Genomic DNA, 55,389 nt, shown 5'->3' with positions numbered 1-55,389 from the left:
TCGCCCGGCTCAAGGAGGCTACCCTCGCATGATCGCCCCGCAGCCCTTCGCCACGCCATGAACGCCCCGCATCTCACCCTGGCCGCCCGCGACCTGCCGGATACGCTCGCCCGCATCCTGGCCGACAAGTATGAGGAGGTGCGGGAGCGCTCCGCCGCCACGCCGCTGGCCGAAATGGAGCGCCAAGCTCGCAACGCCGCGAAGCCGCGGGATTTCGTCTCCGCCCTCTGCGGCGCGGTCGCCGACGGGCGGGTCGGGCTGATCGCCGAGATCAAGCGCGCCTCGCCCTCGGGCGGGCTGATCCGCGACCCCTTCGATCCCGCTGCGCTGGCCGAGGCCTATTGCGCGGGCGGCGCCACCTGCCTCTCCGTCCTCACCGACGCGGCCTATTTCCAGGGCTCGCCCGAGCACCTGAAGGCGGCGCGCGATGCCTGCCCGCTGCCGGCGCTGCGTAAGGACTTCATGGTGCATCCCTGGCAGGTGCACGAGGCCCGGGCCATGGGCGCCGACTGCATCCTGCTGATCATGGCGGCCCTCTCCGACCCGCAGGCGCATGAGCTGGAGGATGTCGCCCGCAGCCTCGACATGGCGGTGCTGGCCGAGGTGCACGATCGGGCCGAGCTCGACAGGGCGCTCGGGCTGGAGACCCGATTGATCGGCGTGAACAACCGTAATCTCAGGACTTTGAAGACCGATCTTGCCACCTCGGATGAGCTTGTCCCGCTGATCCCCGCCGACCGCATCCCGGTGGCCGAGAGCGGCATCCGCACGCCGGAGGATGTGCGCCGCATGGCCGCGGCCGGGGCCCGCTGCATCCTGGTCGGCGAGCATCTGATGCGCCAGACCGATGTCAGCGCGGCGGCGAATGCGCTCGTCCATGCGCTCTAACACGATCTGAAGACCAGGGCGCAAGGCCTTGAGCGAACTCACGCATTTCGATGACCAGGGCCGCGCCGCCATGGTCGATGTCGCGGCCAAGCCGGAGACCGAGCGGGTCGCCATCGCCCGTGGCCAGGTGATCATGGCCCCGGCCACGCTCGAGCGGATCGAGCAGGGCCGGATCGGCAAGGGCGACGTTCTCGGCATTGCCCGCCTCGCCGGCATCATGGCGGCGAAGCGGACCAGCGAGCTGATCCCGCTCTGTCATCCGCTGATGCTCTCGAAGGTCGCGGTGGATCTCCGGCCGCTGCCGCCGGACCGGGTGGACATCGAGGCTCTGGTGAAGCTTACGGGCCGCACCGGAGTCGAGATGGAAGCCCTCACCGCGGTCACGGTGGCAGCGCTGACCATCTACGACATGTGCAAGGCGATCGACCGCGGGATGCGGATCGAGGCGGTGCGGCTGGTCCACAAATCCGGCGGCAAGTCGGGCACCTACGAGGCCGAATGACCTCGCCGGACGGCACCTTCTTCCTGGGATTTGCCGTAGGAACAATGCAGTCGGGAGAGCAGCGATGATCTCGGTCGAAGATGCCCGCAGCCGGATCCTCGCCTCGCTCGACGCCACGCCGGCCGAGACGGTGCCGCTCGCCTGCGGCTGGGGCCGGGTCCTCGCCCGCCCGGTGGCCGCCCGGCTGACCCAGCCGCCGGCCGATGTCTCGGCCATGGATGGCTATGCGGTGCGGGCCGCCGAGGCCGGCGCCGGCGCCATGTTGGCTGTGACCGGCAGCGCGCCGGCTGGCCACCCCTTCCAGGGCCGGGTCGGCCCGGGCGAGGCCGTCCGCATCTTCACCGGCGCCGTGGTCCCGGCGGGGGCCGATGCCATCCTGCTGCAGGAGGATGCCGAGGCGGCGGAGGGCCGCGTCCGGGTGACCGAGACGGTGCGTGCGGGCCGCTGGATCCGCCGGCGCGGCCTCGATTTCGCGGAGGGGGAGGAATTGCTGCCGGCGGGTCGCCGCCTCACCGCGCGCGACATCGGCCTCGCCGCGGCGGCGAACCATGCCTGGCTGGCGGTGCACCGCGCGCCGCGGATCGGCATCCTCGCCACCGGCGACGAGATCGCCCTGCCCGGCGATCCGATCCCGGCCGGCGGCATCGTCAGCAGCAACGCGCACGCCCTGGCCTCGCTGGTCCGCGCCGCCGGCGGCGATCCCCTGGTGCTGCCGATCGCGCCCGACGATTCCGCGGCGATCGCCGAGGCGGCGCGCGCCTCCCGCGCCTGCGACCTGCTGGTCACCACCGGTGGGGCCAGCGTCGGCGATCATGACTTGGTGCAGGCGGCGCTCGGGCCGCAGGGCTTCGAGCTCGATTTCTGGAAGATCGCGATGCGGCCGGGCAAGCCGCTGATCTGGGGCCGGCTGGGCGCGACGCCGGTGCTCGGCCTGCCCGGCAACCCGGTCTCCGCCCTGGTTTGCGCCGTGCAGTTCCTGATGCCGGCGATCGCCCGGCTCTCCGGCCTGCCCGGCGAGCCGCCGCGCACCATGCAGGCCCGGGCCGGCGCGCCGCTGCCGGAGAATGACCGCCGCTTCGACCATCTCCGCGCCAGCCTCGACGCCGCCGCCCCTGGCCTGCCGGTCGCCACGCCCTTCCCGCTGCAGGACAGCTCGATGCTAAAGGTCCTCGCCCGGGCCGAGGCGCTGATCCTCCGCGCCCCGCACGCCCCGGCGCTGGCCGCGGGCGAACCGATCGAGGTCATCCCCTTGGGCGATCTCGGAATTTGATGGCGCCGCCTGTGGAAAACCGTTTGACCCGACGCGGAGAACCTATCTAGAACGTCGAGACCCGGTTTCCCCTTTGTTCCCGCGTCGCGGGAGGGTTGCACCGACCGGGGCACGGAGGCGACACGGTGCTCACGCGCAAGCAGCACGAGCTGCTGATCTTCATTGACAAGCATCTGCGCCAGACTGGCTTCTCTCCTTCCTTCGAGGAGATGAAGGAGGCGCTGAAGCTCAAGTCCAAATCCGGCATTCACCGGCTGATCACGGCGCTCGAGGAGCGCGGCTTCCTGCGCCGGCGGGCGCACCGGGCGCGGGCGCTCGAGGTGATCCGCCTGCCGGAGAACGTCGCGCCGCGCCGCGCTGCCGAGGCCGCGCCCGCCGCCCCGGCGCGGGAGGCGAGCTTCACGCCCAATGTCATCCGCGGCAATTTCGCCCCGGGGCTGAGCGGCGTACCGAAGGCGGCGAACGAGGCCGCGGCGGTGCAGCTGCCGCTCTACGGCCGCATCGCCGCCGGCCTGCCGATCGAGGCAATGCGCGAATCCGGCAACAGCATCGAGGTGCCGGCCGCGCTCCTCGGCTCGGGCGAGCACTACGCGCTCGAGGTCGCCGGCGATTCGATGGTGGAGGCCGGCATCCTCGATGGCGACACGGTGATCATCCGGCGCGGCGAGACGGCCGAGAACGGCGCCATCGTCGTGGCGTTGGTCGATGAGAACGAGGTTACGCTGAAGCGGCTGCGCAGGCGCGGCAACTCCATCGCCCTTGAGGCGGCGAATCCGCGTTACGAGACGCGGATCTTCGGCCCCGACCGGGTGCGGGTGCAGGGCCGCCTCATCGGCCTGCTGCGCCGCTACTGACGGCGCGCTACTCGACCGGTGCCGGCGGCTCCTGCGAGGGCACGCCGCGCGGCACCGGCATCGGCGGCACCCAGGGCCTGTCGCCGCGCGCCGCGCGGTCGCTCAGCACGCGCAGGCCGCCCGGCTCGATCCAGATGGCATGCGCGCCGTTGCGCCAGACGGCGAAGCGATCGATTCGCTGCGCGGCGCAGCGGCCGCGCACCGGCTCGGCCGAGACCACGAGTTCGGCCGCCGCGCAGGCTGCCGCCGGATCGCCGCCGCGCAGCAGGATCACGGCCGGCGCTCCCGGCTGCACCTGGTAGAGGCAGCGCTCTGCCTCGCAATCGAGCCGCCCTGCATCGAGCATGCCCTGCTTCGGCAGCGGCTCGGCCGCCGCCGCGCCGGACAGCCGCAGCCAGCTCTCGCGGGTCAGCGCCGAGGCGCCGGAAAGGCGTTGCAGCGCCAGCCCCTCCCCGGTCCGGAAGCCGATCAGCCTCGCATCGGCGGAGACCAGGATGTCCGGCGGCCGCTGCCAGGCGGCGCTGGTCAGACCGAGCAGAAGCAACGGCAGGCCGAGCAGCCGCCACCGCCCCTGCCACAGGCAGAGCCAGAGCTGGCCGAAGGCGCAGGCGCCGAGGCCCCAGGCGGGGATCGGCTTCGCCGGCAGGGCCGCGCCGGGCCAGCCAGCGACGGCATGGGCGACGGCCAGGATCGCCTCCACTCCCCAGCCCATCGCGCGCAGCGCCGGCAGCTCCAGCCCGAAGGGCATGAGCGCCGCCGCCGCCATGCCGGCCGGCATCACTAGGATCGAGGTGAGCGGCACGGCGACCGCATTGGCGACGACGCCATAGAGTTGCAGCCGGCCGAAATGGTGCAGGCCGAAGGGCGTCGTCGCGGCGCCCGCCAGCAGCGAGGTGGCGAGGATGCCGAAGCCGGCCAGGGCGAGCCGCCGTCGCCAAGCCGCGCCGCCGGTGCCGGCCCGTGGCAGGCGCGGCCGCAGCCATTCCCAGCCGGCGATCAGGGCGAGCACCGCGGCGAAGCTCATCTGGAAGCTCGCCCCGAGCAGCGCCGCCGGCTGCAGCAGCAGCACCGCCGCCGCGGCGAGCGCCCAGGCGCGCAGGCTGAGCGCCCGCCGGCCGGCGAGGATGGCCAACGTCGCCAGCGCCGCCATGGCGAAGCTGCGCTGCATCGGGACGGCCGCGCCGGTGAGCAGCAGGTAGAGCCCGCCCACCGCCAGCGCGCCGACCGCCGCGATCGACTTGCCCGGCAGGCGCAGCGCGAGCGGCGGGATGAGGGCGATGCCGAAGCGCAGCGTCCCGAAGGCGAGGCCCATGACGATGGCGATGTGCAAGCCGGAGACGCTCAACAGATGCGCCAGGCCGCTGTCGCGCATCGCCGCCAGGTCCGTGGCCGGGATGGCGCTCTGCCCGCCGGTCAGCAGCGCCGCCGCCACGGCGCCCGCCGCGCCCGGCAGGGCCGTGGTGACGCGGCCCTCGATCCCGGCGCGCAGCCCGGCCAGGCCCGGCGCGCCGGATGCCGCCGGTTCGATGGCGGCCGGGCCGATGGCGAAGCCGCTGCCGGCGAGGCCGGAGAACCAGGCGGCGCGCTGGAAGTCCCAGGCGCCGGGATAGGCCGGCGGCGCCGGCGGGCGCAGCAGGGCGCGCACCCGAATCAGGTCGCCCGGCGCCGGCCGCGCCGGATCGCCGGCCTTCAGGCGGACCCGCACCTGGCGGGCCAGCGGCGCCTCGGCGCCGAGGCGCGCCGCATCGAGGGTGAGCCGTCGCCCCTCTGGCAACAATTCCACGGCGGCGACGCGGCCCGAGAGATCGATGGCGCCGCGCGGCAACTCCGGCATCGGCGGTTGTCCGGCGGCGCTCCAGGCCGCGGCGGCGAAGCCAAGCGCCGCCGCGGCCGGAAGGCCAAGGATCCAGCCGAGCAGCGGCCGGCGCGCCGCGGTCCAGAGGGCGAGCGCCAGCAGCGGCGGCGCCAGCCCGGCCAGCGCCAGCGGCGGCTCCTCGGTCAGGCCGAAATAGAGCAGGACGCCGCCACCGAGCGCCACGGCGAGCCAGGGCGGCAGGCGCCCTCGCTCGGCCGCGATGCACCGCCCCATCCAGGCGGCCAGGGCCGCCGGCCAGCCGACCGCCGCCGCATAGGATGGGGACAGGGAGAGGGACACCTGAATCGGTTTAGCGCCCTCGACTCGCGCCATTCAACCCAAAAGGGATTTCCGGCCTTCGAGAACATCCTGTGATGAGCGAAGCCCGCGACCGGCACCCGGTGGCGGGCGATGCGCCTTGCCCCGTGCCGCAGCCGGGCTTGCGATCACGGACGGCGCCGCGGCGTTCGGGGTTGAACCCGCTGCGCTGGCGTGGTCCACCCGCCGCCTGGCGCGCCGGCGCCAGGCAGCCTGGGAACCGCACCATGTCCGTCCGCACCCGCTTCGCACCCTCGCCCACCGGCTACCTGCATATCGGCGGGGCGCGCACCGCCCTCTTCAACTACCTCTTCGCCCGCCACCATGGCGGCACCTACCTGCTCCGCATCGAGGATACCGACCGGCAGCGCAGCACGCCGGAAGCGGTGCAGCAGATCCTCGACAGCCTCGCCTGGCTTGGCCTCTCGCCGGACGAGCCACCGGTCTTCCAGGCGGCGCGCGAGGCGCGGCATGCCGAGGTGGCGCGGGAGCTGCTGGCGCGCGGCCGCGCCTATCTCGCCTATGACACGCCGGAGGAGCTGGCGGCGCAGCGGGCGGCGGCGGAGGCGGCGAAGCGCCCCTTCAAATACGATGGCAGCCGCTGGCAGGGGCTGGAGGCGAAGGATGCCCCCTCGGTCGCCCCCGCCCTCCGCATCCAGGCGCCGCGTGAGGGCGAGACGGTGGTCGAGGACTTGGTGCAGGGCACGGTCCGGGTGGCCAATGCCGAGCTCGACGACATGATCATCCTGCGCTCGGACGGCACACCGACCTATCTGCATGCCGTGGTGGTGGACGACCACGACATGGCGATCACCCATGTCATCCGCGGCGACGACCACCTGACCAACACCTTCCGCCAATGCATGGTCTATGACGCCATGGGCTGGCACCGGCCGCGCTTCGCCCATATCCCGCTGATCCACGGCGCCGACGGGGCGAAGCTGTCGAAGCGGCACGGCGCCGTCGGGGCGCTGGAATTCCGCGAGCAGGGCTTCCTGCCCGAGGCGGTCTGCAACTACCTGCTGCGCCTCGGCTGGGGGCATGGCGACGAGGAGGTCATCCCGCGCGACCGCGCCATCGCCCTCTTCGATCTCGATGGCGTCGGCCGCGCCGCCTCGCGCATGGACTACGCGAAGCTGCTGCACCTGAACGGCGTCTATCTCCGCGCGACCGATGACGAGCGCCTCTCCCGCGAGGTGCTGGAGCGGCTGGCGCGGCACGTGGTCTCCTTCGGCACGCTCGGCGGCGACCGCGTCCGGGCCCTGATGCCGGTGCTGAAGGAGCGGGCGAAGACGCTGGAGGAGCTGGCCGCCTCGGCCGCCTTCGCGGTGATCGAGGGCCCGCCGCCCATTGAGGAGAAGGCCGCGGCGCTGCTGACGCCCGAGGCGAAGGCGCGGCTCGCCGACCTCGCCCAGTTCCTCACCGACGCGCCCTGGGAGCGGGCCGATCTCGAGAGCTGGCTGCGCGACTATGCCGAGGTGAAGGGGCTGAAGCTGGGCCAGGTGGCGCAGCCGCTCCGCGTCGCCCTCACCGGCAGCACCCAGAGCCCGCCGATCGATGCCGTGCTCTGGGCCCTCGGCCGCACCGAGGCGGTGGACCGCATCCTGGCCGCCGCCGAGGGATAAGCCAGGGGGGCCGCCCATGGCCCCGGGGGCGCGATGGCGCTCCCCCGGCGGCCGAGGCGTCAGGTCCAGAGCCGCTCCTTCTGCAGGCCGGTATAGAGCCCGGCGACGAACTCGCCATAGCCGTTGAAGAGCTGGGTCGGGATCCGCTCGCCGGTGCCGAGCACCCGCTCGCTCGCCTGGCTCCAGCGCGGATGCGGCACTTCGGGGTTCACATTCGCCCAGAAGCCGTACTCCGCCGGCTGGATCGCCTCCCAGAAGGAGGTCGGCCGCTCCGCGACGAGGCTGATCCGCACCAGCGACTTGCCGGCCTTGAAGCCGTATTTCCAGGGCTGGTGCAGGCGGATCGGGCCGCCATTCTGCGGCGCCAGCGGCTTGCCATAGGCGCCGGTGACGAGGAAGGAGAGCTCGTTCGCCGCCTCCTCCAGCGTGCAGCCCTCGACATAGGGCCAAGGGTACCAGGACTGCCGCAGCCCGGGCATGACGGCGGGCAGCGCCGCGCTCTCGAAGCGGACGTATCTCGCGCCCGGTTTCGGCCCCGCCGCCTTGAGCAGCGCCGCCAGCGGGAAACCGGTCCAGGGCACCACCATCGACCAGGCCTCGACGCAGCGCAGCCGATAGACCCGCTCCTCGAGCGGCATGGCCTGCAGCAACTCGTCGATGCCGTAATCGCGCGGCTGGTCGACGAGTCCGTCGACCTTCACGCTCCAGGGCCGCAGCGGCAGCTTCTGCGCCGGCCGGTAGACGCCCTTATCCGTGCCGAATTCGTAGTAATTGTTGTAGGTGGTGGCGTCCTTCTCGGCGGTGATGTCGCGGCCGGGCAGGTAGCGCGGGTTGCGTGGGGCGGCGCCGGTCGCCTGCGCCATGGCCGGCCCGGCGAGGCCGGCGGCGGCGAGGCCCGTGGCGGCCTGCAGCGCGGCGCGGCGGCCGAAGACCAGGGATTCGGGCGTGGCGGAGCGCTCGGGCAGCTCCCAGCCGCGCGGGATGCGGATCAGCATGGCAGATCTCCGTGGCGCCCGGCCCGGGAGGGGGCCGGGACGGGCCGGCATCGAGGGCGCCGACCTCAGGGCTGCTTCGCCGGGACGGGCGGTTGCGTTACCTGTGGCAATCATCCCCCGCTTCTGTGCACTTTATGATTGTATCCTAAACGCAGCGCACTATCATGTGATCTAACACACTTGGTTGTGACCATTGGAGATCGCATGCGCATTGCAGTCGCTTCCGACGCCGCCCCCACTGCCGAGCTCGAGGCTGCCCTCGGTGAGCTCGGCGTGCTCTGCGATCCGGCCGAGAGCATGGCCGAGCTGCCCTCCATCGTCGCGCTGAGCGGTCCCTACGACCTCGTCCTCCTTCGCATCGGCCGGGCTCTCCGCAACGCCCTGCCGGCGATCCGCGATCTCCGCCGCCGCGGCATGAACCTGCCGATCATCGTCTACAGCGCCACCCCGGCCGGCGCCGAGGAGGAGGAGGCGGTGCTGCATGCCGGCGCCGACGACGTGATCTTCCACCCCTTCCGCCTCTCCGTCCTGCATGCGCGGATGCAGGCCCTCGCCCGCCGCGCCCGCGGCTATACCTGCGCCGAGCTGGTCTGCGGCAATGTCACGCTCGACCAGGAGCAGCATGCGGTGACGGTCGATGGGCTGCGGGTCAACCTGACGGCGCGCGAATTCGACTTCCTCGAGACGCTGATGCTCCACAAGGGCGTGCTGCTGACCAAGGAGCGCTTCATGACGCGCCTCTATGCCGACAGCGAGGCGCCGGATTCGAAGATCGTCGACGTCTTCGTCTGCAAGCTGCGGCGCAAGCTGACGGCGGCCGGCGCGGCGGAGATCATCCGCACCGTCTGGGGCCGCGGCTACGTGGTGTTCGAGCCGACCCAGGCGGCGATCGAGGCCGCCCGCAAGACCCGGCAGAGCGAGATCGAGCCGGCGCCGCGCGGCTGGGTGCGCCGTGCGCCTCGATTTCTGGCCGCCACGGCCTGACCTGCATTAGAGCGTGATCGCTTGAAGTAGCTCACCGAAGGCGTGAATCACGCGATCAAACAACAGGCTAGACCATGGTCCGTGAACCAGGGTGAACGGATCATGCTCTGGAACTCCCCACAAAGCCGCTTCGCGGCCCCAGCCCGCCGCGACGATCCGATATTTGAGCGCGGCATGACCCGGCCGGGGGAATAGCCCCCCGGCCGGGATCTTTCTCCGGCGACCTCCCCCGACCGCGCCGCCTCGCCGCCCTGTCGCTCTGGCACGCCGGTTGCGCTGCGGCAGGCCACGCCCGCATCCCGCGGGCGGCGGGAGCCGGACCGGATGCACGCCTTCGCCCTCAGCCTGCTTTTCCTGGCGCTCGTGCCGGTCGCCCAGGCTCAATTGTTGCTCCAGGCGCCGGATCAGGGCCAACTCTGCCGCGCCGCCATCCTCCGGGCGGAGCAGGAGCGCGGCCTGCCGCCCCGCCTGCTGGCCGCCATCGGCCGGGTCGAGAGCGGGCGGCGCGACCCGCAGACCGGCAGCTTCGCCCCCTGGCCCTGGACCATCAATGCCGAGGGACGCGGCAGCTTCTTCCCGGACAAGGCGGCAGCAATTGCCGCCGTGCGGGCGCTGCAGGCGCAGGGCGTGCGCTCCATCGATGTCGGCTGCATGCAGATCAACCTGCGGCACCATCCGGATGCCTTCGCCAGCCTGGAGGAGGCCTTCGATCCCCTGGCGAATGCCCGCTACGCCGCCCGCTTCCTCTCGGAGATGCAGGCGACGCGCGGCGACTGGATGCTCACGGCCTCGCACTACCATTCGCAGACGCCGGCCCATGCCGAGCCCTATCGCGCCCGCATCGCCGCCGCCATGCTGGCGGAGCAGCAGCAGCCCGACGCGCCGCCGCCACCCGCGGCCTTCGCGGCGCTGACCGCCCCGCCGGCGATGCCCTCCGGCACGCCGCCGGCGCCCCGCCCGCCCCTGCCTGCTCCCCTGCCCGCTGGCGGCGCCATGCTGAGAAACGGCCCGGCGCGCATCCTGCCGATGCCCGCCTCGGCCGGCGCCGGGCGCGGCCTGGATGCCTATCGCGCCATGCCGATCCCGCTCGTCGGGCGATTCGTCGCGGCGCCCCGGCGCGGCCTGTGACCGGGGCCGGCCAAGGGGCGCCCGCCGCTCAGCGCATCGGCCAGGAATACATCAGCCCGCCATCGGTCCAGAGCCGGTTCATGCCCCGCTCCAGCCCGATCGGCGTCTTCGGGCCGAGATTGCGCTCGAACAGCTCGCCGTAATTGCCGATCGCCCGGATGGCGTTGTAGGCCCAGGCCGGGTCGAGCTTGAGCGCCTGGCCCAGCACCGGATCGGCGCCGAGCAGGCGACGGATCTCCGGATTGGGGCTGCTGCGGCGCTGCTCCTCGGCAGTCTGGCTGGTCACGCCGAGCTCCTCGGCCTGGATCAGCGCCGAGATGGTCCAGCGCACCACGTCGAACCATTCCTGGTCGTCGCGCCGCACCACCGGCCCGTAGGGCTCCTTGCTGAAGCGCTGCGGCAGGATGACGAAGTCGCCCGGCTGGGTGAACTGGCTGCGCAGCGCCGCGAGCTGCGTCGCATCCGTGCCGATCGCGTCGCACCGCCCGGCCTGCAGCGCCTGGGCGTTGTCCTGCATCCGCTCCTGCAGCAGCGGCGTGAAGCGCAGCGCGTTGGCGCGGAACCAGTCGGTGGTGACGAGCTCGTTCGTCGTGCCGGGCGAGAGGCAGATGGTCATGCCATCCATCTCCTTCGGCTCGGTCACCTTGGCATCCTTGCGGACCATGAAGCCATGGCCGTCATAGAGGTTCACGATCACCATGCGCAGGCCGAGCGTGGTGTCGCGCGTCATGGTCAGCGTGGTCTGGCGGATCAGCACGTCGATCTCGCCGGATTGCAGCGCGGTGAAGCGCTGCACCGCGGTCAGCGGCACGAAGCGCACCTTGGCGGCGTCGCCGAGCATGGCGGCGGCGAGGCCGCGGCAGAGATCGGCATCCATGCCGCGCCAGACGCCCTGGCTGTCGGGCAGCGAGAAGCCGGCGACGCCGACATTGACGCCGCAGTTCAGCGTGCCGCGGGACCGGATGGTATCGAAGGTCTGGCCGGCCGCAGCGGGCCCGGCCGCGAGGCCGAGCCCGAGCAGGCCGGCGGCGAGCCGGCGAAGAAGGCGCATCTCCGGTCCCCTAGCGGATCGGCGACCAGGGCACCGGCTTCAGGATCATCGTCGTCTGCGCCTTCAGCGCGCCGAGCCCGCCCGTTGCCTTCTGGAATTCCGCCCAGCCCGGATCGGCCGCCATCGCCGTGCGGCGGCGGTCGCGATCGGCCATGGAGGAATAGGCCCAGGCGAAGATCGCCTGGTTGATCGGCCCGCATTCGGTGACGGCGAAGAACAGGAGCTGGCCGAGCAGGCGGTCCTGCACCGGCTTGCCGATGTCACGATAGGCATCGATCCAGGCATTGATGCGGCCCGGCTCGAAATCATAGGTGCGGTGGTCGACGAACATCTGCTCGCCCTCGATCTTCCGCTCGAAGGGCTGGCCGACCTTCTGGATTGGCGAGAAGGGCACGGTCTTCAGCAGCTTTGCTTCCTGCGCCGCGAGTGCGCCGGTGGCGCGGCTCTCCTCGAGGAAGCGCTTCCATTCCGGATCGGCGTCGCGTGCCGCGAGGCCGCGCTCGCGCTGGTCGATATCGTCGAAGCCGCGCAGGAAGAGGACGCGGTTGATCTGGCCGAACTCGACGGTGAACATGCCCATCAGCGGCGTGAGGGTTCGCGAGGAAGCGGGGCCACCGATCTCGCCGTAGCACTTCAACCAGGCCGGCAGCTTGCCGGGATGCGCGGTGTAGATGCGCTGCTCGATGAACATGGGGTCCCTCCTCCCGCCTCGCGCCGCCCGACCGGGCCGCGCGCGGCAGTGGCGCATGCTCCGCCCGGCCGGTCAATCCGGTCCGGCAGCGGCCGGCCCGCGCCATGCGGCGAGGCCGAGAGCGGCGGCGCGTTGCGGCATGTTGCGACCGACTGAACCACAGGTCATCGAAACGCAAAATTCATGACAAGGAAAGAGCGCTAGGCTTCGCCTGGGAGCCGCAAGGGGCCTTTCCCCGCATTCCTCTGAGGGCGCCGGAGAGGCTGGGGCTCGACGCCGCCCGTAGGACGATGTTCGCCCCCTCCTCCCCTTGTCCAGGCAGGCGCCACGGGTCCGGCGCAGCTCTCTAGAGCGTTTTCCGTTCACCTGCGTTCACGGCAAATGCTCTAGCCTTTTGTTTTCAGAGCATCTTCACCCGTCCGAGTGTTTCCACTCGAACGGAAACTGCTCTAACGGGCCGGCGCGGCGGCCTGCGGGTCGAAGGGCCGGTAGCCCGGCGGCACCTCGAATTGCGCCGGATCCTGGCGGGCATAATCCACGCGCGTGGCGACGGTGCGGCCCACTTCCTCGCCGCCCTCGATCTCGACGACGCGGAGCGGCACGCCATCCGCCGTGACGCAGGCCTCGTTGGCCCGCGCCTCGTCCCCCTCGCTGTCCTTCGGCGGCTCGATGCGCCAGACGGTGCAGTCATAGCCGGCGATCCGGTCGGTCCCGAGCCGCGCGACCCGGCTGCCCGGCGGCACCAGCCCGATGCCGGGGCCGCGATCCTCGTCCGAGCCCTCGACGAACATCCGCTGCTCGGTCATCAGGATGGTGGTGCGCCGGCTGCGCATGTCATGCAGCAGGGCACCGCCGGGCGTCTCCATGCGGAACCGGCCCTGCGCGACCAGCCAAGCCATGCGGATCTCCTGCTCCTTCTCGCCGGTCGCCCGATAGGTGACGGCGACGTCGCGCACCGGCGCCGGCAGCGGGCCATCGGCCTGCGCCAGCGCCGGCCCGGCGGCGAGAAGCATGGCGCAGAGGATGGCGGGGCGCATGGGATGCTCCTTCCCGGATCGGCGCGGCATGGCGTAGGTGCGAGGCGAGGGATCAAAGGCGCGGCGCGACCGGATGTGGTGAGCCGGGTGGGGCTCGAACCCACGGCCACGAGATTAAAAGTCCCGTGCTCTACCAGCTGAGCTACCGGCTCACATGCTCCGTCGCGCGCCGGAAAAGCGCGCGACGGCGGGAAAGTCAACCGCGGCCGGGCGGCCGCGGCCCCAGATCGGGTGATGGAGCGAGCGGCGGATCAGGCGGCCGCCGGCGCGTCGGCGGCGATACGCGCCTTCACCAGCCGGTCCGGCCCCTGGACGATGCCGTTGTTGCCGGTGCCGCGCTTGATCTTGTCGACCGCCTCCATCCCGGCGACCACGCGGCCCCAGATGGTGTACTGGCCGTCGAGGCTCGGCGCCGGCGCGAACATGATGAAGAACTGGCTGTTGGCGCTGTGCGGGTTCATGGTCCGCGCCATGCCGCAGGTACCGCGCACGAAGCGCGCCCGGTTCGGCGGCGAGAACTCGGCCGGCAGGTCGGCATAGCCCTGCTCGCGGGCGCCGCCGGTGCCGGTGCCGGTCGGATCGCCGCCCTGCGCCATGAAGCCCTCGATCACCCGGTGGAAGGGGGTGTTGTCGTAGAAGCCCGCGCGCGCCAGCGTCTTGATGCGCTCGACATGCTGCGGCGCCAGCTCGGGCAGCAGCTCGATCGTCACCGCGCCGTCCTTCAGCTCGAGGATCAAGGTGTTCTCGAGCTTGGGATCGGGCTCGGCGGGCGCAGCCTCGGCGGGCGCCGCGGCCTGCTCGGTCCCAGGCGTCTCGGCATGGGACGTCTCGGCCGCGGGGGTCTCGGCTGCAGGCGTCTCGCCGATCGGCGGCTCGCCGGGGATCTTCTCCGGGCTGCCGGTTTCGTCGCTCATCGCATGATTCCTTCCTGGAAGTCCGGGTCAGCCGGAGATGACACGGGCCCGGAGCAGCTTGTCCGGGTTCTGCACCGTGCCACCGGCCCCGGTGCCGCGCTTGATCTTGTCGACCGCCTCCATGCCCGCAACCACGCGGCCCCAGATCGTGTACTGGCGGTCGAGGCTCGGCGCCGGCGCGAACATGATGAAGAACTGGCTGTTGGCGCTGTTCGGGTCCGAGGTGCGGGCCATGCCGCAGACGCCGCGCAGGAAGCGGTACTTGTCGGTGAACTCGGCCCGCAGATTGGGCAGGTCGCTGCCGCCGGTGCCGGTGCCGGTCGGGTCGCCACCCTGCGCCATGAAGCCCTCGATCACCCGGTGGAAGGGCGTGCCGTCGTAGAAGCCGCGGGAGGCGAGGGTCTTGATGCGCTCCACATGCCGCGGCGCCACGTCGGGCAGGAGCTGGATGGTGACCGGCCCGTCCTTCAGGTCCATCTGCAGCCGCTCCTCGGCGGCGCGGGCCGGGTGAAGGAGAGCCGGCGTGCCGAGCAATGCCAGGCCGGCGAGGTGTCGTCGCAGCATCGGGTGGTTCCTCTTTCTGGAGGCGGGGCAGGCGCCGGCCCCACCGAGTCCCGACAGCGGATTGCATTCGATACTGAAGGCAATCCGCTTTGTTCCTTGTTTTCAGAGCGGATTCCGCGCCCGGGCGTTCACGCCCTCCCGCGATCCGCCCTGGAGCGTGATCGCTTGCGGTGGAAACACCGAAAAGCGTGACTCACGCGATCCAACAACGGCCCAAGCCATGATCCGCGACCCTGTGTGAGCGGATCATGGTCTAGCCCTCGGCCGGGGCGCGGACCCTGGCGAGCGTCCGCTCCAGCGTCAGCTTGGGGACGAAGCTCGAGACGTCGCCGCCGAGCCGCGCGATTTCCTTGACGAAACGCGAGGAGATGAACTGGTTCGTCTCACTGGCCATCAGGAAGACGGTTTCGATGGCATTGTCCAGGCGGCGGTTCATGCCGGCCATCTGGAACTCGTAGTCGAAATCCGTCACCGCCCGCAACCCGCGGACGATCATGCTCGCGCCCACCTCCTGCGCGAAGCTGACCAGCAGCCCCTCGAAGGGGCGCACCTCGATCACCGTGCCGGTCCGGGCGGCGATGATGTCGGTCTCGGCGCGCACGAGCTCCGCCCGCTCCTCAAGCGGAAAGAGCGGTCCCTTGCCGATATTGATCGCGACCCCGACGACGAGCCGGTCGAGTAGCCGCGCCGCCCGCCCGATCACGTCGAGATGGCCGTTGGTCACCGGATCGAAGGTGCCCGGATAGAGCCCGATCCGCTCACGCATCGGAGTCGGGCTCCGACTCCTCGGCCGGCGCCGTGGCCGCGAGGGCCCCGATCTCAGCCCCGTTCTGCACCGCGCCGGCATCCGCCCCGGCCTCGCCCTGGTCGTCCACGACCGGGAAGCAGCTGATCACGGTTTCCCCCTCGTTCAATCGGAGGAGCATCACGCCCAGGCTGCGGCGGCGCGTCAAGCGCACCTGGTCGGCCGGCAGGCGGATCAGCCGGCCGGTATCCGTCATCAGCATCACGTCGTCGCCCGGGCGCACCGGGAAGGTCGCCACCACCGCCCGGCCGGTGCGGCGGCTGAACACCATGCTCTCGAGCCCCTGCCCGCCCCGGCCGGTGGTGCGGTAGTCATAGGCGAGGCTGCGCTTGCCGAAGCCGCCATCGGTGATGACGAGGATGATCTCCTCGGCCTCCGCCAGCTCCTCCGCCCGCTCGGGCGAGAGGGTGATCTCCTCGGCCGGCGCCTCCTCGCCCTCCTCGGCCGCGGCGACGGCCACCTCGGCCTCCTCATGGCCGTTGCCGTTGGCGCGGCGGCGCTGGGCGGCGTTGCGGATCGCCGCCTCGCGCTCGGCCGGCGTCGCCTCGATATGGCGCAGCACGGCGAGGGCGATCACCTCGTCGCCCTTACCGAGGCGGATGCCGCGCACGCCGGTGCTGTCGCGGCCGGCGAAGACCCGCAGCACGTCCTCGCTCACCTGGAAGCGGATGGCGCGGCCCTTGCGGGTGGCGAGCAGCACGTCGTCGCCCTCCCGGCAGGTCTGCACGCCGATCAGGCTGTCGCCCTCCTCCAGCTTCATCGCGATCAGCCCGGCGGCGCGGACGTTGCGAAAATCGGAGAGGCGGTTGCGGCGGACATTGCCCGAGGCGGTGGCGAAGACGAGGTGCAGCCCCTCCCACAGGCTTTCATCCTGCGGCAGCGGCAGCACCGCGGTCACCTGCTCGCCCTCCTGCAGCTGCAGCACCTGGCGCAGGCTGCGGCCCTTGCCATGGGCGCCGCCTTCGGGGAGCTGCCAGACCTTCTCGCGGAAGGCGATGCCGCGGCTGGTGAAGAACAGTACCCATTGATGGGTGTGCGCGATGAAGCTGCGCACCACCACGTCGTCCTGCCGCGTCGAGGCCGCCGAGCGGCCGCGGCCGCCACGGTTCTGGGCGCGGAAGGTGTCGAGCGGCGTCCGCTTGACATAGCCGTCGCGCGTCAGGGTCACCACCATGGTGCCCGGCTCGATCAGGCTCTCGTCATCGACATCGGCGATGCCGTCGACGATCTGGGTGAGGCGCGGCGCGGCGATCTGGGCGCGGACGGCGCGCAGCTCCTCGGCCATCACCTCGAGCCGACGGGGATGGCTGCCGAGGATCTCCAGCAGCTCGCGGATGCGGCCGCCGATCTCCTCCAGCTCGGCGGCGATCTTCTCCCGCTCGAGCCCGGTGAGACGGTTCAGGGTGAGGGCCAGGATGCCCCGCGCCTGCGCCTCGGTGAGGCGCACCGTGCCCTCGGCCGTCACGACATTGCCGGCATCCTCGATCAGCGCCAGCAGCGCGCCGACATCGCCGGCCGGCCAATCGCGCGCCATCAGCGCGGCGCGCGCCTCGGCGCCGTCGCGGCTGGCGCGGATCAGGCGGATCACCTCGTCGATATTGGCGACCGCGATGGCGAGGCCGATCAGCAGGTGGCCGCGTTCCCGCGCCTTGGCGAGGCGGAAGCGCGAGCGCCGCAGGATCACCTCCTCGCGGAAGGCGATGAAGGCGCGCAGCGCGTCGACCAGGCCCATCTGCCGCGGCCGGCCGTTGTCGAGGGCGAGGAAGTTGACCGGGAAGGAGGTCTGCAGCTGCGTCATGCGGTAGAGCTGGTTCAGCACCACCTCCGCCGTCGCGTCGCGCTTCAGCTCGATGACGATCCGCATGCCCTCGCGGTCGCTCTCGTCGCGCAGGTCCGAGATGCCCTCGATCGCCTTGGCGCGGACCAGCTCGGCGATCTTCTCGATCAGGTTCGCCTTGTTGACCTGGTAGGGGATCTCGGTGGCGACGATCGCCTGGCGGCCGCCGCGCATCTCCTCGATCTCGCAGCGCGCCCGCAGCGGGATGGAGCCGCGGCCGGTCTCGAAGGCGGCGCGGATGCCGGCGCGGCCAAGGATCAGCGCACCGGTCGGGAAGTCCGGGCCGGGAATGATCTTCATCAGCTCGGCGAGCGGCGTCTCCGGCTCGGCGATCAGGGCGAGGGTGGCGTCGATCACCTCGCCCGGATTATGGGTCGGGATGTTCGTCGCCATGCCGACGGCGATGCCCTGCGCGCCATTGACCAGCAGGTTCGGGAAGGCCGCCGGCAGGACGCGCGGCTCGTTCTCCGATTCATCGTAATTCGGCTGGAAGTCGACCGTGTCCTCCTCGATGCCCTCGAGCAGGGCGGAGGCGGAGCGCGCCAGCCGGACCTCGGTGTAGCGCATCTGGGCCGGCGGATCGCCGTCCATGCTGCCGAAATTGCCCTGGCCGTCGATGAGCGGCACGCGCATCGAGAAGGACTGCGCCATGCGCACCATGGCGTCGTAGATCGCCGCGTCGCCATGCGGGTGATACTTGCCCATGACGTCGCCGACCACGCGGGCCGACTTGCGGTGCGGCTTGTCGGCCGAGTAGCCGCTCTCCTGCATCGCGAAGAGGATGCGGCGATGCACCGGCTTCAGCCCGTCTCGCGCATCCGGCAGGGCGCGGGCGACGATGACGCTCATCGCGTAGTCGAGGTAGGAGCGGCGCATCTCCTCCTCGAGGGTGACGGGCACGGCGTCTTCCGGCCGAATGCCGCCGCTGCCGTTCTCGGTCTCGCTCACGCTGGTGCTGCTGCCTTCCATGGTCCGGCCACGGGGCCGGGCGACCGCGCGCCAAGCGGCGGCGGATGGTCATTCCAAGGCTCGCAATATAGGCGATTCCGGCCTGGAATCCAAACCGGCGGGAGCGGTTCAGGCGCTCGCCGCCGCCACTGGCCCGCCTTGGCTTTGCCGCGGCAGGTCGTGGCGCATTCTCAGGCTCTCAAGGGCGAAACAGGGGATTCAGAACGGAATGTCGTCGTCGAGATCGGCGCCGCCCTTCGGCTTGCTGTCCCAGCCGCCGCCACCCCCGCCGCCGCTGCGGCCGCCGTTGCGCTCGCCGCCGAAGCCGCCCGAGGACCGGCCGCCGCCATAGCCGCCGCCCTCGCCTGCCTCGCCGCCGCCACCGCGGCTGTCGAGCAGCGTCAGCTCACCCTTGAAGCGGCCGATCACCACCTCGGTGATCTCCCGCTCCTGCCCGTCCTTGTCGGTGAATTTGCGGCTCTCGAGCGCGCCTTCGAGATAGACCTTGCTGCCCTTGCGCAGGTATTTCTCGGCGATCTCGCCGAGCCGCTCGTTGAAGATGGCGACGCGGTGCCACTGCGTCTTCTCCTTCCGCTCCCCGGAGGCGCGGTCGTTCCAGGTCTCGGAGGTAGCGACGGAGAAGGAGACCACCTTGCCGCCCGACTGCATGTTGCGGGCCTCGGGGTCGCGCCCCAAATTGCCCACCAGGATCACCTTGTTCACGCTGCCGGCCATGCCGTCAAAACCCCTGGAATCGAGCGCCTAGCATACCGGTCGCGCGCGCCCCGGACCAGTGCCGTGGGCGCCGCGCGGCGTGCTACCGGAAGCCTGTCGAGGCCCCTTCCCGCCGCCCCAATATGGTGGCATTCCATCCAGAACACAATGAGAACCCCCGGGTCCGTCCCGGCTTCCGGAGCGACCGAATGGCCAGCCCGCCCCTCCCCGTGGCCGCCCCCCCTTCCGCCGGCCAGATCCGCATCCGGGGGGCACGCACCCACAACCTGAAGGATCTCGACCTCGACATCCCGCGCGGCACGCTGACGGTCATCACCGGCCTCTCCGGCTCGGGCAAGTCCTCGCTCGCCTTCGACACGATCTATGCTGAGGGCCAGCGCCGCTATGTCGAGAGCCTCTCGGCCTATGCGCGGCAATTCCTGCAGCTCATGCAGAAGCCGGACGTCGATTCCATCGAGGGGCTCAGCCCGGCGATCTCGATCGAGCAGAAGACCACCAGCCACAACCCGCGCTCGACCGTCGGCACCGTCACCGAGATCCACGACTACATGCGCCTGCTCTGGGCGCGGGTCGGCGTGCCCTACTCGCCCGCGACCGGCCTGCCGATCGAGGCGCAGACGGTCAGCCAGATGGTGGACCGGGTGCTGGCGATGGCCGAGGGCACGCGGCTGCTGCTGCTCGCGCCCGTAGTGCGCGGCAAGAAGGGCGAGTACCGCAAGGAACTGGCGGAATGGCAGCGCCGCGGCTTCGAGCGGGTGAAGATCGACGGCACGCTGGTGCCGATCGGCGAGGCGCCGAAGCTCGACAAGAAGTTCAAGCACGACATCGAAATCGTCGTCGACCGCATCGTGGTGCGGGACGGCATCGCGCCGCGCCTCGCCGACAGCTTCGAGACCGCCCTCGCCCTCGCCGACGGCATCGCCTATGCCGAGAATGCCGATAGCGGCGAGCGGACGGTGTTCAGCGCCAAATTCGCCTGCCCCGAAAGCGGCTTCACCATCGAGGAGATCGAGCCGCGGCTCTTCTCCTTCAACAGCCCGCAGGGCGCCTGCCCGACCTGCGACGGATTGGGGACGCAGAGTTTCTTCGACCCCGACCTCGTCGTGCCGGACGAGCTGCGCAGCCTCGCCGAAGGCGCCGTCGCCCCCTGGTCCGGATCGCAATCGCCCTATTACGCCCAGACGCTCGAGAGCCTGGCGCGGCACTACAAGGTGCAGACCAGCACGCCCTGGGGCGATCTCCCGGCCCGGGTCCGCAAGGCCATCCTGCACGGCAGCGGCGAGGAGGTCGTCACCCTCCGCTACAAGGACGGGCTGCGCGCCTATGACGTGAAGAAGCCCTTCGAGGGCGTGCTGCCGAATCTCGAGCGGCGCTTCCGGGAGACCGACAACCCCTGGGTGCGCGAGGACCTGGCGCGCTACCAGGCGGACAAGCCCTGCGAGGCGTGCCGGGGCTACCGGCTGAAGCCGGAGGCGCTGGCGGTGAAGGTGGCGGGCAGCCATATCGGCGAGGCCTCGGAGCTCTCCATCCGCCGCTCCCGCGAATGGTTCGCCGGGGTGATGGCGACGCTGACGCCGCAGCGCCAGGAGATCGCCCGGCGGATCCTGCGCGAGATCGAGGAGCGGCTGCAATTCCTCGTCGATGTCGGCCTCGACTACCTCTCGCTCGGCCGTTCCTCCGCCACCCTCTCGGGCGGCGAGAGCCAGCGCATCCGCCTCGCCTCGCAGATCGGCAGCGGGCTGACCGGCGTGCTCTACGTGCTGGACGAGCCCTCGATCGGCCTGCACCAGCGCGACAACGAGCGGCTGCTGGCGACGCTGCGGCGGCTGCGCGACCTCGGCAACACGGTGCTCGTCGTCGAGCATGACGAGGACGCCATCCGCGCCGCCGACCATCTGGTGGATATCGGCCCGGCGGCCGGCGCCGGCGGCGGAAGGGTGGTGGCGCAGGGTACGCCGGCCGAGGTCGCGGCCAATCCCGCCAGCCTCACCGGCGACTACCTCTCCGGCCGCCGGCGGATCGAGGTGCCGGCGACGCGCCGCAAGATCGACCGCAAGCGCGTGCTGCGGGTGGTCGGGGCGCGCGGCAACAACCTGAAGGAGGTCTCGGCGGAATTCCCGCTCGGTACCTTCACCTGCGTCACCGGCGTCTCCGGTGGCGGCAAGTCCACCCTGGTGATCGAGACGCTCTACAAGGCCGCGGCGCGGCGGCTGATGGGCGCCGGCACCGTGCCCGCGCCGCACGAGCGGATCGAAGGGCTGGACCAGCTCGACAAGATCATCGACATCGACCAGTCGCCGATCGGCCGCACCCCGCGCTCCAACCCCGCCACCTATACCGGCCTCTTCGCGCCGATCCGCGACTGGTTCTCTGAGCTGCCGGAGAGCCGGGCGCGCGGCTACAAGCCCGGCCGCTTCAGCTTCAACGTCAAGGGCGGCCGCTGCGAGGCCTGCCAGGGCGACGGCGTCATCAAGATCGAGATGCACTTCCTGCCCGATGTCTACGTCACCTGCGACGCCTGCAAGGGCAAGCGCTACAACCGCGAGACGCTGGAGGTGCGCTTCCGCGGCAAGTCGATCGCCGACGTGCTGGAGATGACGGTGGAGGAGGGCGTCGAGTTCTTCTCCGCCGTACCGGCGATCCACGACAAGCTGCGGGTGCTGAAGGAGGTCGGGCTCGGCTACATCCATCTCGGCCAGCAGGCGACGACGCTCTCGGGCGGCGAGGCGCAGCGGATCAAGCTGTCGAAGGAGCTCTCCCGCCGCGCCACCGGCCGCACCCTCTACATCCTGGACGAGCCGACCACCGGGTTGCATTTCGAGGATGTCCGCAAGCTGCTCGAGCTGCTGCACGCGCTGGTCGAGGCCGGCAACACGGTGGTGGTGATCGAGCACAACCTCGAGGTCATCAAGACCGCGGACTGGATCCTCGACCTCGGCCCCGAAGGCGGCGAGGGCGGCGGCCGCATCGTCGCCGCCGGCACGCCCGAGGCGGTGGCCGCCACCGAGGGCAGCCATACCGGGCATTTCCTCGCGCCGCTGCTGGCCGCGCCGGCGGCGCCGGCCCGCAAGCGCCGCCGCGCCTGACGCTGCGCCTGAACGGGCACCCCCCGTCACGGGGGCGTCATGCCCGCGCGGCGAGCCCGGCCAGGATGACGGCCAGCCGGTCGCCCAACCCGCGCGGCCCGGTCTCGCCGCCCCCGTCGCGCGCCAGGCGCCGCAGGTCGCGCCGCGCCAGCACCGCCGGCAGCGCCGCCGCCACCGCCGCCCGGTCCAGTCGGCGCAAGCCGGGCCGGGCTGCGGCCAGGCGTTCCCTGCCCTCCGCCGCCAGTGCCGCGACGACGGGCCGCGCCGCCGCCGGGTCGCGGATCACCGCCTCCGGTCCCAGCCCGGCGGCGGCCAGCGCATCCAGCGGCAACAGGCAGCGCCCCTGGGCGGCCAGCGCCGGTACGCTGCGCAGCACGCCCGCGAGCCCATAGGCGCCGCCGGCGGCCTGCAGCGCCGGCAGCAGCCCGGGCGGCGCGCCAAGCAGCCGGCCGGCGGCGATGGCGAGGCCGCCAGCGCTGCCCTGCAGATAGGCATGGAAGGCCTCGCGGCTCGGGATGCCCTCCTCCTCCGCCTCGCCCTCGCGCGCATCCGCCATGGCGAGCAGCGTCTCCGCTTCCAGCGTGCCGTCGCGGATGGCGGCGTGCAGCGGCTCGGCCACCTCATGCCGGCGCGGCGGATCGCCCACCACTGCCTGCTCGATGACCTCGCGCCACCATTGCAGGCGCATCAGGGCGATGAGCGGGGTGCGGGCGGCCTCCCGCGCCCGGGCGAGCTCGTGGTTGTAGGCGATCAGCAGATACAGCGCCTCGCGCTTCACGGCCGGCGCGAAGAGGGCGCAGAGGAAGCGGTCGGGGTCGTGCTGCCGGGCGAATTCGGCGAGGGGCGACAGCGCGGGCGGGCTCGGCATCGCCGCCTTATGCCCGGCCCTTGCTTGACGCGCCACGGCACGCCGCCTAGCTGTTTCGCCGGCACCCGGTTCCAGGCGGCGCCGCCGCGCCGGGCGCGCTCCAGCCAAGAAACAGGAGAGACAGCCCATGGCCTTCACCCTGCCGCCGCTGCCCTATTCCCACAATGCGCTCGCCGGTCAGGGCATGTGCCAGGAGACGCTCGAGCTGCATCACGACAAGCATCACAATGCCTATGTCGTGGCGCTGAACGGCCTCATCGAGAGCAAGGGGCTGGCCGGCAAGTCGCTGGAGCAGATCGTTGCCGAGGCCGGCAAGCAGGGCGCCGATGGCCTGCCCGTGCTGAACCAGGCCGGCCAGCACTGGAACCACCTCCTGTTCTGGCAGGTGATGTCGCCCAAGGGCGGCGGCGATAAGCTGCCTGGCACGCTCGCCGCGAAGATCGACCAGGATCTCGGCGGCCTCGCGCAGTTCAAGGAGGCCTTCAAGCAGGCCGGCGTGACGCAGTTCGGCTCCGGCTGGGCCTGGCTGATCATCGCCCCGGACGGCAAGCTGAAGGTCACCAAGACCCCGAACGGCGCCAACCCGATCTCGACCGGCGAGGGCACCCCGATCCTCGGCGTCGATGTCTGGGAGCACGCCTACTACCTGGACTTCCGCAATGTCCGCCCGGGCTATCTCGACAATTTCCTGAACAAGCTGGTGGACTGGGAGGTGGTGAACACCCTGCTGCAGCAGGGCGGCCTGAAGTCCGGCCAGAGCGCCTGATCCTGGTCGTCTGATCCTGGCCGCAGGACAGCCGATCCGGGGGCACCGGCCTTCGCCGGTGCCCCTTTTTCATGCCCGGCGATGCCGCGGCGGGCGGCCCGCCCCGGCGCGGGGTCAGGGCTGGTCGAAGATCGGGGGGTGCGGCAGCTCCGGGGCGAAGTCGGCGAAAGGCGCCGCCAGGGCCGCGGGCCAGCGGCCGGTCCGGGCGGGCGCCAGGTAGTCCGGCACGCCGTCCTCGATCAGCATCAGGAACAGCCGCTCGGTCTCGGCATCGATGGCGAGAAAGAGGCCGCGCTCCCGGCATCCCCCCTCGCGAGCGGCATCGGCGCAGCTCCAGCCGACCAGCCAGCGTCCGGCCCAAAGCGCGACCGGCGGCCCGGGCTCGTGCAGCCCGTCATAGACCTTCTGCTGCCGGCCGCGCGCGGCCCCGCGCAAGGTCGGCGCAACCGCGGGCTGCGCCGCGAGCTGGGCCAGCGTGCCGCCCACCATGCCCCGCAGCGCTGCCGCCTCCGGCGAGGCCGCGCGGCCTGGGCCGGCGGCCAGCAGGGCGAGGAGGAAGGGGCGCCGCCTCAGCTCTTGCCGCCGGCGTCGTTGGCGCCGACCGGCTTCAGCACGTCGCCGATGGTCTGGCGCAGCACGCTGACCCGGACATTCGGCGCGATCTCCACCTCCACCTCGTCGACACCCTCCTTCACCTGGGTGACGCGGCCGATGATGCCGCCCGCGGTCAGCACCCGGTCGCCGCGCTTCAGCGCCGCGAGCAGCGTCTTGTGCTCCTTCTGGCGCTTCTGCTGCGGCCGGATCAGCAGGAAGTAGAAGACGGCGAAGATGAGGATGAGGGGCGCGAATTGGGTGATCAGCGCCAGCCCGCCACCGGCGGCATCCTGCGCAAAGGCGGGGGAGATGAGCATCCCGGGCGTCGTCCTCTCGGTTCCGGCTCTTGCCGTGTAGGGCGCGCGCAAACTAGCTTCCGCCCCCTTCCCGTCAAGTGCGGCCCGATTTCCGGAATACGTCATGGACCACGCCCTGATCATCCGCCTCGTCGAGGCGCTCGAGCGGCTGGCGCCGCCTCCCCCCGCCCCGCCGCGGCTGGAGGGGGCCGATGCCTTCGTCTGGCATCCCGGCCCGGCGCCGCGCCTCGCCCCCGTGCCACGCGTCTCGCGCGTCGAGATCGCGCTGCTGCAGGGCATCGACCGGCAGAAGGACCTGCTGCTGGCGAACACGCTGCGCTTCGCCCGCGGCTTCCCCGCCAACAACGTGATGCTCTGGGGCGCCCGCGGCATGGGCAAGTCGAGCCTGGTGAAGGCGGCGCATGCGGCGGCGAATGCCGAGGCGCCGGGGAGCCTGGCGCTGATCGAGATCCACCGCGAGGACATCCGCACCCTGCCGGAGCTGCTGAACATCCTCCGCGCGCAGGATCGTCGCGCGCTGGTCTTCTGCGACGACCTCTCCTTCGAGAAGGAGGATGCCGACTACAAGGCGCTGAAGAGCGTGCTCGACGGCGGCATAGAGGGGCGGCCACCCAACGTGCTGTTCTACGCCACCAGCAACCGCCGCCACCTGATGCCGCGCGACATGATCGAGAATGAGCGCAGCACCGCGATCAACCCCTCGGAGGCGACGGAGGAGAAGGTCTCGCTCAGCGACCGCTTCGGCCTCTGGATCGGCTTCCACAATTGCGACCAGCCGACCTATTTCGCCATGGTCGAGGGCTATGCCCGGGCGCTCGGCATCGGGATGCCGGCGGAGGCGCTGCGGCGCGAGGCGAATGAGTGGTCGGTGACGCGCGGCGGCCGCTCGGGCCGCGTCGCCTGGCAGTTCATCCAGGACCTCGCCGGCCGCCAGGGCGTGGCGATCTGATATCTCTGATATCAACGGACCGGTCGCATGACCGGTCCGAGGCCCGCAGCTTATGCTGCGAAGTCAAGCAAACCGGAGGTTTGCGCCCGGCGGCACCTGACGCTCGCCCGGTCAGGCGGGGCCGATCCGCTCCAGGCCGCCCATCCAGGGCGCCAGCACCTCGGGGATGAGCAGGCTGCCATCCGCCTGCTGATGCGTCTCCATCACCGCGATCAGCGCGCGGCCGACCGCGACGCCGCTGCCGTTCAGCGTGTGAAGGAAGACGTTGCCCTTGCCCTCAACTGGCTTCATGCGGGCGTTCATCCGCCGCGCCTGGAAGTCGCGGCAGTTGGAGCAGGAGGAAATCTCCCGCCAGGCGCCCTGCCCCGGCAGCCAGACCTCGAGGTCATAGGTCTTGGCGGCGCTGAAGCCGGTATCGCCGGCGCAGAGCACCACGCGCCGCCAGACCAGGCCGAGCTCGGTCAGCACTCGCTCGGCGCAGCGCGTCATCCGCTCGTGCTCGGCGGCGCTGTCCTCGGGGCGGGTGACGGAGACCATCTCCACCTTCTGGAACTGGTGCTGGCGCAGCATGCCGCGGGTGTCGCGCCCGGCGCTGCCGGCCTCGGAGCGGAAGCAGGGCGAGAGCGCGGCGAAGCGCAGCGGCAGCGCCGCCTCGGGCAGGATCTCCTCGCGCACCAGGTTGGTCAGCGGCACCTCGGCGGTCGGGATCAGGTAGCGGCCATCGGTGGTCTTGAAGAGGTCTTCCTCGAATTTCGGCAGCTGGCCGGTGCCGTACATGGTCGCGGCATTGACCAGATAGGGCACCACCGTCTCGGCATAGCCGTGCTGTTCCGTGTGCAGGGTCAGCATCCACTGGCCGAGCGCCCGCTCGAGCCGGGCGAGCGCGCCGCGCAGCACGGTGAAGCGCGCGCCGGCCAGCTTGGCGGCGGCGGCGAAATCCATCAGGCCGAGCGCCTCGCCGAGCTCGAAATGCTGGCGCGGCGCGAAATTCGGCCGCGGCGGCTCGCCATGCTGGTGCAGCACGACATTGTCGGCCTCGTCCCGCCCGTCCGGCACATCGGCATCGAGGATGTTGGGCAGGGTCTCGAGGATCGCGGTCTGGGCCCGCTCCGCCTCGGCGGCGGCGGCCTCGAGCGCCGCCATCTCGTCGCGCAGCGCGGCCCCCTCGGTCTCCAGGCCAGCGCTGTCGGCGCCGGTGCGGCGCGCCTGGCCTATCGCCTTGGCCAGCGCGTTGCGGTGCGCCTGCTTCTCCTGCAGGGCCTGCTGCGCGCCGCGGCGGGCCGCATCCTGTGCCAGCACGGTCTCGGCCACCGGCGACAGGCCGCGCCGGGCCATCGCGGCGTCGAAGCCGGCCGGATCGGCGCGTAGGGCGCGAATGTCATGCATCGGTCAGGTCTTCGTCTTGTCGTCCGGTGTCTTCTTCGGCCGCGTCATCCAGGTCGCCGCCAGGATCGAGATCTCGTAGAGGCCGAGCAGCGGCACGGCCAGGCCGATCTGGCTGATCACGTCCGGCGGCGTCAGCACCGCGGCGACGACGAACATGCCGACGATGGCGTAGCGCCGCCCCTTCTTCAGCGTCTCCACCGAGAGGATGCCGACGCGGCAGAGCAGCGTCAGCAGCACCGGCAGCTGGAAGGCGACGCCGAAGGCGAGGATCATCTGCATGACCAGCGAGAGATACTCGCTGACCTTGGCCTCGAGCTGGATCGGCAGCGTGCCCTCGCCCGGCGGCGTCTCGAAGGTGATGAAGAAACGCCAGGCGAGCGGGAAGATGAAGTAGTAGGCGAGCGCCGCGCCGAGCACGAAGAGGAAGGGCGAGGCGATCAGGAAGGGATAGATCGCCCGCTTCTCCGAGCGGTAGAGCCCGGGCGCGACGAAGAGCCAGAGCTGCGTCGCCCAGACCGGGAAGCTGCAGAAGACGGCGCCGAAGAAGGCCACCTTCAGATAGGTGAAGAAGGCCTCGTAGAGGGCGGTGAAGATCATCCGCCGGTCGCCGCCGCCCTGATGCTGCAGGATGTCGGCCAGCGGCCTGGCGAGGAAGCCGTAGATCTGCGCCGAGAAGTAGTAGCAGACGGCGAAGGCGATGGCGAAGGCGCCGACCGACCAGAGGAGCCGCGTGCGCAGCTCCATCAGGTGGTCGAGCAGCGGCATCGGCTTGTCGTCGACGGTATCGTCCGGGTCGCGCGGCACGGAGGGAGCTCAGTCTTTGTGGGTCGGTGCCGGCGTCTCGCCAGTCGGGGCGGAGGACGGCGGGGCGGAGGGCGGCGGGACGAAGGCGGGTGGCGGCGTCCCGGCCGCGGCCTGCGCCGCGGGCGCGGCGGCGGGCGGCGCATAGGCGGGCGGGATGAAAGCCGGCACGGCCGGCGGTGGCGGCGGCTCGGCGACAGCGGGTGCGGCAGCCGCGGCCTCCGGCGCGCCGGACAGCGGTTCAGCCGGCGCCGTCGTCGCGGCGTGCTGCGTCTTCAGCGGATCGTCCTTCAGCGGATCCTCGGTGAAGGTCCGCCGGATCGAGCCGTCGCCGTCGATATGCCGTTCGACCGTGTCACGGAAATTGAAGTTGCGGATTTCGTTGATCGAGCTGCGGACTTCCTCAAGATTGGCCTCCCGGACCAGCTCGTCCGCCTGGCTCTGGAACTCGCCGGCCATGCGCCGCAGCTTCTGCACCCCGCGCGCGAGGCCGCGGATGGCTTCCGGCAGGTCCTTCGGGCCGATGACGACGAGCGCCACCACGCCGATCAACGCAATCTCGGACCAGGCAAGGTCGAACATGACGTCTCCGACCGCGGTGCGGGTGGCCAGCCCCCCGCCGCCGCAAGGTCGCCTCCGTTAGCAGGAACGCATGGTTCCAACAATCAGCGCTGGCTTGCGGGGCCACAGATAGGCAGCGGCGCCGGGGAATGCGAAGCCGCCCCCGCCATCCGTCCGAAGCGTCACCTGCCGTCCAGCTTCGGCCCTGCTAGTGTCCTGGTCGATAAGTCCTTCGGACGTCACTCTCAGGCCACCAGCCTTCGTATTCAGTGGCCCGCTTGTTTGATCGCGTGCTTCACGCCTTCGGTGAGCCACCTCAAGGCGATCACGCTCTAACGGGCGTCCTGGCCCGGCGCCGGCCCGGCCTCGGCGGGCGCCAGCAGCGCCGATCCCGGCTCGTTCACCAGTTCCTCGCGGCGCGGCAGGTCGGTCAGGGCGCGCAGGCCGAATTGCTCGAGGAAGCGCGGCGTCGTGCCCCAGAGGCTGGGCCGGCCCGGCACCTCCTTGCGGCCGCGCGGCGCGATCAGCCCCATCTCCAGCAGCGCCTCCAGCGTCGATTGCGAGAGGCTGGCGCCGCGGATCTCCTCCACCTCGGCCCGCGTCACGGGCTGGTGATAGGCGATGATGGCCAGCGTCTCCATCGCCGCGCGCGGCAACCGGCGCGGCACCTCCACCACGCGGGTGAGCGCCGGGGCGAGCTCGGGCGCGGTGCGGAAGGCGAAGCCGCCGGCGACCTCGACGAGCTGCACCGGCCGGTCGGCGCATTGCGCGGCGAGCGCGGTCAGCACGGCGCGGGCATCGAGCCCGGGCGGCAGCGCCTGCTGCAGCCGCTGCGGCGTCACCGGCCGGTCGCTGGCGAAGACCAGCGCCTCGGCCAGCCGCAGCGCATGGGCGAAGAGCGCCGGATCGGGCGGCGCCTCCTCCGGTGCCATGGCCTCGGCGGCGTAGGCCTGAGTGGCGTGCTCCGGGGCCGCGGTCTCCGGCGGGGCGGGTGTCCCGGCCTCCGCCCCGGCTGGCGGCGGGTCGCTCTCCTCAGGCGGCACGGGCATCGGGCATGTCCTCGGCCAGGGCGCGGCGGCGGATCAGGATCGGACCGAAGCTCTGCTCCTGCCGCAGCTCGATGCCGCCGCCCCGGGCGGTCTCGAGCGCCGCGACAAGGGTGCTCGCCATCGCCGCGCGGCGCTCGACGGGGTCGGTCAGCCCGTCCGGCAGGAAGCGTTGCAGCACCGCCCAGTCGGGCAGCCCCCCGACCAGCCGGCCGAGCCGCGCCAGCGCCTCCTGCACCGTCCAGAGCTTGCGCGGCTTCGGCGTGTAGGGCCGGCGCGCCAGGGCCCGGCGGCGGGCCGCGGCATAGGCCTGCAGCAGGGCCGGCAGATCGGCGGCGATGCCGCTGCGATCCTCGAGCCGCAGGGATTCCGGCGCGCCGCGGTTGAAGATGTCGCGGCCGAGCTGCTGACGCTCGCCGAGCCAGGCAGCGGCGGCGCGCATGCGGGCGAGCTCAGCCAGCCGGTCGGTCAGCGCCAGGGCCAGCGCCTCGGCATCCTCCTCGGTCGCCGGGTCCTCCGGCACCAGCAGGCGCGACTTCAGCCAAGCCAGCCAGGCCGCCATGACCAGCCAGTCCGCCGCCAGCTCCAGCCGCACCCGCCGCGCCTGCTCGAGCACGGCGAGGAATTGGTCCACGAGGTCGATGATCGAGATCCGGTGCAGGTCGACCTTCTGCGCCCGCGCCAGGTCGAGCAGCAGGTCGAGCGGCCCCTCGAATCCCTCCAGACGCAGATGCAGCGTCGGGATGGCGCCGGGTGCGGGTGCGGGCGGGGCGGCGGCCGGCGCCGGCGTCATCCGCCGCTCCCGTTGCCCGAGAGCAGCAGCACCAGGCCGAAGGCATAACCGATGACGTTGCGCAGCGCCCAGCCGACCGGATCGAAGCCATCGACCAGGCGAGGCAGCAGGAAGACGCCGAAGAGGACGATCAGGATCCCCCAGCGCTCAAGACGCATATAGGGAAGCGCCAGCGAGGGCGGAAGCAGCCCGGCCAGGATGCGGCCGCCATCGAGCGGCGGAATGGGGAGCAGGTTGAACAAGCCCAGGACCAGATTCGCCAGAATGCAGAGCCCGATGAAGCGATAGAGGATCTGCAGGGAGTCAGGCGAGAGGAATTCGCCCCAGGCCTCCACCGGATGCACCAGCAGCCCGGCGCACCAGGCGAGGAAGAAATTCATCGCCGGCCCGGCCGCGGCGACGACCATCATCGCCTGCAGCGGGCGCCGCATGAACCGGACATCGACCGGGACCGGCTTGGCCCAGCCGAACATGAACTCCACCCGGCCGATGGTCAGGAGCTGCGCCAGCAGCAGGAAGCCCGGCAGCAGGATGGTCCCCACCCGGTCCACATGCCGCAGCGGGTTGAGGCTGAGCCGCCCCATCCGCTTGGCCGTGTCGTCACCGAGCCCGAGCGCCGCATAGCCATGCGCCGCCTCGTGCAGGGTGATGGCGAGGACCGAGGCGATGATCGCGGCGAGCAGTTCCGGCAGCCAGCCGGCGCCCCCTGTCACGCTGCGGGCACCAGCCAGGCATCGCGCGCCGCGACGAGCCGCTCCGGATCGAGCGGCCGCCGGCGCGCCTGGGTCGCGGCCCGGGCATCGGCCAGGCGCGACTCCGCATCCTCCGACAGCAGCGGGCAGCCGGCCAGCGCCGCGGCGGTCTCGGCGAGGACGCCGTTGCAGTGCAGGACCAGGTCGCAGCCCGCGCCGATCGATGCCGCCGCCAGCGCCCCGGGCTCGCCCCGCAGCGCCTTCATGCAGAGATCGTCGCTCACCAGCACGCCGTCGAAGCCGATGGCGGAGCGGATCACCTCGGCGATGATCCGGGGCGAGAGCGTCGCCGGCCGCTCGGCATCGAGCGCCTCGTAGAGGATATGCGCGGTCATCGCCCAGGCGCCGGCCTCGGCCAGGGCGGCGAAGGGCGCGCAATCGGTCGCCAGCTCCTCCGTCCCGGCCGAGACGCGCGGCAGCTCCAGATGGCTGTCCGCCAGGGCGCGGCCATGGCCGGGGATGTGCTTGATCACCGGGATGCAGCCGGCCTGCTGCAACCCCTCGACCGTGGCGCGGCCGAGCCGGGCCACTTCGGCCGGATCGGCGCCGAAGGAGCGGTCGCCGATGATGTCGTGCGCGCCGGGCAGGCGCAGGTCGAGGACCGGGGCGCAGACCACGTCGAAGCCGACGCCGGTGCAGGCGAGGCCGAGCAGCGCGGCATTGGCCCTCGCCGCCTCGGCCGGCCCGCCGGAGAAGGCGGCGGCGGGGGCGAAGCCCGGCCAGTGCGGCGGCCGCAGGCGGGCGACGCGGCCGCCCTCCTGGTCCACCAGGATCGGCGCCTCGGCGCCGAGCAGGTCGCGCAGGTCCGCGGTCAGCGCGCGGAGCTGGTCGGGATCGACGATGTTGCGGGCGAAGAGGATCGCGCCGAGCGGCGGCGCGGCGCGGAAGAGCGCGATCTCCTCCGCGCCGAGCGCCGGGCCGGCGATCCCGACGATGGCGGCATGCGGGCGCTGCGGCACGCGTCAGCCCCCGAAGGCGAGGCAGGCCCCGCCGCCGCCGCGCACCGTCTCGCAGAGCGCCTTGGCTGCGGCGGCATCGGCCAGGCCGCCGACGCGCAGGCGGTAGATAGCGGCCTGGCCCTCGCGCTCGACGCGGCTGATGCGGGGCTGGAAGCCGGCGAGCTCGGGCACCCGCTTCGACAGGCGCTCCCACTCGCCGCGCGCGGCCTCCTCGCTCGGCAGGGCGCCGAGCTGGATCATCGCCTTGCCGCCGGCGACCGGGGCGAGGCGCGGCGCCGCCACGGGCGGCGGGGCTGGCGCCGGCGCGACGGCAGCCGGCGCGGCGACCGGCGGCAGCGGCATGGCAGGGGTCGCCGCGGCAGGCGGCGGCGCGGGCGGCGCCATCTCGGACGCCTGGCCGGGGACCGGCATGGCGGGTTCCGGCGGCGCGGCCAGTGGCGGCGCGGGCGGCGCCGTCTGCTGCCGCAGCAGGTCGAGCTGCGGCAGCTCCGGCCCGGCGGCGAGCCGCGCCGTGGTGTTGCGCCGCTCCGCCTCGCGGCGCACCGCCACCGGCTCGAGCACCACCTGATCCTGGTTCGGCACGACCAGCCCGCCCGGATTCTCCGGCCGCACCTTCAGCGGCCGCAGGTCCGGCTCGATCACCGGGACCGGATGCGGCCCCATGCGCGACAGGCCCCAGGAAACGGCGCCCGCCAGGGCGGCCGCGCCGAGCATGCCCCCCGCCACCGCCAGCATGCGCCAGGATGGCCCTTGTCGCTCCTGGCGCGGGCGCCAGGAGGGTACCGTCAGATCGCTCACCGCATCTCCTCGACGGGCGTGACCCCCATCACCGCGAGGCCCGAGCGGATGACCGTCCCCGTGGCGGCGACGAGGGCAAGCCTCGCTCGCGTCGCCTCCGGCTCATCCGCGCGGATGAATCGCAGGGTCGCATCATCGCGACCCTTATTCCACAGTACATGAAAGTCGCTGGCCAAGTCATGGAGAAAAAACGCGATTCGGTGCGGCTCGCGGGCCAGGGCGGCGGCCTCCACGATGCGGGGCCAGGTGGTCAGGCGGCGCAGCAGGGCAAGCTCGGCGGGCTCCGTCAGGCTGCCGAGCGGCGCCAGGGTCAGATCGCCCGCAGGTGGATCGCCGGCCTGCCGCAGCACGCTACGGATGCGGGCATGCGCGTACTGCACGTAGAAGACGGGGTTGTCGCGCGATTGCTCCACCACCTTGTCGAGGTCGAATTCCATCTGCGCATCGGCCTTGCGCGCGAGCATGGTGAAGCGCACCGCGTCGCGCCCGACCTCGTCGATCAGGTCGCGCAGCGTCACATAGGTGCCGGCCCGCTTGCTCATGCGCACCGGCTGGCCGTCCTTCACCACATGCACGATCTGCGTCAGCACGACGTCGAGCGGCACCGTGCCGCCCGACAGCGCCGCGACCGCGGCCTGCATGCGCTTCACATAGCCGCCGTGGTCGGCGCCCCAGACATGCACGAGCTCGGCGAAGCCGCGCTCGATCTTGTGCAGGTGGTTGGCGATGTCGTTGGCGAAATAGGTGCCGCTGCCGTCGGACTTGCGCAGCGGCCGGTCGACCTCGTCGCCGAATTGCGAGGCGCGGAACAGCGTCTGCTCGCGCGGCTCCCAATCCTCCGGCGTCTTGCCCTTCGGCGGCTCCAGCACGCCGCGATAGATCAGCCCGCGATCGGCGAGCAGCGCCTCGGCCTGCTCCAGCTTGCCGGCGCGCACCAGCTCGGCCTCGCTGACGAAGACGTCCTGGAAAACGCCGAGCGCGGCGAGATCCTCGCGGATCATCTCCATCATGCGGCCGACCGCGAATTCCCGCACCGTGCCGAGCCATTCGGCGGGCGGGCGCATGGCGAAGCCGTGCACCTCGTCGCGGCGCGCCAGGCTGTCGCCGAAGCGCTGCCGCAGCGCCTCGCCGACCGGGATCAGGTACTCGCCGCGATATTGCAGGCCGCCCGGGACCTGGGCGGCGAACGCCTCCTCGCCCATGCTCGTGCCGAGCGCCTGCAGGTAGCGCCAGTAGGCGGCGTAGCCGAGCGCCTGCACCTGCGCGCCGGCATCGTTGACGTAGTATTCCTTGGTCACCGCCCAGCCGGCCTTGGCCAGCAGGTTGGCCAGCGCATCGCCGACCACCGCGCCGCGGCAATGGCCGACATGCATCGGCCCGGTCGGGTTGGCCGAGACATATTCGACATCGACCCGCCGCCCCGCGCCGGCCTGGCCGTCGCCATAGCGCTCGCCCTCGGCCAGGATCACCGGGACCTGGGCGAGCAGGAAAGCGTCGCGCAGCCGCAGGTTGACGAAGCCGGGGCCGGCGGGCGTGGCGCTCTCCACCTCGGGCAGCGCCGCCAGCCGCTCGGCCAGCGCTGCCGCCAGCCGCGGCGGCGCCTGCCGCGCCTGCTTGGCCACCACCAGCGCCGCATTCGTCGCCATGTCGCCATGGCTCGGGTCGCGCGGCGGCTCCATCTGCACGCGGGCGAAGGCCTCGCCGGGCAGGTCGGGCAGCAGCTCGGCGAGGAGGGCGACGGTCCGGGCGCGAAGCGCGGCGAAGATGTCGTGGTCGGTCATGGTCGCGCGGGTGTAGCAGGGCGGCCGCCCCGGCGACAGGACGGCCCGCCCAGCCTTGCCGCTCAGGCCGCCAGCAGGGCGTCGGCCGGGCCGAAGAACTCATAGTGCAACCGCTCACCCGGCAGGCCGGCCGCCAGCAGCCCACCGGCCAGGTCCCGCAGGAAGGGCTTCGGGCCGCAGAGATAGATATCGGCCTCGGCGATCGGGGTGTTGCGGCGCAGCCAGTCCGGGGTGATCCGCCCGGGCTCGGCCAGCCCCCGATCCTCGGCCCGCGGCGCCTCGTGGAAGACGGTGGCCCGCAGCGCCGGCAGCCGCGCCGCCAGCGCCTGCACTCGGGCGCCGAAGGCCTGGGTGGCGCCGCTGAACGCCCCATGCACCCAATGCGTCCCGAGCGCCGGATGCCGCTCCGCGATGGTCTCCAGCATGGAGAGCAGCGGCGTCAGCCCGACCCCGCCCGAGACCAGCACCACCGGCCGCGCCGGCTGGTCCGGCAGGACGAAGTCGCCGGCCGGGGCGGCGACCTCCAGCACGGTCCCCGGGCTGGCCGCGTCGTGCAGCCAGTTGGACACGACCCCCTGCCCTTCCCGCTTCACGCTGATCCGGTAACCGCGATCGCTCGGGGCGGAGGAGATGCTGTAATTGCGCTTGAGCAGTCCGTGGCCGGGGATGTGCAGGCGGAAGGTGAGGTACTGGCCCGGCCGGTGCGGCAGGACCGGGCCGCCATCCTCCGGCGCCAGTTCGAAGGAGGCGATGACCTCGCTCTCGCGCTGCCGCCCGGCGATGCGGAAGCGGCGCCAGCCGGTCCAACCGCCACGGGCTTCGGCGAGGCCGCGATAGATCTGCGCCTCACGGCTGATCAGAATGTCGGCCAGCGCCCAATAGGCCTCGCCCCAGGCGGCGAGCAGCTCCGGCGTCGCCGCCTCGCCCAGCACGTCGCCGATCGCCCCGAGCAGGGCCTCGGCCACGAAGGGATAGTGCTCCGGCAGGATCACCAGCCCGGCATGCTTCTGCGCGATCCGCTCCACCAGCCCGCCGAGGGCGCCGAGAGTGTCGATGTTCCGGGCATAGGCGAGCACCGCCGCGGCCAGCGCCTTCGGCTGCGACCCGGCCTCGCCGTGATGCGACTGGTTGAAGAGCTCGCGGATTTCCGGGTTGCGGAACATCCGCTCGTACATGCGGCGGGTGATGTCGAGGCCGCGCTGCTCGAGGGCCGGGATGCTGGCCTTGACCAGGGCGATGGTGGCGGGGGCGAGGGGCATGGGCCGCTCCTAATGTGGTATATTTTTTACTTCTTATACCTTGCAGCCCGGGCCCGGCATGCGATCTATTGCGACGAGCCATGCGCCTGACGCTGCATTCAGACCTCGCCTTCCGCACCCTGATCCACCTTGCCCTGCACCCGGGCCAGCGCGTGCAGACCGAGGCGATCGCCGGCGCGTGGCGGATCTCCGGCAACCATCTGGACAAGGTGGTGCAGCGCCTCGCCGGCGCCGGCTTCATCGAGACGCGGCGCGGCCGCGGCGGCGGGCTGGTGCTGGCGCGGCCGCCCGCGGCCATCGGCCTGGGCGCGGTGCTGCGGGCGACGGAGGAGGACCTGGCCCTCGTCGCCTGCTTCTCGCCCGAGGGCGATCCCTGCGGCGATGAGACGGGGCAGCGCTGCGTGCTCGCCGGCGCCTGCCGCCTGCAATCGGCGCTCGGCCGGGCGATGGCCGCCTTCCTGGCGGTGCTGGACGGGCTGAGCCTCGCCGACCTGCTGGACCCGGCGGCCCGCGCCGCCGCCGAGGCGCGGCTCGGGCTCGGCGGCGCCGCCGGCCTACCGGGCTGAGGCAGCCGGCAGTCAGCCCCGCGCGCCCCGCTCCAAAAAAGGCCGGCCGGGATCGCCGAAGCGCATCGAGGGATGGCTGCGGGCGTATTGCGGCGGGAAGGGCGCGGCGGCGCCGAGCGCCTCGGCGGCGTGCCAGGCCCAGCGCGGCTCCCACAGCATGCCGCGGCCGAGGGCGATGAGATCGGCCGAGCCCTGTTGCAGCGCCCGCTCCGCCAGCGCGGGATCATGCATCAGGCCGACCGCCATGGCCGGGATGCCGGCCTCGTACCGGATGCGCCGGGCGAAGGGCAGCTGGTAGCCAGGGCCGAGCGTGATGCGCTGGTCGGGGCTGACGCCGCCGGAGGAGGCGGTGACGTAGTCGCAGCCCAGCTCCCGCGCGATCTCGGCGAAGATGACGCTGTCCTCCGGCGTCCAGCCGCCCTCGACCCAGTCGGTCGCCGAGATCCGCACCCCGAGCGGCCGCTCCGCCGGCCAGGCCTCGCGCATCGCCGCCAGGATCTCGAGCGGCCAGCGCATGCGGTTGGCGAGGTCGCCGCCATAGTGGTCGGTGCGATGGTTGGCGAGCGGCGAGAGGAAGCTGTTCAGCAGGTAGCCATGCGCCGCATGCAGCTCGACGAGGTCGAAGCCGAGCTCGGCCGCACGCCGGGTGGAGGCGACGAACGCCGCCTTGATCGCCGCCATCTCCCCGGTGGAGAGGGCATGCGGCTGCGGCCGGCCGGGATAGGCGAGGTCGCAGGAGGAGACGGGCTGCCAGCCCCCTGCCCCCTCCGGCACCGTCGCATTGCCCTCCCAGGGGCGCTCCACCGAGCCCTTGCGCCCGGCATGGGCGAGCTGGATGCCGAGCGCCGCGGCGCCATGCGCGCGGCAGAACGCCACCACCGGGCGCAGCGCCTCGGCCTGGGCATCGTCCCAGAGGCCGAGGCAGCGGGTGGAGACCCGGCCGCGCGGCTCCACCGCCGTCGCCTCCATGATCACCAGCCCGGCGCCGGAGACGGCGAGGTTGCCGAGATGCATCAGGTGCCAGGCCGTCGCCCGCCCCTCGGCATCGGCGGAATACTGCGCCATGGGCGAGACCACGATGCGGTTGGCGAGCGTCAGGTCCCGCAGCCGGTAGGGCGTGAAGAGCAGAGCCGACATGGCCGAAATCCTCCCTGGGCGCGGCGGCCTGGCCGGCCCCACCTCCCCTTCGCCGCGAGAGTGCGGCGATCCCGGCGGCAGCGGCAAGCCGGCGGGGAACCTCCCCTCAACCGAAGGCGCCGACCTCATGGGTGATGGCGGCGCCGCAGCCGCGGACCAGGGCGAACAGGCGCGCCATGGGGCGGAAGATCTCGGCATGCTCGCGGGCATAGCTCAGCCCCTCGCGCGGCGGCGCCGGCTCGTGGAAGTCGAGCCCGACCACCGCCCCCGGCGCGGCCGGGAAGATCTCCTCCAGCAGCTTCAGCACCGGCTCGATATCCAGTTGCAGGATGCGGATGACGAGCGATTCCCGCGTCGCGCCGTGGCGCGGGCTGAACTCCGGCAACTCGACCGCGAGCAGCCAGATGCGGTGCAGCAGGGCGAGGCGCAGCGCATGCAGCAGCACCAGCCGGTCCGGCATCACCGGCAGGTCGGGCCAGGCCGCCTGCAGGGCGAGGTGGTCCGCCTGCAGCCGGCGGAACAGCCGACGCGTCGGCGCGTCGAGGTCGAGGCGCTCCACTGCCTGGGCGATGCCGAGCAGCGCCGCCCGCCGCCCCTCCCGCCGGGTGAAGCCGGCGCGGTCGAGCCAGGGGCCGGGATCGAGCGTGTCCACCACCGCCCGCAGCACGCCGAGATCGGAACAGGCGGCGGCCCGCGCCGCCAAAGCGAGGGCGCGCTTGAAGCGCGGCGAGCGCGCGCGCAGATCGGCGAAGGCGTCAGGATTGGCGGCGGCGGCGATGCCGAGGCCATGGATGGAATTCGCCATCCAGCCGAGCTGCTGCAGGATGGCGTTGTTCGGGATGGCGCGGAGCTGCGAGGGATGGCTGATGCGGATCGGCCCGCCCAGCCCGTCGCTCTGCCGCACCGCCGGGCGCGAGCCGGTGCGGTCGAGCAGCCCCGGGCCGAAGGCGCCGAGCAGCGCCGCATAGCCGGGATCGGCGACCAGGGCCTGCATCTCCCGCCGGACGGTGGCGAAGAAATCGGCGACGTAATCCGCCTCGGCATAGACCGGGTCGTCCACCGGGCCGATCGGGGTGAAGGCATGCGCGGCGATGCCGGCGACGGTCGCGGCGGCGAGCTGCGGCGTTCCGAAGAGCAGATAGCCGTCGCCGCCCTGGAAGGCGGTCTCCTCGCGCAGCTTCAGCCCGGCGCGGTCGAGCGCGGCGCGCGCCTGCGGCGGCGAGAGATAGGCGAGCCGGTCGGCCAGGCTGTCGGGATGGCCGCCACGGCCGACGCTCTCGCCATGCGTGTCGAACAGCACCACCTCGATGCCGTCGAGCTTGTGCCGGCGCAGCAGCTCGACCAGGCGGAGCTTCAGCCGCTCGGCCAGGTAGCTGCCGGCGAGCTGGCCGATGTAGCGGCCGGAATCCGAATAGCCGAATTGCAGGCAGAGCCGGCCGTGCTGCCGGATGTAGTCGCGGAAATGCGGGCTGCGCAGCGCCTCTTCCAGCACCCGCTCGCCGCGGTCGAGCGCCTCCGCCGTCTCGAAGAGCGGCGAGAGCTCCACCGCATGGTCGACGCCGAAGCGCCGCGCCAGCCAGAGCGCGGCGAGCAGCGTGTAGCCGGTCTCGGTCTCGGCGATGAGGAAGCGGATCGGCGCCGAGCCGTCGACATGCTTGGCGATCTGGGCGCAGATCAGCATCAGCCGCGCCGCCGAGGCCTGCTCGGCGAGCAGCGCGCCGAAATCGACCGGCTGCGCCGCGACCTCGCCGAGGGCGGTGTTGATGGCGGCGAGCAGGCCGCGGCGCTGCGCCATGTCGTCCGGCGAGGCGGCGAAGCCGAGGCGCTGGCGGACGGCATTGTGCACCTGCGCGGCGTTGAGCCGCGTATGGGTATGGGCGAGCGACAGGCCATGCGCGGCGAGGCCGCTGCGGGCGACGGCGAGGGCGAGCCTCGCCGCATCGTCCGGCGCCGCGGCGATCGCCTGGGGGAAGAGCTCGAGCAGCGGGGCGGTGCCGGTCAACGCCGCCTCGCGCAGCCCGACCATCGCCGCCGAGAGGCGTTCCACCGCCTCCGGCTCCGGCCGCTCCGGCACCGCCGCGATCTGCGTCCGGACCGCCTCGAGCGCGCCGCCGAGCCGCGCCCGCAGCGGCGCCGCGCAGTCCCCAAGCCCGGCGAGCTGCGCCTGCAGCCGCTCGAGCTGCAGGCGCTTCATGGTCAGGCGCAGCCGCAGCGTGTCCCACCAGCCGATATCGGTGCGTCCATCCGTGTCGTAGCCGACCCAGGAGGCGAGCAGCACGGCGCGCGGCACGAGGGTCGTCCAGCGGTCGCCCCAGACGCTCTTGGCGGCGGTCAGCAGCGCCGCGGCGAGGCCGTCCAGCGCATCGCGGCCGCGCTCGATCGCCGCCGCGGCCTGGCGGAACTCCTCGCCGAGGGTCGGCGGCGAGGGCCGGTGCACGAGGCCCTCGGGCAGGGTCGCGCCGCTCGCCGCCTGCGCCAGCGCGGCGCCCGTCTCGGGCGGCAGGGAGAAGGTCGGGTGGGCGGTGAAGACGGCGGCGAAGCGCGGCGTCTCGACCAGCGCCCTGTAGCGGGCGAAGGGGATCGGGCTGTCCTCGGGATCCGGCCGGACGAGGCGCTCGGCCAGTTCGGCCAGGGAGGCCGGACCGGCCGGGAGGCCGACATAGGCGGCGAGGCGCCGCGCCCGCTCCGCCGCCGCCCCGTCGGAGAGCCGCTGCACCAGGGCGGCCAGGCCGTCGAGGTCGAGGGGCCCGTCGTCGATCCGCCGGCTGATCGCCAGGGCGATCAGCAGGACGGGATCGCCGAAGGGGTCCTGGGCCGCCGCGTCGCGGGCCTCGCGCAACCGGGCGAGGAGTTCCTGCAGGGGGTCGGGCGTGATGTCCGGCATGCCGCATGGTGCATCTGCGAAGTGCCGGGGCGCCAGGGGGCAAGATTGACCGTTGGGCCGAAATCGGGCGTGACGGCCGGGTTTCGGCAACCGAATGCCGCCGAAGCAGGCAGCGCGGCAACGATCTGGGCAGCCGGCGTGCAACACCCGCGGCTCCGGCAGCAAACTGCGCAATTTCGGCACCAGTCATGCGGCAACCCACCGGCATCGCCGGGGTTAGAGCGGATCGCGGGAGGGCGTGAACGCCCGGACGCCTAAATCTGCTTTGAAAACAAGGAATCACAGCGGCTTGCGTTCAGTACTGAACGCAAGCCGCTGTAGCCGCGTGATCGCGACGAGATGAGCGGCCGGCCAGGACGGCACGCCGAGAGGACAGGACCATGCGCTACAGGCTGGGATGCGAGCTCGACTACGAGGTCGAGGCGGACGACACGCCCTTCGTCTTCAACATCGAGGCGCAGCGCCGGCCCGGCCAGGAGATCGAGACGGAACGGCTCGTCCTCTCGCCGGAGCTGCCGCTCGAGCGCTTCGACATGCCGGAGAGCGGCAACCGCTATTTCCGCCTCTGCGCCGGCCGGGGCAAGCTGACCCTGCGCTACGAGGCCAGCGTCACCTTGCGGCCGGCCGCCATCGACCCGGCGGAGGTGCGGGAGGTCCCGGCCGGGCGCCTGCCGCTTGAGGCGCTGACGCATCTCTATCCCAGCCGCTATGTCGAGGCCGACCTGCTGCGACAATTCGCCGAGAAGGAGTTCGGCGGCCTGCCGCGGGGCCATGAGCGCGTCACCGCCATCTGCAACTGGCTGCACGACCATCTCGACTACGTGCCGGGCAGCAGCGACGAGCAGACCTCGGCCCGCGACACACTGCTGCAGCGCCAGGGCATCTGCCGCGACTTCGCGCATCTCGGCATCGCCTTCTGCCGCGCCCTCGGCATCCCGGCACGCTTCGTCAGCGCCTATGCCTGGCGGCTCTCGCCGCCCGATTTCCACGCCGTGCTGGAAGCCTGGCTGGAGGGCCCGGAGGGCGGAAGCTGGTTCCTCTTCGACCCGACCCGCAAATCGGCGGCGGACGGGCTGGTGCGGATCGGCGTCGGCCGCGATGCCGCGGAGGTGGCCTTCTGCTCGCCCTTCGGCCCAACCGGCTATGGCAAGCCGAAGGTATGGATCGAGGCGCCCGACCGTCCAGCCGAGGGGCCGCTGACCACCCGCGCGGTCTCCCTCGTCAGCCGCTGAAAGGGCGCCGCCGCTAGCGATATCGAAAGGAAGCCGGGCGTAAGGGATGGGGGGCTGCCGCATGGCGGCCCGGGCCCTGGCACCCTGCGAAGGCCCGGAGGCCGGTCGGCGACGGGAGCGGGCGGATGCAGCAGGCGAAGGCGAATGTCGTGGTGGCGACGCCCTGCTTCGGGGCGATGGTGCACCAGGACTACATGCTCTCGGTGATCCGCCTGATGCGCTATGCGGCCCTGCAGGGGATCGGCCTTGGCCTCGAGATGCTGGGCCATGATTCGCTCATCACCCGCAGCCGCAACACCCTGCTCGGGCGCTTCCTCGACATGCCGGAGGCGACGCATCTGCTCTTCGTCGATGCCGACATCGCCTTCGAGCCGGAGCAGCTCGGCCGCATGCTGGCGGCGGGGAAGGACCTCGTCGCCGGCCTCTACCCGATCAAGGCGATCCGCTGGGACGCCGCCGCCCGCGCTCGCCTCGATGCCGGCGAGGCGCCGGAGACCGCGCCGCTGCTCTATGTCGGCACCCCGGCAGCGGGCGCGGCGGCGGAGCGCGACGGCGATTTCGTCACTGCGGAGTATGCCGGCACCGGCTTCATGCTGATCCGCCGCGCGGCGATCGAGCGCATGATCGCCGCCTATCCCGAGACGCGCTACCGCGCCATCCATGCCTTCGCCCCCGGCGCGCGGCCGCGGCCGGAGCTGCACGCGCTCTTCGAGAGCGTCATCGACCGCGAGACCGGCACCTATCTCAGCGAGGACTTCACCTTCTGCCAGCGCTGGCGGGCGATCGGCGGCAAGGTCTGGCTCGATACCGCCGGGCGGCTGACGCATGTGGGCGCGCATGACTATGCCGGCCAGCCGGCACCGCGCTATGCCGGCGCATGACCGGCGGCGCTCAGCACCCGAGGTCGCGCAGCGCCGCGCAGATCCGCTCCACCTCGGCATCGGTCAGCTCGGGATAGATCGGCAGGCTGAACACCTCGCCGGCGGCGCTCGCCGTCTCGGTGCAGCCGGCCGGGCCGAGCGCCAGCCGATGCCGGTAGGCTGGCTGCAGATGCACCGGCACCGGGTAATGGATGCCGGTCCCGATGCCCGCCGCGCGCAGGCGCGCCATGAGGTCGGCGCGATGCGGGCTGCGCAGCACGTACTGATGGAAGACGTGCTCGGCATCGGCCCGGCGCTGCGGCGGCGCCAGCAGTCCGCCGGCGAGCGCCGCGTCATAGGCATCGGCGATCGCCCGACGCCGCGCATTGCCGGCATCGAGCGCCGGCAGCTTGACCCGGAGGATGGCGGCCTGGATCTCGTCGAGGCGGCTGTTCACCCCGGCCATGGAGGAGACGTAACGCTCCTCCCAGCCATATTGCCGGATGGCGGCGATGCGGTCGGCCAGTGCCACGTCATCCGTTGCCAGCACGCCGCCGTCGCCGAGGGCGCCGAGATTCTTCGTGGGATAGAGCGAGAAGGCCGCGGCGGCGCCGAAGGTGCCGAGCTTGCGGCCGTGCAGCGTGGCGCCGTGGCACTGCGCGCAATCCTCGATCAGCGCCACCCCGGCCTCGCCACAGGCCTCCAGCATCGGGTCGAGGTCGCAGGCTTGGCCGTAGAGATGCACGGCGATCGCGGCGCGGATCGGCGGCAGGCCGGGCGGCGGGTCATCGACCACCGCGGCCAGCTCTTCGGCATCCATGGTGTAGGTGTCGGGGTCGATATCGAGCAGCAGCGGCGTCGCGCCCGCCATCTCGATGGCGGCGACGGTCGCGACCGCGGTGTGGGAGACGGTGGCGACGGTGCAGCCGGCCCCGATGCCGAGGCCGCGCAGAATCAGCGCCAGGGCATCGGTGCCGTTGGCGCAGCCGACGGCGCGCGTGGCGCCGAGCCAGGCGGCGAATTCCCGCTCGAAGGCCTCGCCCTCGCGGCCGAGGATGTACCAGCCGGAGGCCAGGGCGCGCTGGACGGCGGCGTCGATCGCCTCCCGCTGCGCCAGGTAGCCGGCGCCGGGCGCGGCCTGCGGAATCATCATGGCGGATGCGTCGGTCATCGAAAGTCCCGGATGCCGTCAGGTGTAATCGGCCAGGCGCGCGCGATACCATTCCAGCGACCGCGCCAGGCCCTCGTCGAGGCCGATCCTCGGCGTCCAGCCCGTGGCGGCGCGAAAGGCCCGGTCATCGGCATGGTAGCTGCCGATGTCGATGGGCGCACGATCGGCCGGGAAGCTCTTCACCACATACTGCCCCTGACCGCCATTCGCCGCAATGAGGCGGTCGGCGAGCTCGATCAGGGAGGCGGGCGGGGAGCCGCCGAGGTTGAAGACCCGGCCGGCCACCTCCGGCCGCGGCGCGGTCTCGGCGGCCAGCAGGAAGGCGCGCACCACGTCGTCGACATAGGTCAGGTCGCGCAGCTGCTCGCCGCCCCAGACCTCGAAGCCCTCGCCCTCGAGCACCCGGCGCAACCAGATGCCGAGGAACGTTTGCTTGGCGTCGCGGATGCGCAGGCGCGGGCCGTAGCAATTGGTCAGGCGCAGCGAGACGACCGGCCGACCGTGCACGCGCTGCTCCAGCAGCCAATACTGCTCGCCGGCGAATTTGGAGACCCCGTTCGCATCCGGCGGCTGCACCGGATGCAGCTCATTGACCGGCAGGCGGAGCGGCTTGCCGTAGAACTGCCGGGTCGAGGCATGCACCACGGTGGCCTGCGGCGCCGTCTCGCGCATCACCTGGATCAGCCGGACCTGGGCGACGGCGTTGATGGCGATATCCGCCACCGGATCGCGCTGCCCGCCCATATGGCTGGTCTGCGCCGCCATGTTGAACAGCACGTCCACCTCGTGGCAGAGCGAATGCAATTCGACCTCGCGGATATCGCCGCGCACCAGCAGGACAGAGGCGCCCTCGAGATTGGCGATGTTGGCGCCGCCCTCCTCCATCATGGCGTCGATGGCGGTGACCCGCGCCCCCAGGGCGGCGAGGCTGTGGCACAGCGCGCTGCCGAGGAACCCGGCCCCGCCTGTCACCAGGACGCGCTTGCCGCGCCAGAAAGCGGCCCGTTCCGCGTCGGTCATCGATCCTGCATCCTCCTGCCGGGCAGCGGCATCCGCTGGCCCGATCCCACCTCAGTGATCGCCGCGAATTGCGGCGGAAGCTAGCCCCTGCGCCGGCGATGCCGGGGCGCTTGCGTCAGCCCGGGGCCTGACCCGCCGGCAGGGCGGCGACGCCGGTGATCTCGAGCTTCCAGGCGGGATCGACCAACGCAGCCTGAATGGTCATGCGCGCCGGCTTGGCCGCCGGGTCGAGCCAGCGGTTCCAGGCCCGGTTCATGGCCGGCGCATCCGCGATATCGGCGAGGACGATGGTCACGCTGAGCAAGTGGCGCTTGGAAGTCCCGGCAGCGGCCAGCAGCGCATCGATCTGCGCCAGGATGTCGGCGGTCTGCCCCTCGGCATCGAGATCGGCGTCATCGGCCACCTGGCCGGCCAGCCAGACGAGCCCGCCATGCACCACCGCGCCCGAGAGGCGCCCTTCCTCGGCCAGCCGCGTGATCGTCATCCGTCCTGCGCTCCCCCAGGGCAAGGGGTCCGTGATAGCGCGATGGTTGGGGCTGGCCAGCCCCGGCCGCGGGGCGGGCCAACCTCAGGCGGCGGGTGCGACTTCGCCGACCAGGGCCGGGAGGAGGATTTCGATGCGCACCCGCGGCCGCTGGAAGGCCGGCACGATGGCCGCCACCCGGACCGTCGCCGTATCGGGATCGATGCCCAGCGCTTCGAGCGCCCCCTCATCCTCGCGCGGCAACCAGCCGAGCGGGCTGCCGGAGGGCGTGCGAATCTCGAGCGAGCAACCGCGGACCGGCCGCGACACCCGCCGGAGCTGCAGAGGCGCACGGATGCGCAACCGAGCCAACTCTTCGAGGCTCGCCCGTTCGCCAATCCCGCTGATGAAACTATGCAGCGCCGCTTCGAGCAGCGGGTCCGACGTATTCGCAATGGCCATGCTGATCATCCGCTCAGGCCGGGGGCGCCGCCGCTTCGGACCTCGTCCCACGCCCATGCCGGGCAAAGCCCGGCGGCACCCTTCGCCGCATGCCGCACCTTCTCCCCCATGATCGGGTATACCACCGCCTCGTCGGCGAAGGGTCCCATTTGCGCGCCGCCACGCAGCGCGTTGGCCGGCTGGTTAGCCACCCGGCCAGGAACAGCAAACGCTATTTAGGTCGATTTTGCACTTCAAAGAGTGACCAATCCGTTGATCATTTTCGTTAGCCGATGCACATGCAAGACATGGCTCGCAAATACCCAAGCGCGGCGAGCGCATCGGTTCTCAATCAAAACTTAGAATATGTACTTGGATGGGAGGGGCCGCGCCCGGACGGCATGAGGCGTCCGCCAGACGGCATTCAGCGCTGAGCGATGCTCAGGCCATCCGATCCGAAAGGTTGAGACGCGCCCCGACCGACGATGGAACCGTCGGAGTTACGGCGCCTCGGCTACCTCGAGCGGCAGGACTTCAACCGGGACCACGCCCTCGCGCAACATGCCGAGCCGCTCCGCGAGAAGCGGGCTGACATCGATGATGCGGCCGCGGATGTAGGGACCGCGATCCTCCACCGTCGCCGTCGTCACCCGGCCATTGTCGAGGTTGCGCACCAGCACCTTCGTGCCGAGCGGCAGGGTGCGATGCGCCACCGTATTGGAACGCGGATCGAAGCGGCGGCCATTGGCCATGGTGCGGCCCGCGAATTCCGGGCCGTAATAGGACGCCTTGCCAAGCTGCGCCCTGCCGACAGGCCGCACCGCCGCTGTGCGCATCGTCACCGGCTTCGCCTCGGCCTCGCGCGGCGTCTCCGCCGCATCCGGCGCCGTCTCGACGCTCTGCGCGGCGACGACGGTCGGCATCGGGCCCTGTTGCTGCGCGCAGGCAGCCGCAAGCGTGGTGAAACCAAGCACCGCGCCACGCGTCACGATGCGATTTTGCCACAACTTTGCCGCATTGCTTGCGACACAGCGTGCAGATCGACGCATTGCGGATGCTGCATGGCGACGATTCAACGGTTGCACCTCCTCTCCAACGGCGAAGCGCAGCACCGCGTCAGCGCGACGCGTCTGCAATTCCGACCGGTGACGGCACGCCCGGATGCGGGCCTGGATTGGCGAGACGATCGTCGACGCGTCTCGTGACCGTATAAAGCATCATCGCGCCAAACAGGCAACCCGCGACGTCACCGCGCGCAGGTAGTGCGACCATTGCCTGAAGAATGCCTGAATCGTGGATGCGAAACATGGGCAGCGTCGATCACCGTCTCATCTTACGAGCCGACATTCATCATGCGGCGGCTGCGCATCGCACCACCATGAACCGTCAGACATGACAGTGCCACGTCTTGGCAGCGTCGCCGACGCTTCTCTGCTTGGGCGGTTCATCGTGACGCGGCGTCTGCATCGACATCGTGTCGCCATGTCGGCACATCGCTGTCGCTGACGCGCAATTATCTCCAGCACGCAACGCGACAACAGGCGGCTCAATTGCCGGCATGCATCCAGGCGGCATGACTGCGGTCGATTGACTCGCTGCACGATCCTGTCATGTCCTTGCGCGAGTATTCGGCGCGGATCGCAAGGCCGCATCCGCTCCCGTCGCGCATGAGCCAAAGGCGCTGCGCATCAAACGCGCCCGACATGCACCTTGCCCGTCCTGCAACCCATCGCCCTCTCCCGGAGACCACTGGATGGCCGAATCCCGCAACGTCACCCGTCATGATTCGCATGAGCCGCCCGGCATGAGACGTTCTCACATGGCAGGCGGCCGGGCAGCGGCGGCTCGCGTGGCGTCGCGGGAGAGAGTCTCCTGGCTCGACAATGCGCGGGGGATCGGGATCCTGCTCGTCGTGCTCGGTCATGCGGTGGCACCGGGCTATGTGCGCGACCTTCTCTACGCCTTCCACATGCCGCTCTTCTTCTTCCTCGCCGGCGTGACGGCCGCCGCCGCGGCCAGCGCGCCCTGGCCGCGGCAGGTGCATCGCTACGCGCACAGCCTGCTGATTCCCTTTGCCGTCTTCGGCCTCATGAGCCTCGCCTGCATCGAGCTGGTCGCGCTGCATCGCGGCGCGCCGCCGCACTGGCAAAGCCTGCTGCGGGAAATGGCCAGCGTCGCCTATGGCGTCGCCGAGTGGATGCCGGTGAACAGCGTGCTCTGGTTCTTCCCGGCCCTCTTCGTCGCCGCCTGCGGCTCGCTGCTCCTGGTGAAGCTGGTCGGCCGGATGCGGGCGCTGATGATCGCCACGATCGCCGGCGTCGCCGTGATCCTGCTGTCGCCCCTGCCCTTCCGGCTGCCATGGAGCGCCGACAGCGCGGTGGTCGCCTCGATGTTCTTCCTTGGCGGCCTGCAATTCGGCCCGCCGCGCAGGCTGCCCGCCGCGGGCCACGACAGCGGCACCCATAGGGCCTCGCTGGCGATCCTGTCGCTGCTCGGCCTTCTGGCGACCGCGGCGATCGCCAAGGTCAACGGCTTCGTCAACATCAACGAACTGCGCTTCGGCAACCCGCTGCTCTACCTGCTCGGCTCGGTGCTGGGCACGGCCGGCATCATCGGCCTCTCCATCCTGCTGCCGGCGAGCCGCGGCCTGCGTCTGCTGTCGCGGGAGAGCCGCACCATCTTCCCGATGCACATCCTGGTCTTCAGCGGCGTCAGCATGCTGGTCGGCGCGGCGACCCGCTGGCCCGATCCGGAGGCGGTGCTGCGGGCGCGCGGCTGGATCGTGCCGCTGCATCTGGTCTTCGGTCTCACCCTGCCGATCGTCTTCGCCTGGATCGTGCGCCGCCGCGCCCCCTGGCTGTTGGGCGAAGGCGGGCCGCGCCGGCGGCCGGTGGCGAGTGGGCAACGGCTCGCCTGGCAGCATTAGCTCTCCATGAATCCGCTTCGCGGCTTCCTGGGCCCCATGGAGTCCCTGCTGCCCGAGGACGTCACAGCTGCCGAGGCAAAGCCTCGGCAGGACAATGGGCAACGACGGCTCTGACGGGCGCGTTCGTGCCGCGCCAGCGGCAGGGCCGAGGCGTCGCAGTTCCATCGTGGATTATTGCAATGAAGGGTGCATCCCGATCGGATCGGCGTGCTGAACAGGGTGAGAGAAAAGCAGTGGCGTCCCCAACGGGATTCGAACCCGTGTTACCAACGTGAAAGGCTGGTGTCCTAGGCCTCTAGACGATGGGGACCGAGGGGTGCGAGGTAGTCGGCGCGGGCCGCCCGGTCAATAGCCTGATGTCGCCGGCGCCGCATCGACCACATGCAGGCAGGCGCTGGTCTCGTCGTTCCACCGCTCGGCGCGGAGCTGGCCGCAGAGATGCAGCGGCGTCCCGGAACGGCCCAGCAGCGCCTCGGCCAGGGGGCCGTCCTTGGCGCGGAAGCAGATCGCCTTCAGCCTCCCACCGCCCTCGCCCTCGAGGAAGGCGCGCACCGTATTCCCCTCCTTGCCGACGCGGTCGGCGCGCACCACCCGCACCCGCGGCAGTGCGAAGATCGGCTCCTCATTGCCCGCCCCGAAGGGCGCCAAGCGCTCGACCTGCAAGGCCAGCGCGGACGTCGCCGCCGGCACGGTGACCGAGGCCTCGATCATCAGATCCGCCGCGCCCGGCAACTCGCCGGCGCGGGAGAGCCGCTCGTCGAGGAAGGCGTGCAGCGCCGGCAGGCGCTCCTCGCGTAGCGCGAAGCCGGCCGCCATGGCATGGCCGCCACCCGAATCGAGCAGGCCGGATTGCCGCGCCGCGATCACCGCCGCCCCCAGGTCGAGCCCCGGGACGGAGCGGCCGGACCCCTTCGCAATGCCCCCGCTCAGCCCGGCGACGCAAGCCGGGCGGTTGAACCGCTCCTTCACCCGCCCGGCGACGATGCCGACCACGCCGGGATGCCAGCCCTCGCCGCTGAGCAGCAGCACGGGATGGCCGGCGGCATGCTGCGCCTCGGCCGCGGCGAAGGCCGCGCCCAGCACCTCGGCCTCGACCTCCTGCCGCCGGCGGTTCACCACGTCGAGCCGCTCGGCCATGGCGCGCGCCTCGACCGGATCTTCGCAGAGCAGCAGCCGCAGACCGAGATCGGGCTCGTCGATCCGGCCGGCAGCATTGATGCGCGGGCCGAGCACGAAGCCGAGGGAATGCGCGGATGGCTGGTCGCGCACCTGGCCGATTTCGAGCAGCGCCGCGACGCCGGCATGGCGCCGCTTCGCCATCACCTTCAGCCCCTGCGCGACCAGGGCGCGGTTCACCCCGGTGAGCGGCATGACGTCGCACACCGTCGCCAGCGCGACGAGGTCGAGCAGCTCGAGCAGCGGCGGCTCCGGCCGGCGCTGGAACACACCTTCCCGGCGCAGCGCCCGATGCAGGGCGACGCAGGCGAGGAAGGCGACCGCGGCGGCGCAGAGATGCCGCAGGCCGGAGGTGCAGTCGAGCCGGTTCGGATTCACCGCGGCCGCGACGCTCGGCACCGGCCCCTCGGATTTGTGGTGGTCGAGCACCACCACATCGGCGAGCCCGCGCGCGGCCTCCAGCGCCTCATGCGCGGCGATGCCGCAGTCGACGCAGACGATCAGCGTCGCGCCGCGGTCGCAGAGGCTGCGGATCGCCGCGGCATTCGGCCCGTAGCCCTCGTTCAGCCGGTGCGGGACGTAGTGGCTGACCGTGCAGCCAAGCTGCCGCAGCGCCCGCACCATCAGCGCGCCGGCGCAGGCGCCGTCCACGTCGTAATCGCCGAAGACCGCGACCGTCTCGCTCTCGCGCACCGCGCTCGCCAGCCGCGCCGCCGCCACGTCCATATCGCGCAGGACGGAGGGATTGGGCAGCAGGGCGCGCAGCGTCGGCTCCAGGAAGTCGGGCACCGCCTCGAGCCCGATGCCCCGCGCCGCGAGCAGCCGGCCGACGAGCTCCGGCAGCTCGGCCCGCTGCGCGATCGCCAGGCCCAGCCGATCATCCGTCTCCCGCCAGACCCAGCGCCGCCCGGTGACGCTCCGGGCGATGCCGAGCACCGCCTCGGGGCGGGCCAGCGTGTCCATCAGGCCCGGCCCGGACGCGGCCGGATCAAGAGACGAAGGCGGCTGGCTTGAGGGCGAAGTTGTGATGCGCCTCGACATAGCGCACCGTGCCGGACTTGCTGCGCATGACGATGGAATGCGTCGTCGCGCTGGTCGCGCTGCGGCGGACCCCGTGCAGCATCGGCCCGCCGGTCACGCCGGTCGCGGCGAACATGACGTTGCCGCGCGCCATCTCGTAGATGCCGTAGATGCGCTTCGGATCGGTCACGCCCATCTCGCGCGCGCGCGTGACCTGCTCGTCATTCTCGAAGAGCAGGCGGCCCTGCATCTGGCCGCCGATGCAGCGCAGCGCCGCCGCCGCCAGCACGCCCTCGGGCGCGCCGCCGGAGCCCATGTAGATGTCGACGCCGGTGCCGGGCTGCGAGACGGCGATGACGCCGGCGACGTCGCCGTCGCCGAGCAGCATGATGCGCGCCCCGGCCTTGCGGCAGGCGGCGATCATGTCCTTGTGCCGGTCGCGGTCGAGCGTGCAGACCATGAGGTCGCCGATGCTGCACTTCTTGGCCCGCGCCAGCTCGCGCAGGTTCTCCTCCGGCTTCGCGTCGAGATGCACCAAGCCCTCCGGCAGGTCCGGGCCGATGGCGATCTTGTCCATGTAGATGTCCGGCGCGTGCAGGAAGCCGCCGCGCTCGGCGAGCGCCACCGTGGCGATGGCGTTCGGGCCGCCCTTGGCGGTGATGGAGGTGCCCTCGAGCGGATCGACCGCGATATCGACCTCGGGGCCGCCGAGGCCGATCTTCTCGCCGATGTAGAGCATCGGCGCCTCGTCCATCTCGCCCTCGCCGATCACCACGGTGCCGCTGATGGCGACCGTGTCGAAGGCCTTCCGCATGGCGTCGACCGCGGCCCCGTCGGCGGCGTTCTTGTCGCCGCGGCCGATCCAGCGGGACGCGGCGAGGGCCGCCGCCTCCGTGACGCGGACCAGTTCGAGCGCAAGGTTGCGGTCAACGAGGAGAGTTGCCGCATCGTACTCCGCCATGTGAGCCTCCGTATGCTTCGGCCCAGACTACACGCAGCCGCCCCGGGCCGGAAGCGGAAGCCAGGCCGGGGGGATCATACTGGGGATTATACTGGCGGCCGTTGATGGTGCCTCATCAACAGCCGCCCTTCCAGCGTCCCCCTGGCGCCAGGCGCAAACCTTCGGTTTGCCTGCGTCTTCGCGGCACTTGCGGCGGGCCCCGTTCGGGGCCTCGGGCCGGTCAAAAGACCGGGCCGCTGGATCAAAGAGGCTCGATGCGGATCAGCGCCGGCGTCTCGAGCACTGCGTCGAGCGCCGCGATCCGGGCGAGCGCCCGGCGCATCTGCGCCTCCTCGCAATCATGCGTGGTCAGCACCACCGGCACCGCCTCGCCCGGCGCGCGGCCGCGCTGCAGCATGGCCTCGAGGCTGATCGCCTGGTCGCGCAGAATGCCGGTGACATCGGCGATCACTCCGGGCCGATCGAGCACCATCAGCCGCAGGTAGTAGGCGCCGACATGCCGATCCATCGGCACGGAAGGCGCCGCCGCCAGGGCGCCGGCCGCGGCCCCCCAGACCGGCGTCACCCGCCCCCGCGCCAGGTCGATCAGGTCGGCGACCACGGCGCTCGCCGTCGGTCCGGCCCCGGCGCCGCGCCCCTCGAGCATCACGCGGCCGACATGGTCGCCCTCCGCCACCACGGCGTTGAAGACCCCGTCAACCCGGGCGATCGGTGCCGAGGCCGGCACCATGCAGGGATGCACCCGGGCGGAGATACCGGCCGCGGTCCGCGCCGCGAGGCCGAGCAGCTTGATGCGGTAGCCGAGTTCCTCGGCGAGGGCGATGTCGAGGGCGCTGACCTCGCGGATGCCCTCGACATGCACGGCGGCGAAATCCACCGGCCGGCCGAAGGCGAGCGCGGCCAGGATCGCCAGCTTGTGCGCGGCATCGACGCCGTCGATGTCGAAGGACGGGTCGGCCTCGGCATAGCCGAGCTTCTGCGCCTCCGCGAGCACCTCGGCGAATTCGCGCTTGTGCTCGCGCATCACGGTCAGGATGTAGTTGCAGGTGCCGTTGAGGATGCCGGCGACGCGCCGGATGCGGTTGGCGGCGAGGCCCTCCCGCAGCGCCTTGATGGCCGGGATCCCGCCCGCGACCGCCGCCTCGAAGGCGAGCGGGACGGATTTCGCCTCCGCCTTCTCGGCGATTGCTGCGCCATGCACCGCGAGCAGCGCCTTGTTGGCAGTGACGACCGGCTTGCCGGCGGCGAGCGCCGCCTCGACCAGCGCCCGCGCCGGCCCCTCGCTGCCGCCGATGAGCTCGACCACCACATCCGTCGACGGGTCGGCGGCGAGCGCGACCGGGTCGTCGTACCAGCGCAGCGTCGAGACCGGCACGCCGCGGTCGCGCGTGCGGTCGCGGGCCGAGACCGCCTTCACCACCACCGGCCGGCCGGCTCGCGCGGCGACAATCTCGGCATTCTCCGAGAGCAGCTTGAGGACGCCGGCGCCGACCGTCCCGAGGCCGGCGACGGCGACGGAGAGCGGCCGGCTCATGCCTGCACCGCTTCCTTCAGCGCCGGCTCGGCGGCTTCGCCCTGCAGCGGCGGCGCCAGGTTGTCGCCCTGCAGGAAGGTCCGGATGCCGCGCAACGCCTGGCGGATGCGCTGATTGTTCTCGACGAGGGCGATGCGGACATGGCCGTCGCCGTGCTCGCCGAAGCCGAGGCCCGGGGCGACCGCCACCTTGGCGCGCGCCAGCAGCAGCTTCGAGAATTCGACGCTGCCGAGATGCCGGAAGCGCTCCGGGATCGGCGCCCAGAGGAACATCGAGCCCTCCGGCGAGGGCACCTCCCACCCCGCGGCCTTCAGGCCCTTCACCAGCAGGTCGCGGCGTTCCCGGTACAGCACCCGCATCTCGGCGACTGTGTCCTGCGGCCCGTTCAGCGCCGCCGCCGCCGCGACCTGGATCGGCGTGAAGGCGCCGTAGTCGAGATAGCTCTTCACCCGCGCCAGCGCCGCGATCAGCCGCGGATTGCCGGCGGCGAAGCCCATGCGCCAGCCCGGCATGTTGTAGGTCTTGGACATCGAGGTGAACTCGACGGTGATGTCCTTCGCCCCCTCGACCTGCAGCACCGAGGGCGGCGGCACGCTGCCGAAATAGAGTTCGGCATAGGCGAGGTCGGAAAGGATGAAGAGCTCGTGCCGGCGGCAGAGCGCCACCAGGTCCCGGTAGAACTCGATCGAGGCGAGATGCGCCGTCGGGTTCGAGGGGAAGTTGACGATCACCGCGGTCGGTTTCGGCACCGAATGCCGCACCGCGCGGTCGATCGCCTCCAGCATCTCGTCATCCGGCGTGCAGGGCAGGCTGCGGGCGGTGGCGCCGGCGATGATGAAGCCGAACTGGTGGATCGGATAGCTGGGATTCGGCACCAGGATGGTGTCGCCCGGCGAGGAGATGGCCTGGGCGAGGTTGGCCAGCCCCTCCTTCGAGCCGAGGGTCGCCACCACCTCCGTCTCTGGGTCGAGCTTCACGCCGAAGCGGCGGGCATAGTAGCCGGCCAGCGCCTTGCGCAGCCCGGGGATGCCCTTCGACATGGAGTAGCGATGCGTCCGCGGGTCCTGCACCGCCTCGACCAGCTTGGCGACGATATGCGGCGGCGTCGGGCTGTCGGGATTGCCCATGCCGAGATCCACGATGTCCTCTGCCGCTGCGCGCGCCTTGGCCTTCGCCGCATTGACCTCGGCGAAGACATAGGGAGGCAGGCGGCGGATGCGGTGGAATTCCTCGGTCATCGACTTGGATCCGTGTGCTTGACCCGCGCCCTGGTCCGGCGCGGCCCGCCGGTATAGAGCCGATTGCGCTGGACTGTCAGCGTTTCGGCGTGCGCGGGGCAAAAAACCGCGATCCGGGACCGGCCCGCCGCCCGGCGCTCATCGCGGCCGCGGCGGCGGGCCGAGCAGTTCGGGCGGCGGCGGGGCCGGGGCAGCATCGGGCACCGCGGGCAGGCTCGGCGCGGCGGGCGGGGCGGTCGGGCGCGCCGAACCGGGTGTCGCCTGGGGCGCCGCCGGGCTCTCGGTCCAGGGGATGCGCGGCGCCGCGGCGAGCGAAGGGCGGGGCGGCGGGGCGGCGGGCATCGGTGGGTTGCCCGGCGCGAGGCCGCCGGCCCCGCGGGCCTGCTCGCCCCGCAGCACCAGGGGGTCGCGCGATTGCGCCCGGTCCTTCTCCAGCGAATCCGTCACCGCCTGGCGAAACTCTGGTGAGGGCCGCTCGGGCCGCGGCGGGATGCTGGCGAGATTCGGCGAAGGCCGGTCCATGCCAGGCGGCGGCAGCCGCTTGGCATCGTCGGCGCCGGAGATCCGGTCGTAGATGGCCACCGGGTCGAGCTCCGGCGGCACGGAGCAGGCGGCCGGCAGCCACCCGACCGCCACCAGGACGGCCGGCATGCGCCACCCCGCCCCTCTCCTGCCCCGCCGCGCCATCTGCATCCCCTCCGGCTCCATAATCCTGAAGCGAAATCCCGCAGTCACCATAGCGCTGATTGAGGGAACCGCTGCCGCCGTGCCGCCCTGATCCCGGCCCATCCCGCCGAGGCCAGGGTTAGAACAAAACCGCCCCGCCGGGTATCCGCCCCGGCCGCGGCCCGCCAGCTGTCGCGCCTGCCCGAATATCGTCACCGGTCCGGGCGTTACGGCCGTCGCGCTTCTGCATTAGCACTACCTGGGCAGTATTCGATCTGGTGGCGGTCGGAACCGGCGTCGGCAATGCGGACAGCAGATCGGTGGGACAAGCTCAGCGAGCAGCCGCGCCATAATGGCGCGGCGCACGGCCGGCAGGC

The 55,389-nt window shown here is 71.8% G+C and carries 52 protein-coding genes and 2 tRNA genes (1 of these 54 only partly in view); 15 read left to right on the top strand and 39 right to left on the bottom strand.

The genetic code is table 11. The features are described from left to right. The 5 genes from trpD to lexA all read left to right on the top strand — a co-directional run. A protein-coding gene (gene trpD / locus HJG45_RS23125) for an anthranilate phosphoribosyltransferase (protein ID WP_171615532.1) crosses the window boundary here: on the top strand, nt 1–32 show its 3' end. 979 nt of this gene lie to the left of the window's left edge; 32 of the gene's 1,011 nt are visible here — the last part of the coding sequence; the start codon falls outside the window, past its left edge; its stop codon occupies nt 30–32. A gap of 25 nt (nt 33–57) precedes the next feature. Beyond that, nucleotides 58–888 (top strand): indole-3-glycerol phosphate synthase TrpC, encoded by an 831-nt coding sequence (gene trpC / locus HJG45_RS23120; RefSeq protein WP_171615530.1) that lies wholly within the window; start codon nt 58–60, stop codon nt 886–888. A 28-nt stretch (nt 889–916) separates the two neighbouring features. Then, nucleotides 917–1,390 (top strand): cyclic pyranopterin monophosphate synthase MoaC, encoded by a 474-nt coding sequence (gene moaC, locus HJG45_RS23115; RefSeq protein ID WP_171615528.1) that lies wholly within the window; start codon nt 917–919, stop codon nt 1,388–1,390. Nucleotides 1,391–1,454: 64 nt separating this feature from the next. After that, complete coding sequence (gene glp, locus HJG45_RS23110; protein WP_171615526.1) at nt 1,455–2,660, top strand: gephyrin-like molybdotransferase Glp; 1,206 nt, start codon at nt 1,455–1,457, stop codon at nt 2,658–2,660. Between the two features lie 125 nt (nt 2,661–2,785). Continuing rightward, the gene (gene lexA, locus HJG45_RS23105; protein ID WP_171615524.1) at nt 2,786–3,514 is read left to right on the top strand and encodes a transcriptional repressor LexA; all 729 of its coding nucleotides are present in this window, start codon (nt 2,786–2,788) and stop codon (nt 3,512–3,514) included. A 7-nt stretch (nt 3,515–3,521) separates the two neighbouring features. On the opposite strand, the gene HJG45_RS23100 is transcribed toward lexA, so the two are convergent. Beyond that, the gene (locus HJG45_RS23100; protein ID WP_368040660.1) at nt 3,522–5,669 is read right to left on the bottom strand and encodes a ComEC/Rec2 family competence protein; all 2,148 of its coding nucleotides are present in this window, start codon (nt 5,667–5,669) and stop codon (nt 3,522–3,524) included. A 245-nt stretch (nt 5,670–5,914) separates the two neighbouring features. On the opposite strand from HJG45_RS23100, the gene gltX reads away from it, so the two are divergent. Continuing rightward, nucleotides 5,915–7,312, top strand: a complete 1,398-nt coding sequence (gene gltX, locus HJG45_RS23095) for a glutamate--tRNA ligase (RefSeq protein WP_171615522.1) — start codon at nt 5,915–5,917, stop codon at nt 7,310–7,312. 59 nt (nt 7,313–7,371) lie between these two features. On the opposite strand, the gene msrP is transcribed toward gltX, so the two are convergent. Then, the gene (gene msrP, locus HJG45_RS23090) at nt 7,372–8,307 is read right to left on the bottom strand and encodes a protein-methionine-sulfoxide reductase catalytic subunit MsrP (protein ID WP_171615520.1); all 936 of its coding nucleotides are present in this window, start codon (nt 8,305–8,307) and stop codon (nt 7,372–7,374) included. Nucleotides 8,308–8,511: 204 nt separating this feature from the next. Here msrP and HJG45_RS23085 point away from each other — a divergent pair, with 204 nt between their 5' ends. Both HJG45_RS23085 and HJG45_RS23080 read left to right on the top strand, forming a co-directional pair. Continuing rightward, the gene (locus tag HJG45_RS23085; protein WP_171615518.1) at nt 8,512–9,291 is read left to right on the top strand and encodes a response regulator transcription factor; all 780 of its coding nucleotides are present in this window, start codon (nt 8,512–8,514) and stop codon (nt 9,289–9,291) included. Nucleotides 9,292–9,615: 324 nt separating this feature from the next. Next, entirely contained in the window at nt 9,616–10,419 is an 804-nt protein-coding gene (locus HJG45_RS23080) for a lytic transglycosylase domain-containing protein (RefSeq protein ID WP_171615516.1), read from the top strand. 28 nt (nt 10,420–10,447) lie between these two features. Here the strand turns inward: HJG45_RS23080 and HJG45_RS23075 are convergent, their stop codons facing one another. The 9 genes from HJG45_RS23075 to ssb form a co-directional block, all read right to left on the bottom strand. Next, nucleotides 10,448–11,470: an amino acid ABC transporter substrate-binding protein gene (locus tag HJG45_RS23075; protein ID WP_171615515.1), complete on the bottom strand. Its 1,023-nt coding sequence runs from the start codon at nt 11,468–11,470 to the stop codon at nt 10,448–10,450. A gap of 10 nt (nt 11,471–11,480) precedes the next feature. Continuing rightward, nucleotides 11,481–12,161, bottom strand: a complete 681-nt coding sequence (locus HJG45_RS23070) for an NIPSNAP family protein (protein ID WP_171615514.1) — start codon at nt 12,159–12,161, stop codon at nt 11,481–11,483. A 449-nt stretch (nt 12,162–12,610) separates the two neighbouring features. After that, nucleotides 12,611–13,198 carry a DUF4412 domain-containing protein gene (locus HJG45_RS23065; RefSeq protein WP_171615513.1) on the bottom strand — a complete coding sequence of 196 codons (588 nt, stop codon included), beginning with the start codon at nt 13,196–13,198 and terminating at the stop codon, nt 12,611–12,613. Between the two features lie 76 nt (nt 13,199–13,274). Next, nucleotides 13,275–13,350, bottom strand: a tRNA-Lys gene (locus HJG45_RS23060). A 99-nt stretch (nt 13,351–13,449) separates the two neighbouring features. Beyond that, on the bottom strand, nt 13,450–14,112 hold the full coding sequence (locus HJG45_RS23055; RefSeq protein WP_171615512.1) for a peptidylprolyl isomerase: 663 nt from the start codon (nt 14,110–14,112) through the stop codon (nt 13,450–13,452). 27 nt (nt 14,113–14,139) lie between these two features. Next, entirely contained in the window at nt 14,140–14,676 is a 537-nt protein-coding gene (locus HJG45_RS23050) for a peptidylprolyl isomerase (RefSeq protein ID WP_171615511.1), read from the bottom strand. Nucleotides 14,677–14,929: 253 nt separating this feature from the next. Beyond that, a complete protein-coding gene (gene coaD / locus HJG45_RS23045) occupies nt 14,930–15,442 on the bottom strand; it encodes a pantetheine-phosphate adenylyltransferase (RefSeq protein ID WP_171615510.1) in 513 nt (170 codons plus the stop codon). Then, the gene (gene gyrA, locus HJG45_RS23040) at nt 15,435–18,287 is read right to left on the bottom strand and encodes a DNA gyrase subunit A (RefSeq protein ID WP_171615509.1); all 2,853 of its coding nucleotides are present in this window, start codon (nt 18,285–18,287) and stop codon (nt 15,435–15,437) included. Before gyrA ends, coaD begins: the two co-directional genes overlap by 8 nt. Before the next feature lie 198 nt (nt 18,288–18,485). After that, the gene (gene ssb, locus HJG45_RS23035) at nt 18,486–19,001 is read right to left on the bottom strand and encodes a single-stranded DNA-binding protein (protein ID WP_171615507.1); all 516 of its coding nucleotides are present in this window, start codon (nt 18,999–19,001) and stop codon (nt 18,486–18,488) included. 188 nt (nt 19,002–19,189) lie between these two features. On the opposite strand from ssb, the gene uvrA reads away from it, so the two are divergent. Then, entirely contained in the window at nt 19,190–22,087 is a 2,898-nt protein-coding gene (gene uvrA, locus HJG45_RS23030; protein WP_171615505.1) for an excinuclease ABC subunit UvrA, read from the top strand. A gap of 37 nt (nt 22,088–22,124) precedes the next feature. On the opposite strand, the gene HJG45_RS23025 is transcribed toward uvrA, so the two are convergent. Continuing rightward, nucleotides 22,125–22,955, bottom strand: a complete 831-nt coding sequence (locus HJG45_RS23025; protein ID WP_171615503.1) for a squalene/phytoene synthase family protein — start codon at nt 22,953–22,955, stop codon at nt 22,125–22,127. 127 nt (nt 22,956–23,082) lie between these two features. Here HJG45_RS23025 and HJG45_RS23020 point away from each other — a divergent pair, with 127 nt between their 5' ends. After that, nucleotides 23,083–23,721 carry a superoxide dismutase gene (locus HJG45_RS23020; RefSeq protein WP_171615501.1) on the top strand — a complete coding sequence of 213 codons (639 nt, stop codon included), beginning with the start codon at nt 23,083–23,085 and terminating at the stop codon, nt 23,719–23,721. 114 nt (nt 23,722–23,835) lie between these two features. On the opposite strand, the gene HJG45_RS23015 is transcribed toward HJG45_RS23020, so the two are convergent. Then, nucleotides 23,836–24,210: a hypothetical protein gene (locus HJG45_RS23015; protein ID WP_171615499.1), complete on the bottom strand. Its 375-nt coding sequence runs from the start codon at nt 24,208–24,210 to the stop codon at nt 23,836–23,838. 80 nt (nt 24,211–24,290) lie between these two features. Next, the gene (gene yajC / locus HJG45_RS23010) at nt 24,291–24,632 is read right to left on the bottom strand and encodes a preprotein translocase subunit YajC (protein ID WP_171615497.1); all 342 of its coding nucleotides are present in this window, start codon (nt 24,630–24,632) and stop codon (nt 24,291–24,293) included. 103 nt (nt 24,633–24,735) lie between these two features. Here yajC and HJG45_RS23005 point away from each other — a divergent pair, with 103 nt between their 5' ends. Then, nucleotides 24,736–25,581 carry an ATP-binding protein gene (locus HJG45_RS23005; RefSeq protein WP_171615495.1) on the top strand — a complete coding sequence of 282 codons (846 nt, stop codon included), beginning with the start codon at nt 24,736–24,738 and terminating at the stop codon, nt 25,579–25,581. Nucleotides 25,582–25,692: 111 nt separating this feature from the next. Here the strand turns inward: HJG45_RS23005 and serS are convergent, their stop codons facing one another. The 10 genes from serS to hmpA all read right to left on the bottom strand — a co-directional run bounded on the left by serS (nt 25,693) and on the right by hmpA (nt 35,717). Next, nucleotides 25,693–26,967 carry a serine--tRNA ligase gene (gene serS / locus HJG45_RS23000; protein WP_171615493.1) on the bottom strand — a complete coding sequence of 425 codons (1,275 nt, stop codon included), beginning with the start codon at nt 26,965–26,967 and terminating at the stop codon, nt 25,693–25,695. A gap of 3 nt (nt 26,968–26,970) precedes the next feature. Then, nucleotides 26,971–27,771, bottom strand: coding sequence for a twin-arginine translocase subunit TatC (tatC, locus tag HJG45_RS22995; RefSeq protein WP_368040658.1), 801 nt, complete (start codon nt 27,769–27,771; stop codon nt 26,971–26,973). A 9-nt stretch (nt 27,772–27,780) separates the two neighbouring features. Next, entirely contained in the window at nt 27,781–28,350 is a 570-nt protein-coding gene (gene tatB, locus HJG45_RS22990; protein WP_171615491.1) for a Sec-independent protein translocase protein TatB, read from the bottom strand. 311 nt (nt 28,351–28,661) lie between these two features. Next, complete coding sequence (gene scpB / locus HJG45_RS22985) at nt 28,662–29,378, bottom strand: SMC-Scp complex subunit ScpB (protein WP_408902031.1); 717 nt, start codon at nt 29,376–29,378, stop codon at nt 28,662–28,664. Further along, the gene (locus HJG45_RS22980) at nt 29,362–30,168 is read right to left on the bottom strand and encodes a ScpA family protein (protein WP_171615489.1); all 807 of its coding nucleotides are present in this window, start codon (nt 30,166–30,168) and stop codon (nt 29,362–29,364) included. The genes scpB and HJG45_RS22980 overlap by 17 nt, the downstream gene beginning before the upstream one ends. Next, the gene (locus HJG45_RS22975) at nt 30,165–30,881 is read right to left on the bottom strand and encodes a site-2 protease family protein (protein WP_171615487.1); all 717 of its coding nucleotides are present in this window, start codon (nt 30,879–30,881) and stop codon (nt 30,165–30,167) included. Before HJG45_RS22975 ends, HJG45_RS22980 begins: the two co-directional genes overlap by 4 nt. Next, the gene (gene nagZ / locus HJG45_RS22970) at nt 30,878–31,879 is read right to left on the bottom strand and encodes a beta-N-acetylhexosaminidase (protein ID WP_171615485.1); all 1,002 of its coding nucleotides are present in this window, start codon (nt 31,877–31,879) and stop codon (nt 30,878–30,880) included. Before nagZ ends, HJG45_RS22975 begins: the two co-directional genes overlap by 4 nt. A 3-nt stretch (nt 31,880–31,882) precedes the next feature. After that, on the bottom strand, nt 31,883–32,677 hold the full coding sequence (locus tag HJG45_RS29290) for an SPOR domain-containing protein (protein ID WP_171615483.1): 795 nt from the start codon (nt 32,675–32,677) through the stop codon (nt 31,883–31,885). Next, on the bottom strand, nt 32,674–34,458 hold the full coding sequence (gene argS / locus HJG45_RS22960) for an arginine--tRNA ligase (protein WP_171615481.1): 1,785 nt from the start codon (nt 34,456–34,458) through the stop codon (nt 32,674–32,676). Before argS ends, HJG45_RS29290 begins: the two co-directional genes overlap by 4 nt. 62 nt (nt 34,459–34,520) lie before the next feature. Next, nucleotides 34,521–35,717, bottom strand: coding sequence for an NO-inducible flavohemoprotein (hmpA, locus tag HJG45_RS22955; protein ID WP_171615479.1), 1,197 nt, complete (start codon nt 35,715–35,717; stop codon nt 34,521–34,523). An 80-nt stretch (nt 35,718–35,797) separates the two neighbouring features. Between hmpA and HJG45_RS22950 the strand changes: the two genes are divergently transcribed. Next, nucleotides 35,798–36,283, top strand: a complete 486-nt coding sequence (locus HJG45_RS22950) for an Rrf2 family transcriptional regulator (protein WP_171615477.1) — start codon at nt 35,798–35,800, stop codon at nt 36,281–36,283. Nucleotides 36,284–36,295: 12 nt separating this feature from the next. Here the strand turns inward: HJG45_RS22950 and HJG45_RS22945 are convergent, their stop codons facing one another. Together HJG45_RS22945 and HJG45_RS22940 are read right to left on the bottom strand one after the other, a co-directional pair. Then, nucleotides 36,296–37,420: an NADH:flavin oxidoreductase/NADH oxidase gene (locus HJG45_RS22945; RefSeq protein WP_171615475.1), complete on the bottom strand. Its 1,125-nt coding sequence runs from the start codon at nt 37,418–37,420 to the stop codon at nt 36,296–36,298. 106 nt (nt 37,421–37,526) lie between these two features. Beyond that, nucleotides 37,527–40,304, bottom strand: a complete 2,778-nt coding sequence (locus tag HJG45_RS22940) for a phosphoenolpyruvate carboxylase (protein WP_171615473.1) — start codon at nt 40,302–40,304, stop codon at nt 37,527–37,529. Between the two features lie 380 nt (nt 40,305–40,684). Here HJG45_RS22940 and HJG45_RS22935 point away from each other — a divergent pair, with 380 nt between their 5' ends. Both HJG45_RS22935 and HJG45_RS22930 read left to right on the top strand, forming a co-directional pair. Beyond that, nucleotides 40,685–41,536: a transglutaminase family protein gene (locus HJG45_RS22935; protein WP_171615471.1), complete on the top strand. Its 852-nt coding sequence runs from the start codon at nt 40,685–40,687 to the stop codon at nt 41,534–41,536. 125 nt (nt 41,537–41,661) lie between these two features. After that, the gene (locus tag HJG45_RS22930) at nt 41,662–42,417 is read left to right on the top strand and encodes a hypothetical protein (RefSeq protein WP_171615469.1); all 756 of its coding nucleotides are present in this window, start codon (nt 41,662–41,664) and stop codon (nt 42,415–42,417) included. Between the two features lie 10 nt (nt 42,418–42,427). Here the strand turns inward: HJG45_RS22930 and HJG45_RS22925 are convergent, their stop codons facing one another. From HJG45_RS22925 to HJG45_RS22895, 7 genes are all read right to left on the bottom strand, one after another. After that, nucleotides 42,428–43,567 (bottom strand): DegT/DnrJ/EryC1/StrS aminotransferase family protein, encoded by a 1,140-nt coding sequence (locus HJG45_RS22925; RefSeq protein WP_254452728.1) that lies wholly within the window; start codon nt 43,565–43,567, stop codon nt 42,428–42,430. A gap of 18 nt (nt 43,568–43,585) precedes the next feature. After that, entirely contained in the window at nt 43,586–44,587 is a 1,002-nt protein-coding gene (locus tag HJG45_RS22920; protein WP_171615467.1) for an NAD(P)-dependent oxidoreductase, read from the bottom strand. Between the two features lie 115 nt (nt 44,588–44,702). Then, nucleotides 44,703–45,071 (bottom strand): RidA family protein, encoded by a 369-nt coding sequence (locus HJG45_RS22915; RefSeq protein ID WP_171615465.1) that lies wholly within the window; start codon nt 45,069–45,071, stop codon nt 44,703–44,705. Nucleotides 45,072–45,155: 84 nt separating this feature from the next. Beyond that, on the bottom strand, nt 45,156–45,512 hold the full coding sequence (locus tag HJG45_RS22910; RefSeq protein WP_171615463.1) for a hypothetical protein: 357 nt from the start codon (nt 45,510–45,512) through the stop codon (nt 45,156–45,158). A 479-nt stretch (nt 45,513–45,991) separates the two neighbouring features. Further along, on the bottom strand, nt 45,992–46,414 hold the full coding sequence (locus HJG45_RS22905) for a septal ring lytic transglycosylase RlpA family protein (RefSeq protein WP_217363016.1): 423 nt from the start codon (nt 46,412–46,414) through the stop codon (nt 45,992–45,994). 193 nt (nt 46,415–46,607) lie between these two features. Further along, nucleotides 46,608–46,799, bottom strand: coding sequence for a hypothetical protein (locus HJG45_RS22900; protein ID WP_171615461.1), 192 nt, complete (start codon nt 46,797–46,799; stop codon nt 46,608–46,610). Between the two features lie 238 nt (nt 46,800–47,037). Then, entirely contained in the window at nt 47,038–47,196 is a 159-nt protein-coding gene (locus HJG45_RS22895) for a hypothetical protein (protein ID WP_171615459.1), read from the bottom strand. A gap of 144 nt (nt 47,197–47,340) precedes the next feature. Between HJG45_RS22895 and HJG45_RS22890 the strand changes: the two genes are divergently transcribed. Next, the gene (locus HJG45_RS22890; protein WP_171615457.1) at nt 47,341–48,417 is read left to right on the top strand and encodes an acyltransferase family protein; all 1,077 of its coding nucleotides are present in this window, start codon (nt 47,341–47,343) and stop codon (nt 48,415–48,417) included. Between the two features lie 234 nt (nt 48,418–48,651). On the opposite strand, the gene HJG45_RS22885 is transcribed toward HJG45_RS22890, so the two are convergent. The 6 genes from HJG45_RS22885 to HJG45_RS22860 all read right to left on the bottom strand — a co-directional run bounded on the left by HJG45_RS22885 (nt 48,652) and on the right by HJG45_RS22860 (nt 54,997). Next, nucleotides 48,652–48,727 (bottom strand) — tRNA-Glu (locus HJG45_RS22885). A 35-nt stretch (nt 48,728–48,762) separates the two neighbouring features. Beyond that, on the bottom strand, nt 48,763–50,556 hold the full coding sequence (recJ, locus tag HJG45_RS22880; RefSeq protein ID WP_171615455.1) for a single-stranded-DNA-specific exonuclease RecJ: 1,794 nt from the start codon (nt 50,554–50,556) through the stop codon (nt 48,763–48,765). A gap of 25 nt (nt 50,557–50,581) precedes the next feature. After that, nucleotides 50,582–51,574, bottom strand: a complete 993-nt coding sequence (gene glpX / locus HJG45_RS22875) for a class II fructose-bisphosphatase (RefSeq protein ID WP_171615453.1) — start codon at nt 51,572–51,574, stop codon at nt 50,582–50,584. A gap of 241 nt (nt 51,575–51,815) precedes the next feature. Then, the gene (locus HJG45_RS22870; RefSeq protein WP_171615451.1) at nt 51,816–53,108 is read right to left on the bottom strand and encodes a homoserine dehydrogenase; all 1,293 of its coding nucleotides are present in this window, start codon (nt 53,106–53,108) and stop codon (nt 51,816–51,818) included. Then, complete coding sequence (locus HJG45_RS22865; RefSeq protein WP_171615449.1) at nt 53,105–54,346, bottom strand: LL-diaminopimelate aminotransferase; 1,242 nt, start codon at nt 54,344–54,346, stop codon at nt 53,105–53,107. Before HJG45_RS22865 ends, HJG45_RS22870 begins: the two co-directional genes overlap by 4 nt. Nucleotides 54,347–54,484: 138 nt before the next feature. Continuing rightward, nucleotides 54,485–54,997: a hypothetical protein gene (locus tag HJG45_RS22860; RefSeq protein ID WP_171615447.1), complete on the bottom strand. Its 513-nt coding sequence runs from the start codon at nt 54,995–54,997 to the stop codon at nt 54,485–54,487. Nucleotides 54,998–55,389: the final 392 nt, after the last annotated feature.

Origin of the sequence: Roseicella sp. DB1501, assembly GCF_013112485.1 — a bacterium.
Lineage (GTDB): Bacteria > Pseudomonadota > Alphaproteobacteria > Acetobacterales > Acetobacteraceae > Paracraurococcus.
This window is presented reverse-complemented; position numbering and strand designations above follow the sequence as displayed.

Coding starts and splice junctions, on each gene's coding strand:
- coaD (WP_171615510.1), bottom strand. CDS start 15,442: ATGCGTGAGCGGATCGGGCTCTATCCGGGCACCTTCGATCCGGTGACC.
- ssb (WP_171615507.1), bottom strand. CDS start 19,001: ATGGCCGGCAGCGTGAACAAGGTGATCCTGGTGGGCAATTTGGGGCGC.
- HJG45_RS22900 (WP_171615461.1), bottom strand. CDS start 46,799: ATGTTTCGCATCCACGATTCAGGCATTCTTCAGGCAATGGTCGCACTA.
- argS (WP_171615481.1), bottom strand. CDS start 34,458: ATGACCGACCACGACATCTTCGCCGCGCTTCGCGCCCGGACCGTCGCC.
- HJG45_RS23005 (WP_171615495.1), top strand. CDS start 24,736: ATGGACCACGCCCTGATCATCCGCCTCGTCGAGGCGCTCGAGCGGCTG.
- gyrA (WP_171615509.1), bottom strand. CDS start 18,287: ATGGAAGGCAGCAGCACCAGCGTGAGCGAGACCGAGAACGGCAGCGGC.
- glpX (WP_171615453.1), bottom strand. CDS start 51,574: ATGGCGGAGTACGATGCGGCAACTCTCCTCGTTGACCGCAACCTTGCG.
- scpB (WP_408902031.1), bottom strand. CDS start 29,378: ATGCCCGTGCCGCCTGAGGAGAGCGACCCGCCGCCAGCCGGGGCGGAG.
- HJG45_RS22945 (WP_171615475.1), bottom strand. CDS start 37,420: ATGTCGGCTCTGCTCTTCACGCCCTACCGGCTGCGGGACCTGACGCTC.
- gltX (WP_171615522.1), top strand. CDS start 5,915: ATGTCCGTCCGCACCCGCTTCGCACCCTCGCCCACCGGCTACCTGCAT.
- HJG45_RS23020 (WP_171615501.1), top strand. CDS start 23,083: ATGGCCTTCACCCTGCCGCCGCTGCCCTATTCCCACAATGCGCTCGCC.
- HJG45_RS22935 (WP_171615471.1), top strand. CDS start 40,685: ATGCGCTACAGGCTGGGATGCGAGCTCGACTACGAGGTCGAGGCGGAC.
- recJ (WP_171615455.1), bottom strand. CDS start 50,556: ATGGACACGCTGGCCCGCCCCGAGGCGGTGCTCGGCATCGCCCGGAGC.
- serS (WP_171615493.1), bottom strand. CDS start 26,967: ATGCATGACATTCGCGCCCTACGCGCCGATCCGGCCGGCTTCGACGCC.
- HJG45_RS23080 (WP_171615516.1), top strand. CDS start 9,616: ATGCACGCCTTCGCCCTCAGCCTGCTTTTCCTGGCGCTCGTGCCGGTC.
- tatB (WP_171615491.1), bottom strand. CDS start 28,350: ATGTTCGACCTTGCCTGGTCCGAGATTGCGTTGATCGGCGTGGTGGCG.
- HJG45_RS23085 (WP_171615518.1), top strand. CDS start 8,512: ATGCGCATTGCAGTCGCTTCCGACGCCGCCCCCACTGCCGAGCTCGAG.
- HJG45_RS22940 (WP_171615473.1), bottom strand. CDS start 40,304: ATGCCGGACATCACGCCCGACCCCCTGCAGGAACTCCTCGCCCGGTTG.
- HJG45_RS22870 (WP_171615451.1), bottom strand. CDS start 53,108: ATGAGCCGGCCGCTCTCCGTCGCCGTCGCCGGCCTCGGGACGGTCGGC.
- HJG45_RS22950 (WP_171615477.1), top strand. CDS start 35,798: ATGCGCCTGACGCTGCATTCAGACCTCGCCTTCCGCACCCTGATCCAC.
- HJG45_RS22865 (WP_171615449.1), bottom strand. CDS start 54,346: ATGACCGAGGAATTCCACCGCATCCGCCGCCTGCCTCCCTATGTCTTC.
- HJG45_RS23070 (WP_171615514.1), bottom strand. CDS start 12,161: ATGTTCATCGAGCAGCGCATCTACACCGCGCATCCCGGCAAGCTGCCG.
- HJG45_RS22910 (WP_171615463.1), bottom strand. CDS start 45,512: ATGGCCATTGCGAATACGTCGGACCCGCTGCTCGAAGCGGCGCTGCAT.
- HJG45_RS23015 (WP_171615499.1), bottom strand. CDS start 24,210: ATGGTGGGCGGCACGCTGGCCCAGCTCGCGGCGCAGCCCGCGGTTGCG.
- HJG45_RS22925 (WP_254452728.1), bottom strand. CDS start 43,567: ATGACCGACGCATCCGCCATGATGATTCCGCAGGCCGCGCCCGGCGCC.
- HJG45_RS23075 (WP_171615515.1), bottom strand. CDS start 11,470: ATGCGCCTTCTTCGCCGGCTCGCCGCCGGCCTGCTCGGGCTCGGCCTC.
- trpC (WP_171615530.1), top strand. CDS start 58: ATGAACGCCCCGCATCTCACCCTGGCCGCCCGCGACCTGCCGGATACG.
- HJG45_RS22860 (WP_171615447.1), bottom strand. CDS start 54,997: ATGCCGGCCGTCCTGGTGGCGGTCGGGTGGCTGCCGGCCGCCTGCTCC.
- glp (WP_171615526.1), top strand. CDS start 1,455: ATGATCTCGGTCGAAGATGCCCGCAGCCGGATCCTCGCCTCGCTCGAC.
- uvrA (WP_171615505.1), top strand. CDS start 19,190: ATGGCCAGCCCGCCCCTCCCCGTGGCCGCCCCCCCTTCCGCCGGCCAG.
- HJG45_RS23065 (WP_171615513.1), bottom strand. CDS start 13,198: ATGCGCCCCGCCATCCTCTGCGCCATGCTTCTCGCCGCCGGGCCGGCG.
- HJG45_RS22915 (WP_171615465.1), bottom strand. CDS start 45,071: ATGACGATCACGCGGCTGGCCGAGGAAGGGCGCCTCTCGGGCGCGGTG.
- HJG45_RS23050 (WP_171615511.1), bottom strand. CDS start 14,676: ATGCTGCGACGACACCTCGCCGGCCTGGCATTGCTCGGCACGCCGGCT.
- hmpA (WP_171615479.1), bottom strand. CDS start 35,717: ATGCCCCTCGCCCCCGCCACCATCGCCCTGGTCAAGGCCAGCATCCCG.
- HJG45_RS23055 (WP_171615512.1), bottom strand. CDS start 14,112: ATGAGCGACGAAACCGGCAGCCCGGAGAAGATCCCCGGCGAGCCGCCG.
- yajC (WP_171615497.1), bottom strand. CDS start 24,632: ATGCTCATCTCCCCCGCCTTTGCGCAGGATGCCGCCGGTGGCGGGCTG.
- HJG45_RS22920 (WP_171615467.1), bottom strand. CDS start 44,587: ATGACCGACGCGGAACGGGCCGCTTTCTGGCGCGGCAAGCGCGTCCTG.
- HJG45_RS23025 (WP_171615503.1), bottom strand. CDS start 22,955: ATGCCGAGCCCGCCCGCGCTGTCGCCCCTCGCCGAATTCGCCCGGCAG.
- HJG45_RS22905 (WP_217363016.1), bottom strand. CDS start 46,414: ATGCCGACCGTCGTCGCCGCGCAGAGCGTCGAGACGGCGCCGGATGCG.
- HJG45_RS22980 (WP_171615489.1), bottom strand. CDS start 30,168: ATGACGCCGGCGCCGGCCGCCGCCCCGCCCGCACCCGCACCCGGCGCC.
- HJG45_RS22895 (WP_171615459.1), bottom strand. CDS start 47,196: ATGTCGGGCGCGTTTGATGCGCAGCGCCTTTGGCTCATGCGCGACGGG.
- msrP (WP_171615520.1), bottom strand. CDS start 8,307: ATGCTGATCCGCATCCCGCGCGGCTGGGAGCTGCCCGAGCGCTCCGCC.
- HJG45_RS22930 (WP_171615469.1), top strand. CDS start 41,662: ATGCAGCAGGCGAAGGCGAATGTCGTGGTGGCGACGCCCTGCTTCGGG.